Source organism: Asticcacaulis sp. P2_B1, from assembly GCF_056404915.1.
In genome coordinates this window covers 57,473-99,264 of sequence record NZ_JBFUDD010000018.1, presented here as the reverse complement: position 1 = coordinate 99,264, position 41,792 = coordinate 57,473, and the positions used below count along the sequence as shown (strand labels likewise).

Here is a 41,792-nt window from a genome sequence, read left to right as displayed (position 1 = left end):
GTCCCAGGGCGACAGGTAGACGCCGAATTTCAGACCGTGCGCCCGGCAGGCGGCGGCCAGCTCGCCGACGATGTCACCCTTGCCGTCCTTATAGGGGCTGTGTTTGATGCAGTGGTCGGTATAGGCGGTCGGCCATAGGCAAAAGCCGTCGTGATGTTTCGCGGTGATGATCAGCTGCTTCAGGCCGCCGGCCTTGGCCGCCGTCACGATCTGGTCGGCGCTAAAATCCGAAGGGGCGAAAATCGCCGGGTCTTCGTCGCCCAGCCCCCATTCGCGATCGGTGAAGGTGTTGACGGTAAAATGGACGAAGGCATAGGTCTCCAAGCCTTGCCAGGCCAGTTGCCGCGGTGACGGCGTGGCGCCGTAGGGGAGGGGACCACGGGCCGCAGCGAGCGCGGGGATGGCCGTGACGCCGGCTGCGGCGGTGCCGGCGATGAGCCAATGTCTGCGCGTGAGGGTCATACGGTCCATTTTCCACCTGTCGCGTCAAATTTGTTATGACAACTACAGCAGTTGCCCGGAACCTTGGCAACCGTAAAAATAATTTCGAATATAAAAAAATAACGGCCTAACCGTGATTAAGTTCGGACATCAGGTCGTAGGCGTCGCCGCGATAATAGGACTGGGTGAATTCGGCCGGCCTGCCGTCGGCAAGAAAGCCGCGGCGTTCAATCAGCAGGCCGGGGGCGCCGACAGAAATCCCAAGCAATTCCGCCTGTTCGGCATTAAAGGCGACGGCGCGCAATCTTTGCAAGGCGCGCACCGGGCGGGTGCCGTTGCGCTCCAGGGCTTCGTACAGCGAGTCCTTGACGGCATCGAGCGACGGCAGGCAGTCGGCCGGAACCGTGGCATAGTCGAGGCCCATGGACGAGTCGTCGGCGAAGCGCAGGCGATTGAAACGATAGACCAAAGTCCCCGGCGACAGGCCCATGGACAGCGCTTCTTCCGGGTTGACCGTGCCCGACGATTTCGAGATCCAGGTGCTGCTCGGCTTGCGGCCGCGCGAAATCATGTCCTCGGTAAAGGACGACATTTTCGAATAGCTCTTTTCGACGCGTTTGGCGACGAAGGTGCCGGCGCCGCGGCGGCGCGTCAGCAGACCTTCATAGACCAGGCCGTCGACGGCCTTGCGCACGGTGATGCGGGAGACGCTGAATTGCTCGGACAGTTCGCGTTCCGTGGGGATGGCGTCTTCCGGGCTGAGTTGACCTGTTTTAATGGCCTGTCGCAGGGCTGCCTGGAGCTGGAAATACAAAGGATCGGACTCATTGGTCATTGCCGCGCCCAAAGCTTTCAACGACGTCATGGAGTCTCCCGAACGCATATGTTCAAAGGGCCCGCGGGGAAAGATCGCCCGCCAATAATAGCCCACTTTTATATATGATATGAAAGTGGTCAGGTCAAACCGGAAATAGGTTATACTGTCACGCCTGGTATCTTCCGAAACGGCGCATGGGCAGCCCATGCTACCGCTCGCCGTGCTGCCAGAGACCTTCGAAGGAGAGTATGGCGGCACCGACCGCCGCCGGATTTTCGCCAAGACGGGCCGGACGGACGATCATTTTGGACCAGGCGACATCGAGATTGTGTGACAACCGCGCATTCAGGGCCAGGCACAACTTGTCGAGCAGGACCGGCGGCAAGCGGCCGCCGATATAGATGGCGTCGGGGTCGATACCGCAGAAGAGGGTCAGGATCGGCAGATAAAGATGGTCGGCCACGGATTCGACCCACGGATCGGCCAGGTGCAGCTGGGCCGGCGGCAAGGCGGCCAGGTCGGCGGGAGACCTGGCCAGGACGCCCTGTTCGTAAAGGTCGTCATAAAGATCTGACAACAGGACGGTATCGCCGACCGTGTGACGCAGGTCCGAGCGTCGCGGACGGAACGGATTGACCTTGGGCAGGAAGCCGATCTCGCCGCTGCGGCCGTGGGCGCCGCGGACATAGTGGCGATTGATGACCAGGCCGCCGCCGAGGCCGGCGCTGATCAGAACGTAGAAAAACGAATCGGATTCCAGCCCGCCGCCGAAATGCATTTCGCCGATGGCCGCCGCGGCGGCGTCGTTTTCGACGCGGACGGGAATGTCGGTGATGTCGGCGAGAAAGGTCTCGGCCTTGACCTCTGTCCAGGCGCTGAAGGCCGCCGGCTGGCCCGGAAGGCGGACGCGCCCGAGATCGTCGGGCAGGGCCACCCCTATGCCGACAATCTTGTCCATGGGGATCAGACCCGAATTGACGACCTCCGCCAGCGACTCGCTGACGAACTGCCGGACGTAGTCGGGCAGGGCGAATTTGATTTCCTGGCTGAACGTGGCGCGCTGATAACCGGCGAAATCCAACACCACCAGGGTAACGTGATCGCGGTCGACATTGAGCCCAAGGGAAAAGGCGCCGCCGGGATTGACCGTCAGGGGTGTTGCCGGTTGACCGCGATCGCCGCTGGTTCGGCCGGCGCCGCGCAGCAGGTCGCGCGCCAGAAGCCCTTTGGTGATGGTATAGATGCTGGGGGCGGTCAGCCCGGTCAGCTCGGCAATCTCGGGCCGGGTAATAGGGCCGTCGGCCCGGATGGTCTGGAGGACGAGTTTCTTGTTATGCTCGGCGGCGTCGAGCATGTTGGCGCCGCGAATTTGGCCGGCCTGATCGTTCACCTGGCGCGGAGACGACCGCTTGGTAAAGGATGGTGGCTTCGATAAGCGGTTCGGGTTGGTCATGACAAGACTCAGCCTTCCATTGCCGCCATGTCGTTGTCAACAGGAGCGTCAACTGGGGCGCGCCGTGGTTTTGCGGTCCGAGACGTCGTATGGGGAGAGGCGGGAGGCCCGGGCGTCTCGGACGGAATGGTCAATTCGGACACCATGTCGGAGGCGTCGCCGCTATAATAGCCGATGGTGAATTCGGCCGTTCGGCCGTCGCGGAGGAAGCCGCGCCGTTCGATAAAGAGCCCGGCCGAGCCGGGTTCGACGCCCAGCAAGCCGGCTTCGGTCGCCTGCAGCAAGACGGCCCGCAAACGCTGGAGCGCGCGCACCGGACGATGCCCTGTCGCCTTGAGAGCGGCGTAGAGCGAGTCCTCCACGGCCAGTTCCGACGGCAGGCAGTAGGCGGGAACGACCGAGGTCTCGATTGCCACGGGCCGGTCGTCGACCTGGCGAATGCGCTGGAAGCGGTAGATCCCGGCGCCCGGCGACAGGCCGAGCGACATGGATTCGTCCGGTGTCACCCAACCGGCTTCGCGGCGGATCCACACGCTTTGAGACTGGCGGCCGCTGGCCATCATGTCTTCGCTGAACGACGACAGGTTGGCGAGATTGCGTTCGCAACGCGGGGCGACGAAGGTGCCGGAGCCCTGACGGCGCATCAGCAGGCCTTCCACCTCAAGGTCCCTCAGGGCCTTGCGCACGGTCATACGCGATATCTGATACTGGCTGGCCAGTTCGCGTTCCGTGGGCAGCACGTCGTTGTCGGCCAGGCTGCCGTCCAGTATGGCCTCGCGCAGGGCGCGGCCGAGTTGCAGATACAGGGGGCCGTGATCGCTGACATGAAAATTAGGCAATACTTCGAAAAAGGACATGGTTTATCTCCTTCGTTGATCTTGCTGGCGTTGATCTTGCTGGCCATGATCTTGCCGGGCAGCAGGGGCATCCGCGAAGGTGGCGAAAGGGCGGTCAAGCGCATTGCGCAAAGCCCTGACGAGTTCGGGATCGGTCTCCCGCTGGCGCCGGCTGGCGAAACCGAGTGTCACTGCCCGCTCGGAGCCCGGCGCGTCTTCGCGGCTGCACGAGGCGTGGATGGAAAAGACGTCGCTGCGTATGAAGTCGTGCACGTTCGCCGCATCGATACCGCCACCGGCGAGAATCTCGATGGCCGGTCTTGACGGATCGGCATGGGCAGCCTTGACCAGGCGGCCGATCATTGGCAGGCCTTCGAGCGCCGAGGCCTGGCCCCCGGAGGTCAGGATGGTGTCGATGCGCAAATCCTGCGCCACCGTCAGGGCCTGGAGATAGTCGGGAACCAAATCGAAACTGCGGTGAAGCGTCGTCTTCAATCCGCTGCTGCGGGAATGATTGGTCAGGCGGTACAGAACGTTTTCGTCCAACATGCCGCCGGGGCGGTTGGCGCCGAAAACGACGCCCTCGAGACCGGCGGCCGCCACCGCGTCAATATCGTGCAGCATGATGTCCAGTTCGTCGTCATTATAGGTGAAGCCGCCGCCGTGCGGACGAATCATGACGCGCGTCGGGCAGTCTGTCTGGGCGGCAAGTTGCATCATGCCGGTGCTGGGCGTCAGCCCGCCGACGGACAGGCCGGCGCATAGTTCGATGCGGTCGGCGCCGTAGGTGGTGGCAATTTCCAGGCCCTTTGCCGTATCGACGCAAACCTCGAGCAGAATGGACGCGCTCATCCGTTAACCCGCACAGGATTTGGAGACTGGATCAGACACTTGCCCTTGTGAGATAAGGGTTGCGACAAGATTGAGTCGCCGCCTTGCCCCGGAAGCGATGGATGTTTCTGACGAGAAGAAACCTGTAACATGAGGTTATGCTTACCAATACGTGATTTGTCATAACAAATAAGCGGCCGTTTGAGTTCTGTCTATAGAAACCTTTTTGAATGTGAAAGTTCGGTTCGAAATTTCGAACACCGTAACGGTCTTACCGCTCAGCGACTCGCGCGTCGGAACATCAGACGTAACAAATATTCTATCAATTATAATTATAGAATTAATTTTGCAAATATGGCCTAATGTGCTTTAAAGATTGGGTCTGCCGCTTTTCAGAAGGCCAATTCCCATGTCTTGCGAAAGCTTGTCGCACACCGTAGCGCGATGATCATGAAGCATCCCGACCGTACGCTCATGTTCCAGGAGGCTCGCGACGCCGCGAAGGCCGTCGAAAATCTTCTGCGACAGAATGAAGATGTATTAAACCGGGTGGCGACGCGGTTGCGCACCCATCCGCCCGCCGTGGTCATGACGTGCGCGCGCGGATCTTCGGACAATGCCGCCACCTATGGCAAATATCTGATCGAGACGCGATTGGGTATTCCAACGGCCTCGATGGGCCTGTCGGTGACGTCGATCTATGACGCGCCCGTGGCGATACCGAACAGCCTGTGTTTGGCCATTTCCCAATCGGGACGCAGTCCCGACCTGCTGGCGGCGGTCGCGGCCTACAAACGCGGTGGCGCCTTTGTTCTGGCTCTGGTCAATGATGCGGAGTCACCCCTGGCGGCATTGGCCGACGAGGTCATCGCCCTGAGCGCCGGCGGCGAGCATTCCGTTGCCGCGACCAAGTCCTTTATCGCTTCGTTGGCGGCCGTCGCGGCCCTGGTGGCGGCCTGGACAGGGGACAGGGCGTTGCAAGCGGCCCTCGACGTCCTGCCGGAAGCCTTACGCGCAGCGTTCGACCAGGACTGGCCCGAGGGTCTGGATACCCTGACGCGGGCGCGCAACCTGTTTGTGCTGGGGCGCGGTTTGAGCCTCGGCATCGCTCAGGAAGCGGCCTTGAAACTCAAGGAAACCTGCGCCCTGCATGCCGAGGCCTTCAGCGCGGCCGAGGTTCGTCACGGGCCGATGACCATTGTCGGCAAGGGCTTTCCGGTTCTGGCCTTCGCTACCTCGGATGCCGCGGGCGAGGGGGTACGGGCAACAAGCGCGGAATTCGGCGAGCGCCTGGCCCACACCCTGGTCATGGAGACGCCGGCGCCGACCGACATCGCGCTGGAGCCGATCCTGATGATCCAGCGGTTTTACCGCTTGGCCAATGCCCTGTCCGTGGCGCGCGGCCTCGATCCCGATGCCCCGATATATTTGAAAAAAGTCACGCAAACCCTGTAATATCAGCCTTTACAGCGGAGAAGCCCGTATCATGACGCCTTCACGACGTGCCGTGGTTCAATCGATCGCCGGCGGGCTTGGTTTCGCCGTAACCCCTGTCGGCGTCATGGCCGCCGCCGTGGCGCCGACGCCCTATGGCGCCGTGCCCTCGCAGCGCCAGATGGCCTGGCAGGCCATGGAGTTCTACGGCTTCCTGCATTTCACCGTCGATACCTTCACGGACCGGGACTGGGGCCTGGGCGACGAAGATCCGGCCATTTTCAACCCGACCGACTTCGACGCCGACCAGATCGTCGCCGCGTGCAAGGCTGGCGGCATGAAACAGTTGATCCTGACCGCCAAGCATCATGACGGCTTTTGCCTGTGGCCCAGCGCCTATACGGAGCATTCGATCAAGAACAGCCCGTTCCAGGGCGGCAAGGGCGATATCGTCCGCGATATCAGCCGGGCCTGCGCCCGGGCCGGGCTGAAATTCGGCGTCTATCTGTCGCCATGGGATCGCAACCATGCCCAATACGGCCAACCGGAATATGTTACCTATTACCACAACCAGCTGACCGAGTTGCTGAGCAATTATGGGCCTATCTGGGAGGTCTGGTTCGACGGCGCCAATGGCGGCCTGGGTTATTACGGCGGCGCCCGCGAAACGCGCACCATCGATGCCCCCACCTATTATCAATGGGCGGAAACCTACGGTATCGTGCGGCGGCTGGCGCCGCACGCGGTCATGTTTGCCGATGCCCATACCGAGGTACGCTGGGTCGGTAACGAGGCCGGCGTGGCGGGTGATCCGTGTTGGCCGACCATGAGCGGCCTGCCGTTCACGCCGGAACTGGGCAATTCGGGCATTCGCGGCGGCAGCCTGTGGAACCCGGCGGAGGTCGACGTCTCGATCCGCCACAGCTGGTTCTGGCATGCCGACGAGAACGACAAGGTGCGCTCGGTCGCCAATCTGCTGAAGCTGTACCTGACCTCGGTCGGGCGCGGCGCCTGCCTGCTGCTGAACGCGCCGCCCGATCGCCGCGGGCGCATTTTCGAAGCCGATGTCGCGGCCTTGAAAGGCTTCCGCGATCTGCTCGATCAGACCTTCAGCCGCAACTTCAACTCAGGCGCCCAGGTGTCGGCCAGCAGCGTTTTCAGCAAGGCGTTTGCGGCCGCTCATGTTCTGCAAAAGGGGCGTGCATGGGCGGCGCGCGAGGACGACAAGGCCGGGGCGTGGATCGCGCTCGACCTGGCCGCGCCGGCGACCTTCGACCTTATCCGCCTGCGCGAAGACACGCGTTACGGTGTGCGCATCGACGACTATGTCGTCGAGATCGAGCAGGACGGGCAGTGGACCGGCATTGCTCAGCATACCTGCATCGGCGCCCAGCGCGTGATCCGTCTGGACGCACCGGTGACAGCGCAAAAGGTGCGGTTGCGCATCCTCAAGGCGGCGGCGTCGCCGGTCATCTCCGAGTTCAGCCTTTATCGTCTGCCGGCGATCGTCGAAGATCCGGTGATTAGCCGCGACGATCAGGGCACGGTGACGATCACGGCGGGCGCCGATTGCCGTATCGTCTACAGTATCGACGGGGCAGTACCGGCGACAGCCTATGACGGGCCGGTGGCCTTGCCGGGCGGCGGTACCGTGCGCGCCATGGCCACCCGCGTAGCGACGGGCCAGGACAGCGCCGTGATCAGCATCGATTACGACGTCGTCAAGACCGGCTGGCGCATTGTGTCGTCGAATGGCGACGCTCCGAACGTCCTGCTGACCTGGGATGAATCGCCCGACGGCGACATGTGCAGCGCGCCGGCCGGCCAACCCCTGGACGTCGTCATCGACCTCGGACAGATCTACGACCTAAAGGGCTTTACCCTGCAACGCGGACAGTGGATGCTTTATGGCGGCGCGGCGCCGGCCGCTTACAGCGTGTGGGTCAGCGAGGACGGCCAAACCTGGGGAGATCCCGCGGCCGAGGGCGATTGCAGCCAACTGGCCGATTGCCGCTCGCTGCGCCGCTTCCCGTTTGCACAAGGCCATCGGGGTCGGTATCTGCGCGTCCACCTGCCCAAGGCGGTGAATGAAAAGCCGATCGTCTCTATCGCCCGTATCGGCATCATGGTGTGAAAATTCGCCCTGTCCGGGGCTTTTCGCTATCGCCTCCGTCGGGAAGATTGCATAACCGACCCGTCCTGTGAATCAGCGCCCGAGGAGGGCATTCGTGGCTGCCGCCGTATTTGAGTCCGAATTTCCCGTCTTCTGCTTCGATATCGGCGGAACCTTCATCAAGTTCGGCCTGTCCAGGGCGCCGGGCGATCTGGTCAAGCTCGACAAGATACCCACGCCGAAGGCCTCATGGCCCGACATGGTGGCAGCGGTCGGCGGCCTGATAGACCGATACGGCCACCTCGGCCATCCGTCATCCCCCGCCGCCCTGTCGCTGGCGGCCGCGATCGACAACAACGGTGTGGCGACCGCGGCCAATATCCCCTGTCTGTCCGGCATCGATCCGGCGGCCAAATTCAGCGCCGATCTCGGCCGTCGCGTGGTGGTCGCCAACGATGCCGATTGCCTGACCCTGGCCGAGGCCAATGAGGGTGCCGGGCGCGGCCACGAAGTCGTTTTCTGCGCCATATTGGGGACAGGCGTCGGTGGCGGCCTCGCTGCCGGCGGGCGTCTGGTCAAGGGCAGCGGCGAGTGGGGCCATGGCCCGGTCATACCCGGTGCCGTGGACTACGGCGACGGACCGGTGACTATTCCGGTCCTTGGCTGCGCCTGCGGTCAATCGGGCTGCGTCGATACCATCGGCGGGGCGCGTGGCATTGAACGCCTGCACGGCCTGTTGCATCGCCGCGCCGCCACCAGCCTTGAAATCGTCAACGGCTGGCAGGCCGGCGATCCGGCAGCCAGTCGAACCGTGACCGGCTACCTGAACCTGATCTCCGGTCCGCTGGCCTTGGTGGTCAATGTCACCGGCGCTACCATTGTGCCGGTAGGCGGTGGCCTGGCTTCGGCCACGCCCCTGATCGCCGCGATCGATCGCGCCGTGCGTCTGCGCGTTCTGCAGCACTCCGATTCGCCGCTTGTCGTCCCGGCGTACCGGCGTGAAGATGGCGGAATGGCCGGGGCCGCCATTGTCGGCCGCCGGGCCACGGCAATATGACACGCTCCGAATTGAGCGGTATATTTATACTAAATCAAAATAAATCAATGACATAAAACAATCGGAGTGTGGTCGGCGTGCGAAAATGCCGCCGATCTACTCCGAATCACACGCCGCTCTGTGGTCAGGTCGTCGTAAACGAGGGCGGCCGATCGGCCTTGTCGGCGCCGAAGAGCAGGTTGGGCGCCGGGCCCATGTCGAATTCGAGCACGCCGCCGGCCATAAGTTCGGCATGGCTGATCCATGACCGGGTGTGGCGCTTGCCGTTCCATTTGACGCCCTGAATATAGATATTGGCGTCGCTGGTCTTCGGCGCCGAGATGCGCAGGGTCTTGCCCGCCGCCAGGGGGATTTCGACCTGCGGAAACAGGGGCGAACCGAAGACATAGACGCAGCTGACCGGATCGACCGGATAGAAGCCCAATGCGCTCATTATGTACCAGGCGCTCATCTGGCCGCAGTCCTCATTGCCGGCGAGGCCGTCGGGCAGGGCGCGGTACTGCGTTTTAAGCAGCATGCGGACACGCGCCTGGGTCTTATGGTGCGCGCCCGCATAGGCATAGAGATAGGCGATATGGTGGCTGGGCTCGTTGCCGTGGATATATTGGCCGATCAGGCCGGTCATGTCGGGCGGCGCATCGGAGGGCAGGGCGGTATCGGCATTGAACAGGGCGTCGAGCTTGGCTTCGTAACCGGCGTCGCCGCCGAACAGGTCGATATAGGAATAGATGTCGTGCTGATTGAGGAAGGTGGCCTGCCAACTGTTGCTTTCGGTATAGTCCCACCACACCTTGGAATCGTGGCCCATGCCGCGCGGGTCGAAGGGTTCGGCCCAGGTGCCGTCCAGCAGACGCGGGCGGGCGAACTGCGACACCTTGTCGAAAACGTTTTTGTAATTCTGCGACCGGGCGCGCAATTGCAGGGCTGAAGCGGAATCGCCCGCGGCCTCGGCGATGCGCGCCATCGACCAGTCGTCGTGGCAATATTCGAGCGTCTTGCTGACCGATTGGTCTTCCTGGTCGGCGGGGATGTAACCGATGCGGCGGTAGGTGTCGAGCCCCGTGGTCGAGGTCTCGAAGGCCAGTTTCTTATAGAGCGCCCAGGCGCGTTGCACATCGATGCCGGGCAGGCCCTTGGCCAGGGCCTCGGCGATGACCGAGTCCGAATGCCAGCCGATCATGCAGTGGGTCTCGCGCCCCTGCAACGGCCAGACGACGGGACCGTAGGGGCTTTCCTCACCCTGTTCGATCAGGTTTTGGGCAAATTCCGCCGCCCGTTGCGGGGCGATGATGGTCATCAGCGGATGCAGGGTGCGATAGGTGTCCCACAGACTGTAGGTCGAGTAGTTGCTGCGTCCCGGCGCCACCTGGTGGATGGCGCTGTCCATGCCCTGATAGCGCCCGTCGGCGTCGTTGAACAGGGTGGGGGCCATGTGGGCGTGATAGAGGGCGGTATAGAAGATCTTGCGATCGCTGTCCGACGGCGTCTCGACGCGGATGCGGGCCAGTTCCGAATCCCAGGCGGCCTTGGCGGCGGCGCGAATCCCTTCGAAGTCCCAGGCCGGGATGTCGCTATTGAGATTGTTGAGCGCGCCGTCGATGTCCACGGCGGACACGGCGACCTTGATCATCAGCGGCGCCGTCAGCGTCTGGCCGTAGTGCAGGACGGCCTTCAGGATGTCGCCGTCGACGCGGGCGCCGGCTACGGCTTCGTCATTGCTGTAAAGCTGAAGCGACGCGAAGGGCTGCGATACCTTGAGCGCGAAATGGATGATGCGGCCGCCGGCCCACTGATTGACGCAGCGTGTGCCGACAATCGTATCGGCGCCGCGCTGTTCGATATGGGCGAGGAAGGCCACCGTGCGGTTATAGGCGTCTTCCTGGGCGCCGTGTTGCCAATCGAGCAGGATGTGGGCGTCCTGGCCCGCTGGAAAGATGTAGCGATGGATGCCGGCGCGCAGGGTCGCGCTCAGTTCGGCCCGGATGCCGCTGGCCGGCAGGGTCAGGCTGTAATAGCCGGGCACCGCGATTTCAGCGTCGTGGCTCATCGGCGTGCGGTAACTGCCCTCGGGATTTTTCAGGGTGCCGGGCTTGAGTTTCACCTCGCCGACAGCGGGCACGACCAGGAGGTCGAGCATGTCCGACGCCCCCGTGCCGGACAAATGGGTATGCGAAAAGCCGAGCAGGGTCTCGTCTTCGATATAATAGCCCGAGCAGGCGTCCCAGCGCGAGTTGTCGGTGTCGGGACTCAGTTGCACCATGCCGAACGGCAGGCTGGCGCCGGGATAGACGTGGCCATGGCCGCCGGTCCCGATCATCGGATCGACGAAGGCCGTGGCGCCTATAGTCGTGCCGGTGGCGGCTGCGGCGGCCTTGAGAGGCGAACCCAGGGCCAGACCCGTCGCGGCGGCGGTACTGAGAAGCTGACGGCGTGACAACATGGGTCTGGGTTCCTTCAGAAGGACGACAAAGGGAGCAGGGCTTGTGTACAAAAAAAGCCCTTAATCCGCTAGGGACACGGATTAAGGGCTGAAGTTCCGGCTATCGCAGAGGAGGGAGAACGTCTCCGCGCATCACACCGGGAGGGACAACAAAAGCTAGTAATTGTACTTCAGCGTGACCAGCATGGTGCGGCCCGACTGGATGATGTCGGAAACGGCCTTGGTCTTTTCGCCGACGTGCGAATAGTAGGTGTAGGCCTTGGTCAGGTTGGCGATCGAGAGGTCCACCTTGAACTTGCCGAAGTTGTAGCCGGCATGGACGTCGATGTGCTGAACGGGGTCGACCCACAGATCATCCCAGCTGCCGCCCTTGCCCAGGATGTCGTAGGTCGACACATAGGCGCCGGAATAGTGGTAGAGCACGTCGAGGGAGAGGTTGTTCTTGGCGTAATAGACGCCAAAATTCCCCGTGACGTCCGGCGCGTTCTGGATGCGCTCGTCGTGACCCCAGCTGGTGCCAATATCGGCCTTTGAGCTTTGCAGGGTCAGGTTACCGCCGATCGACAGGCCGTCGAATGGCGCCGGCATGCTCGAAAACTTCTGCTGGCCGTCGAACTCGATACCCTGAACGCTGGCGTCGCCGCCGTTGYGCGGCTGCTTGATGAGCGTGGCGCCGCTGCCCGAGGCGTCGTTGTTCACATAGCCCGTGCCGCTGTCATAGATGTAGTTGCTGAGCTTCTTGGCGAAGAGGCCGATGCTCAGGTAACCGCCTTCCGAGGTGCGCCATGAACCGCTGGCGTCGAAATTGACGGCGTCGATGGCCTTCAGATTGGGATTCCCCAAGGTGATGGTCGTCGTGCCGGTCGAGGCATCGACGCTGACATTGGAGCTTCCGCCCAGTTGGAAGAGGGGAGGGCGGGTATAGCTGGTCCAGATCGAGGCCTTATAGACACTGCCGCTGCCGGGGCGGTAGTTCAGGAAGATACTGGGCAGGACCTTCGAGAAGCTGGCGCTGTTCGAGTCCCAGTGATCGTCCGTCATGGCTGGTTCGCGGACCCAGTAGGTATTGTCGATCTTGGTCGATTCGTAACGGAGGCCGGGGAAGATTTCGATATCGCCGGTGACGAACTTGCCCATGACATAGGCGGCGGTGACGTCTTCGGAGCCCGTCAGGGTGTTGCAGTTGGCGTTTCTCTCGATGCCGCCGGGCTGGCTCGGATCGGCGCAGATGTCGCCGAAGGCGTCGAGGCCGCTCGACGTCAGGCTGCGGAAGCGGCTGTAGAGCTCAGGATGGTTGATGACCGGCACCGGATAGTCGTAGCGGCCGGGGAAGCCGGGATAGTAGCCATCAAAAATGCCGGTGTCATCCTGGAGTGTAGCGGCGTGGTTCGGGTCGAAGACCGTATAGTCGCGGTTGGTCACTTCTCGCTCGCTGGCGACATATTTGGCGCCGAACGAGATCGATTCCAGCATGCCGTTGGCGAAATCGTAACCGGCGTCGAACTTTGCACCCGTCTTGGTCTGGTCGCTGAAACCGGCCGTCAACTCGTAGCAGCAGGGCGCCGGCATAGTTCCGGGGTTGAGGGCGGTATGTTCCATGTCGGCCGGCAGGTGGGCGATCGGGAAATTATCCTCGCCGTAGGTCACGAGCGTCGCGCCGCCATAGGGGCCGGCGCCGCTGCTTGACGACCCGCTGGGAATTGAGGTCGTCCACAGTTCCAGGTGGTTGGGCCGGTCGTTACGGCCGTAGGAGTAGAAGACATTGGGTTCAAAATGCCAGTTGCCGACCTGCTTCTTCATGCCGATCTCAAGCGTGCTCAGACTGGCGTGCTCGGGATTGGTTTCATACCACAGGCGGTTGGATACGAACGGGATCGTGGTCTGGTACATGGCGTTGGCGCCCGACCCGACTTGAAGATACTTCCCCTGGAATATCTTGTTGCCATCATCATCGTAAATGTAATCGCCGTTGGCGTCCGTCTTGTAGACATTGTCGCTGACGATCTTGTTGCCGTCGCCATCCAGAATGAAATTGCCGTCGGCGTCTGTTTTAAACGGGCTGGTTCCCAAGTTATGGACAGTACCTTCGCCGACGATCTGGTTGAGGCTGGAGTTCTGGGTCGTGAAGTCGTGAGCATAGGTCATATGGGCGTAGACGGCGGTGTCGACATCGGGCCGCCAATCGAAGGCCAGGGTGCCGCCGGCCAGTTCGGTATGGCCGCTGGAGACGCCGACATTGAAGCCGGCCAGGATCAGGTCTTTGGCCGGGTCCATGCCCGCCGGGACATTGCCGTCGGCATCGACATAGGCGAAGGCGTAGGCGCGGTCGCCGCCCGAGGCTTCCATGACACCGCCGAGTTCGGAGTTGGCGTAGTGGCGCAGCGAGTAATAGTAGCTGGCATAGACACCGAAATTCTCCTCGGCGCCGAACTTGCGCGAAAAGTCGACGCTGGCGGCATAGCCGGTGCTGTCGGCCTTCAGGTCGTGCGCCTGGCTCTCGAAATTGCCGCTGACCGAGATCGAAGCGCTTTGCTTGCCGTGGAAATCGAAGGCCGTCGGCGTGCGGAAGTCGATCGTGCCGCCGATGGCGTCGCCGTCCATATTGGCCATAGACGTCTTGTTGAGGATGATGGTTTGCAGGCCCGACGGCGGAATGAGGTTCAGTTGTACGCCGCGCGAATAGGGCGACGCCTGGGCGACTTCGACGCCATTGATCAGGTTGACATTATATTCCGAGTTCATGCTGCGGATCGAAACATACTGGCCTTCGCCGCGCGAGGCGCCATCGATGCCGCCGATAAAGGAGTTGCCGGTCATCATGACGTTGACGCTGGGCATCAGGCCCAGGATTTCAGCAGCATTGTGGACGGCGGTGTGATCGAGATCGGCCGCCGATAGAACCGAAATCGAATTGTCCGATTTCATCTGCATGGTCTTGGCACTGAAACGGTTGCCGACGATGACGACTTCAGTCGTGTCGGTATGGTAGGCGGCGAAATCGAGCGAAATCGAGCCGGTGGCGGGGACGTTTTGCGTCGCTGTGCCGATCTGATAACCGGAGGCCGCAGCTTCGACGCTGTATTGCCCGGCGGGGACGTCTTTCAGGACATAGCTGCCGTCCTCGCCGGTGGTTGCCGTATATTGCGTGCCGGGTATGGTCACGGTGGCCGCGGCAACCGGTTTTTTGGTGCCGGTATCGGTGACGACGCCGCTGATATCACCGGCCGAAGCGGAGCCGGCCATGAAGGCGGCAGACAGTGTCGTCGTCAGGGCGGTCGCGCCCAGAAGCCTTAAGATGTGTGTTTTGCGCATAAACGATCCTCGATGTGCTAGCATTTGTTTTCATTTTTGAGCACCGGCTGACGATGGCTTAAGCGCAACCCAGACGATGCGAATTATAGCGAACAGCGCCGTGCACCCAGCCTGGAAACAGGACGAAGCACGAGCGTCTGCCATCTTCGGACCGCGTGCGCGGTCCGTGACACATAAGGTTGTAACTAACTGTTTTTTATTGTTTTCAGGTTTCCCCTTCGGTTCCGTCACCTGTACAACGAGGCCCGGCGTCACCACCAAAAGACCCTTTTTCACGGCGCCGATAACAGCAGGGTTGCGCCGGGCTTCGTTTTGACAAGTTTCGAAGACGCGAATCGACGAACTTCAGGCCTGCATGTCTGTTTTTGTTGCCAAAATCGGATTGCCTCCCCAATTTTGGCGGTAAAATAGTCAAGCAGTGATGAAAATATGTAATAGATATTTCAATTTGTCAATAAAATAAAAAATCCATTTCAAATGACAGGCAGTAACGGCCCGGGCATTGCGAAATGACTGTCAATATCGCCTAAGACGTTACGAGTAATTGATCATACATATGATTTTATTTGTAGGTGTATTGTCTTTGAAAATTGGCGATGTGCTTGTTTTATATATTTAATTACTTTCCTGTGATGCTAGCGCTAACAATGAATACAGGTCGGGTCGAGTAAATCGCGCAAAAGTGGATCGGACGCTTCCCAATCGGTGATAGCCGGGTGCAGCAGGAAGGCCTTGCGGGCGATCAGGCGAGCCAGGGGATTGGACAGGAAGTCGGAATCGGCCTGAATCGCCGCCGCGATGGCCGCGCGCTCATAGGCCTTGATGGCGTGCACCAGGCCTCTTGTTTCGTCAGGCAGGCGCCCGATCTCTTCGGGTTGGATCGTCCCGTTGCCGATCAGGGACGGAGTCTCGATGATGTCGTTGTCGTCGAGGTCGCTGAGCGTGCCCTGGTTGCGTGTGTTGACGATGATGCGCTTGGGCTCGTCCGAACAGAGGGCGCCGATGACATCCATGGCGATCTTGTGATAGCCGCTGGCGACACGGAAAGGATCGTCGTGGAAGCTGGCGTCGCTGTCGAAGGCCGAGCCGCCCTTGGCTTCAAGGCGCATATAGGAGCCGGAACGGCGGTTGAGATAGGCGGCATAGGTGGCGATTGCGTCGCGGTTGGAACCGGCGCGCAGTTCGCTATCCAGGGTCTTGATGAGCTCGATATTGAGCTTTTCGACTTCCGCGCCACGGCTGGCGCCGTGCGCCCTCTGATTCTCGAGTGCCCGGCGCCGGTTATAGTAGAAGAACAGGTATTCGGTCGGGATCATGCCCAGTTGGCGGATCATGTCGCCGTCGAAGAGAGGCGCCGGAAAGAGCTGGCTAAGCAGCTTGTCGTCGGCCAGGACCTTTTGTGTGATGTCGACGCCTTTCAGCATGATCCTGGTGATCCAGCCGAGGTGGTTGAGCCCGACATAGTCGCAATGGACATCTCTGGGGGCCGCGCCCAGCGCCTTGGTGATATGGTGGATCAACTCGGTCGGCGTGTCGCAGATGCCGACGACCTTGGCCTTGGTGTGGGTGGAAATCGCCTGGGTAATCAGGCCTGCCGGATTGGTGAAGCTGACGATCCAGGCGTCCGGTGCATAGGTTTCAACGACTCGCGCCTGTTCCAGCACGATCGGCACGGTGCGCAACGCCATGGCGGCGCCGGCCGGTCCCGTGGTTTCCTGACCGGGATAGCCGTTCTTGATGGTGGCCAGTTCATCGGCGGCGCGCGAGGCTATGCCGCCGACACGGATCGAGTTCATGACGAAGGCCGAGCCTTCGATGGCTTCTTCGAGGGATTTGGCGACGTGAATACGCAGGGAGCCGCCTTCGCGCGCCACAATGGCGCGGCCCAACTCAGCCATGATCCGCACGCGGGCTGTGTCGGGGTCGTAGAGCCAGAAATCCGTCGCGCCGATCTCATGGGCGATATCGTTGACGCCGAAGATCACGAGGGGCGTACGCACGCCGCCGCCGCCGATGAGGCATAATTTAGCGTTGGTAGGTTTGGGCATAGATGCTCCTGAATTCTTTGCGGTCGGGCAGGCCCGCCAGGGCGCCGGCGACACGGGTGGAGAGGGCGCCGCTGACGCAGGCGCGTTGCAGCCGTTCGAGCGGATCGGTGTGGTCGAGCACGGCGTCGATAAAGCCGACATTGAAGGCGTCGCCGGCGCCGGTGGTATCGAGAGCTTGCACCTTCGGCGGCCGGGCGCTGTAGCGGCGGCTACCGTCCTCGGCCATGGCGCCCTGGGCGCCCAGTTTCAGCATCGGGGCTTTCAGTCCGACAGCCCGGGCGCGGGCGAAAAAGGCCTCGTGATCGGCGACCTGACAGAACAGCTCGCCCTCTTTTTCGTTGGGCAGGAAATGGTCGATCTGGCGCAGGGTGGCGACATTGGCGCGGTCGGACAGCCAGCGCGGTTGATAGCCGACGTCGAGCGAGGTCGTGCGCCCGGCCTTGGCCAGTTTCGGGAGAATCGCCCGCGCCAGGCGGGCGGCGAGCGGCATGGAGAAATGGACGTGACGCGCCGACAGCATGTCGTCGAGGGCTTCGGGGGTCGAGAGATAGTCGCCGAGATCGGCGTTGACGCCGATATGGGTGAAAAAGCTGCGATCCTCGAGAGTCGATACGCTCAGCGACACACCGGTGACACCGTCGCGCGCCTTCAGCCCGGCCATGGCGACGCCGAAGCCTTTCAGGCGCTGGCCGATAAAAGGGGCGTCGCTGCGGCCGATCAGGCCGAGCAGATTGACCTTGCGCCCCAACCGCGCCAGGCCGCAGGCCGTGGTGGCGGCGCCGCCGCCGACTTCGCGGGCATAGGCGTCGGTGATCACCTCTTCACCCGGACCGGGGAAGGCTTTAAAGCCGCTGAAAACGTGGTCGACATAGATTTCGCCGACCACGGCGACGTCGAAGATTTTCCCTTTGGTACTCAAGACGGATCTCCGGGGACAGGCGCGGAGGCGGTCGCAAACGGCCATTCCTTGCGGCGGTAGGCCAGGCCGAGATAGAACAGGGCGCCCACGCCGAACAGGGCGAAACCCAAGGCGATATAGATCGGCTTCGAGGTGGTGACGATATAGATCCACCCGGCCAGCGAAATCAGCGCCGGTATCGGGAACAATGGCATCTTGTACGGCATGCCGCCGGGCTGTTCTTTCAGCCGCTTGCGCAGGAAAATGACGCCCAGGCACTGGAAGCTGTACTGGAACAGGGTTTGGATCACGATCAGCACGGCGATCAGGTCGTTAAGCGACAGGAAGCAGCAGATCGCCGACACGACGCCCATGAAGATCAGCGACACGGTCGGGAAATGGCCCGCAGGGTGCAATTTGGCGAACAGTTTGAAAAACTGACCGTCCGCCGCCGCGGCATAGGGAATGCGCGAATAGCCGAGAAGGACGGCATAGGTCGAGCCCCAGCCGGCGATCAGGATCAGCACCGCGACGATCATCCCGCCGGTGCGGCCGTAGAGGTGCTCCATGAAGTCGGCGACGACGGCCTTGGACTGCATGGCTTCACGCCACGGCACGACGCCGATGATCGACAGATTAAGCCCGCAATAGAGCAGGGCGATCAGGATGACCGAGCCCAGAATGGCGCGCGGAATGACCTTTTGCGGTTCCTTGACCTCGCCGCCCAGCAGACAGACATTGTTATAGCCGCCGTAGTCGTAAACGGCGATCAAGGTCGTCGAGCCCAGCCCCATCAGGAAACCCGTACTCATCGTGAAGGCGTGGGGTGGGAAGTCGAACGCCTTTCCGGCATCGAAATGCAAGGCGCCGGCGGATATGATCCATAACAGCGACGCGATGACGATGGTGGTGGTGATCAGCGAAATGATCTGGATCGAGCGGATGTTGCGATAAAGCAGGATCGTATTGCCGAGGCACATCAAGGCCGCCACGGCCGTCAACATATGGCTGTCGAGCGCGGGGAACAGATAACTGACATAGTTGGCGAAACCGACGGCGCCGCCGGCGATCGACAGGGGGCCGTTGAGCAGGGCCTGCCACAGGAAGAGAAAGCCGAACATATTGCCCAGCTTGTGTTCGCCGAACAGGCGGCGGAGATATTGGTAGGAGCCGCCCGAATGCGGCATGGCGGCGCCCAGTTCGGCCCAGACGAAGCCGTCGCACAGGGATATGACGGCGCCGATAATCCAGCCGACCAGGGCCTGGGGGCCGCCCATGGCGGCGAGCGCCAGAGGTATGGTAATGAAGGGGCCGATACCGACCATGTTGAGGACATTGGCCGATAGCCCGCCCCAGATCCCGACAACCCGGTCGGGTTTGACAGTGGCGGAAGGGGCGGGGGCGTTGGCCATGATCTAGGCTCCCAGCCGGACGACTTGACCGCGGACGGTCTTGACTCGCGTCAGGGGATGGTTGCAGATATTACCAGCGTGGATACGCCCGCTTCCGCCTGCTTCGATAGCCGCCAATTCAAACATGTGTCTTTAATCTCGTGTTCAGCAAGGACGGCCGCCATTTTTAGTAACGGTTGCATATCGGCGAAAGGCGGCGATAGTGGTCTTGACGTATCGGCTTGTGCCCTTCGCAGGACGTAGCACAAATACGGTTAGAATGGACAGAAGCATATGGAACAAAAATTCCAAAATAAGTCAACGTAGAATTTTTGTCACGCGCACAATAGGTCTCGCGTCCACCCGCCACATCAAGCGATGGCTGGGGCGCACCCACGACAGGATGGAATGATGAATGTCATAGCCGATGGGCCCCAATCCGAGGAGGAGCTTCGCGCCCGTATCCTCGAGATTCACGACTCGCTCAGCAAACGCATGAAGCAGGTGGGGCGCTACGTCCTCGATCATCCCGACGAACTGGCGTTCGAAACCCTGGCGGTCCTGTCCGAACGCGCCGGCGTCCAGCCGTCAGCCATTGTCCGCTTCGCCAAGATCCTCGGCTATTCGGGGGCCAGCCAGTTGCAGAAGGTCGTGCGCGGTGGTCTGTTGTCCAATCACATCACCCTGGCCTATGGCGAACGGGTACGCCAGTTCAACCAGACGCTCAGCCAGTCGCCGGACCAGCAGGGTCAGGACGTCCTGAACGAACATATCGAAGCCGATATCCTGGCCCTGCAGCATTTGAGCGGTTCGATTTCGGCGGACGATATAGCGCAGGCCGCCGACTACATACTGAAAGCCGACACGTTATATATCGCCGGAATGCGGCGGACCTTCGCCGTGGCCGCCTATCTCGCCTATTCCTTCCAGCAGATGGGCAAGCGCACCATATTTATCGACGGTGTGGGCGGCTTCGCCCAGCAACAGGCGCACGCCTTGAGCGCGTCGGATGCGCTGATCGCGATCAGTTATCAACCCTATGCCGAGGAGACAGCCAAGGTGGTTCAGACCGCGGCCGATTGCGGCGCCACGATCATCGCCATCACCGATTCGAAGGTCAGCCCGGTCGCCAAGCCGGCGGCGCAGGTCTTTCAACTGCGTGAAGCCGAGGTGCGGTCTTTCCGCTCTCTCGCCGCGTCCTTCTGCCTCGTCCAAAGCCTGGTGATCGGTTACGCCTTTGCCGCCGCCGCCAAGGACGCCCTGCCGGTCTTCAAGGAATAGGGGAATTTCCACCGCGCAAGTCGTGGAAATCGCCCCATGCGTAAATAATTGTGAAATGATAATTGCAAAAATTTAGAAAATAGAATTATAATTTCACGACTGCAAGGCATGGTGTCCTGCAAACGCTGTAATGAGAAGTTTTGCATGGTTGAGCAAAGGACGGGTCTGGATCTGGTCACGCTCGGGCGCTCAAGCGTCGATCTCTACGGCCAGCAGATCGGCGGGCGGCTGGAGGATATGAGCAGCTTCGCCAAATATGTCGGCGGTTCGCCCACCAATACGGCTGTGGGGGCCACGCGGCTGGGGCTAAAGACCGGCTTGATCACCCGTGTCGGGGCCGATCATATGGGCCGCTTCCTGCGCGAGGAACTGGCTGCCGAGGGCGTCGATACCCAAGGCATTATCGACGACGCGCAACGTCTGACCGCCCTGGTGATTCTGGGTATTGTCGACCACGAGACCTTTCCGCTGTTGTTTTACCGCGAAAACTGCGCCGACATGGCGTTGACGCCCGACGATCTCGACGCCGAGTGGCTGAAAACCAGCCGCGCCCTTCTGATCAACGGCACGCATCTGTCGCAGGACGGTGTGCGCGCCACCTCGCTGGCGGCAGCGGCGATCGTCAAGGCGGCCGGCGGCAGAATCGTCTTCGATATCGATTATCGCCCGGTCCTGTGGGGGCTGACGGCCCGCGACCAGGGCGAAAACCGCTATGTCCCGGCGCCCGAGGTGACGCAAAGCCTGTTACAGGTCGCGCCCCTGTGCGACCTGATCATCGGCACGGAAGAGGAAATCCGCATTCTGGGCGGTTCGGACGACACCTTGACGGCGCTGAAAGCCATTCGCGCGGTTAGCGCCGCCTTGCTGGTATGCAAGCTCGGTTCGGATGGCTGTGTCCTGTTCAGCGGCGCCATCCCCGATGCGCCTGTTTCCGACGTCAAGTCCGCCGGTTTGCACGTCCCGGGCTTTGCCATCGAGGTCTTCAACGTCCTGGGTGCGGGCGACGCCTTCTGTGCCGGTTTTCTCAAGGCCTGGCTGAGCGGCTGGGATTTGCGGACGTGCGGGCGCTGGGCCAATGCCTGCGGCGCCATCGTCGTGATGCGCCACGGCTGCGCGCCGGCCATGCCGACCGAGGAAGAGTTACGCCAGTATCTCGCTGCCGAGGTCCATCCCTTGTCCGCCGACGCGCGGAGCCGGCTGGATCATCTGCATTGGGCGACGACCCGGCGGGTGAACTATGACGAATTGGTCGTCCTGGCCATGGATCACCGCAATCAGTTCGAGGACATTGCCGCTGAGGTCGGGGCCGAGGCGGAACGTATATCCGCCTTCAAGCGCCTGGCCATCAAGGCCGTTCACTCGGTGGCGAACGACGATCCGCGCTTCGGCGTGCTGCTCGATGGCCGCTATGGCTCCGAAGCCCTGGCCGAGGCCGCCAGCCACAATTACTGGATCGGGCGGCCGATCGAAGAGCCCAAGTCGCGGCCCCTGGCCTTTGAATCCTCCGCCGATGTCGGGATGGACGTCCTGCAATGGCCGCGTAACCACGTCGTCAAATGCCTGATGGTCTATCACCCGGAGGACGAGGCCGAGGTCCGCGCTGTACAGGAGCGCCAGATCATGGTTTTGTTCGACGCCTGCCGCAAAAGCGGGCACGAGCTGCTGTTGGAAGTCATCCTGCCGCCTGAACTCGAGGCCGATGCCACGACCCTGAGCCGCGCCATGACCCGGTTGTACGACATCGGGATCATGCCTGACTGGTGGAAGCTGGAGCCGGTCCGCGATCCGCAGGTCTGGGCCAATGTTCAGGCCGTGATCGATGCTCGCGATCCGCACAGCCGCGGCGTCCTGCTGCTGGGCCTCCAGGCCCCGCCGGCGGAATTGCTGCAGGCGTTTGCGGTGGCGGCCGGTTTCCCCTGTGTGAAAGGATTTGCCGTGGGCCGCACCATTTTCCACGATGTCGCCATCGAATGGTTCTCGGATCGCATCGGCGACGAAGAAGCCATAGCCGCCCTGGCGCGCAACTTCTCGGTCTTTGTCGAAGCCTGGCGCGCGGCGCGGCGCAAGGTGGAGCGCGCCGCGTGAGCCTTCGCCTGACCATGGCGCAAGCCTTGACGCGTTACTTGGCGCAGCAGTTCATCCTGTGTGACGGCGTGGAAGTCCCTTATTTTGCCGGCGTGTGGGCGATCTTCGGGCACGGCAATGTCGCCGGCCTGGGGGAAGCCCTGTACGGCGCGCGCGACACCTTGCCGACCTATCGCGCCCATAACGAGCAGGCCATGGCCCATGCGGCGATCGCCTATGCCAAACAAATGCGCCGCCAGCGGGCCTTTGCCTGTACGACATCGATCGGGCCGGGAGCGACCAATATGGTGACCGCAGCCGCTCTGGCCCACGTCAACCGCTTGCCCGTCCTGTTCCTGCCCGGCGACGTCTATGCCGGACGCCGCCCGGACCCGGTGTTGCAGCAGATCGAGGACAGCCAGGACGGTACGGTTTCGGCCAATGACTGTTTCCGCCCGGTGTCGCGCTATTTCGACCGTATCACCCGGCCCGAGCAAATTCTCAACGCCCTGCCGCGCGCCATGGCGACCCTGCTCGATCCGGCCCTGTGCGGGCCGGTGACCCTGGCCCTGTGCCAGGACGTTCAGGCCGAAGCCTATGATTACCCGGAAAGCTTTTTCGAGCGCCGTGTCTGGCGCGTGCGGTCGGCCCCGGCCGATCCGGCCGAGCTGGCGGACCTGAACGACGCCCTGAACGCAGCCAAGGCGCCGCTGATGATAGTCGGTGGCGGTGTCAAATATGCCGGGGCCGAACAGGTCGTCGCCGATTTCGCGGCGGCCCACGGCATTCCGTTCGCCGAAACCCAGGCCGGCAAGGGCGCGATAGCCTGGGATCATCCGCAAAATCTCGGCGGCATCGGCGTGACGGGCACCGAGCCTGCCAATCTCGCCGCCGGTCAGGCCGATCTGATCATCGGCCTCGGCACGCGCCTGCAGGATTTCACGACCGGATCGGCGGGCCTGTTCAATGCGGGCGCGCGGCTGTTTCAAGTCAATGCCAATGGTCATGACGCCGGCAAGTTCGGCGCCCGCGCCGTGGTCGGCGACATCGCCAAGGTCGTGCCGGCCCTCCAGGTCGACGGGTCCTTTACGGACTGGATGAGCCGCCTCGATGAAGCTGCTACCGTCTGGGACCGGGCGGTCGATCAGGCCTTTGCGGTGGCCGAGGGCCCGGTGACCGAAGCCCAGGTCCTGGGCGGCCTGTGGTGCGGCCTGAGCGAGGATGCTGTCATCGTGGCGGCCGCCGGCGGGCTGCCGGGCGAACTGCACAAGCTGTGGCGGACGCGCACGTCCGGCGGCTATCACCTCGAATACGGCTATTCCTGCATGGGCTACGAAATCGCCGGCGGATTGGGCGTCAAGATGGCCGAGCCGGGGCGCGAGGTCTGCGTCGTGCTGGGCGACGGCAGCTATCTGATGATGAATTCGGAGATCGCCACTTCGGTCATGCTGGGCGTGAAGCTGATTATCGCTGTCATGGACAACCGCGGTTTCGGCTGCATCAACCGTCTGCAACAGGCGACGGGCGGCGCCTCTTTCAACAATCGCCTGGAGGCCAGCGCCCCGGACGTCGACTTCGCCGGCCACGCCAGAAGCCTGGGCGCCCTAGGCGAAAAGGTCGGATCGATCGCCGAGTTCGAGCTGGCGCTGGGCCGGGCGCGCGCCGCCGACAGGACCTCCGTCATCGTTATCGACACCGATCCGGATCGCCCGACGCGAACGGGCGGCGCCTGGTGGGACGTTGCCGTGCCGGAGGTATCGGCGCGGCCTGAAGTCGGGGCCGCGCGCGCCGCCTACCAGCAAAAATTGCAGACTATTCAAGGGAGAAAACCGTCATGACCATTCGCTATGGTGTCAGTCCTATTGCCTGGATCAATGACGACATGCCGGAACTGGGCGCCAATACGGCGCTGGAGACCGTCTTCGCCGATGCGCGCGATCTCGGTTTCAGCGGCATCGAGCTGGGCGGCCGCTTTCCCAAGGATCCGGCCGTCCTGAAACCCTTGCTGGGCCGTTTCGATCTCGACCTGGTCGGCGGCTGGTACAGCGCCTCGCTGTTGACGCGCGACGCCAAGGCTGAAATCGCCGCCTTGCAGGACCACCTCGACCTTCTCAAGGCCATGGACTGCTCGGTCTTCATCATCGCCGAAACCTCGAACGCCATCCATGGCGAGATCAAGACGCCCCTGGCCACCCGTCCGCATCTCGACGGCGAGGGCTGGAAACGTTTTGGCGGGCGCCTGACCGAGGTGGCCGACTATATTGCCGGGCAGGGGCTGAAATTCGCCTATCATCACCATCTCGGCACTGTGGTTGAGGATGCGGCGGACCTCGACGCCTACCTGGCCCATACCGGCGAAGCGGCGGGACTGACCCTCGATACCGGCCATGCCGTTCTGGGCGGTGTCGATCCCTTCAGCGTCATCGCCAGCCATCCCGGGCGAGTCAATCACGTCCATTGCAAGGATATCCGCCGCCCGGTCTTCGAGGCGACGGCGGGCAAGGACGACAGTTTCCTCAATGGCGTTTTGGCCGGCATGTTCACCGTGCCCGGCGACGGCAGTATCGATTATCGCCGCCTGATGCAGGACCTGGCGGGCATGAATTACGCTGGCTGGATTATTGTCGAGGCCGAACAGGATCCGGCCGTCGCCGATCCGCGCAGTTATGGCGAGGTCGGTATCAAGACCCTGCGCCATGCCGCTGAAGAAGCGGGCTTGCTGGCGGAAGCGTCATGAGCCGCCTGCGCGTCCGTTCCGGTCAGCCCGACCCGGCGGGCGTTGTCGTCGCGGTAACACCGGCCAGCGCCGGCTGGAGCCATGTCGGGTTCAGCCTGGTGAAACTGGCGCCAGGTCAGGTCTATGACGGGCTGAACGCAGGACGCGAAACCTGTGTCGTCGTTCTGACAGGCAGCGCTCGAGTCATCGCGGGAGACGCGGATTTCGCCACGGTCGGCGGCCGCCAAAGCGTATTCGAGGACGTGGCGCCGGGGGCTGTCTATGTCCCGGCGGACATGGCCTTCACCGTGACGGCAATCGACGCCGTCGAACTGGCGCTGTGCACGGCGCCGGGCGGGGGCGGTTTGCCGGCACGCCAAATCAACGCCGCCGACATGAGCACGGAAAAACGGGGCGAGGGCAGCAATACGCGTTTCGTACGCAATATCCTGCCCGACAATGCGCCGGCAGACAGTTTGCTGGTGGTCGAGGTCGTGACCCCGGCTGGTCATTGGTCGAGCTATCCGCCGCACAAGCACGACACCTCGGCCGCCGGTGAAACGGCGCTGGAAGAGACCTATTATCACCGCCTGAACCCGCCGCAGGGCTTCGCCTTTCAGCGCGTCTATACCGACGACCGCAGTTTGGATGAGGCCATCTGCGTCGAGGACGGTGACGTGGTCATGGTGCCGCGCGGTTATCATCCGGTCGGCGCCGCCCACGGCTACGATCTCTATTATCTCAATGTCATGGCCGGGCCTGTGCGCCGCTGGCAGTTCCGCAACGATCCGCAGCACGAATGGATGCTGCGAAAAGGGTAGATTATGCGCACCATTGCTCACTTTATCGCCGGGGCCGAGGCCGCCGGTACCTCTGGCCGCTTCGGCGACGTCTTCAACCCCAATACCGGTCAGGTTCAGGCGCGCGTCGCCCTGGCTTCGGACGAAGAACTGAACAAGGCCGTGGCAGGGGCAAAACGCGCGCAGATCGGCTGGGCGGCGACCAATCCGCAACGCCGGGCGCGCGTGCTGTTCGAATTCAAGCGCATCATCGAAGAGCGCATGGCGACACTGGCGGAACTGTTGTCCAGCGAACACGGCAAGGTCGTCTCGGATTCGCGCGGCGACATCCAACGCGGGCTCGAGGTCATCGAATTTGCCTGCGGCATTCCGCATCTCCTGAAGGGCGACTATTCCAGCGCCGCCGGCACCGGCATCGATGTCTTTTCGATGCGCCAGCCCCTGGGCGTGGTCGCCGGCATCACGCCGTTCAACTTTCCGGCCATGATCCCGATGTGGATGATGGGGCCGGCCATTGCCTGCGGGAACGCCTTCATCCTGAAGCCCTCGGAACGCGCGCCGTCGGTGCCGGTTCTGCTGGCGCAATGGTTCGTCGAGGCGGGGCTACCCGAAGGCGTGCTCAATGTCGTGCACGGGGATAAATCGGCGGTCGAGGCGCTGATCGCCCATCCGGACATCAAAGCGATCAGCTTCGTCGGTTCGTCAGATATCGCCCAGAGCGTCTATGCCCAGGCCGCGGCGCGCGGCAAGCGCGTCCAGGCCATGGGCGGCGCCAAGAATCACGGCATCGTCCTGCCCGATGCCGACCTCGATCAGACGGTCAATGACATTGTCGGCGCAGCCTTCGGTTCGGCCGGCGAGCGCTGCATGGCCTTGCCGGTTGTCGTGCCGGTAGGCGACAAGACGGCCGACGCTCTGCGGACGCGCCTGGTTTCCGCCATGGAGGGGTTGAAGGTCGGGATCAGCACGGACCCGGACGCCCATTACGGCCCGGTTATCACCGCCGCCCACAAGGCGCGTATATCCAGCTATATCGATATGGGCGTCGACGAAGGCGCGGAACTGGTCGTCGACGGCCGCGGCTTCACCTTGCAGGGCTATGAGAATGGCTTCTTCATGGGGCCGACCCTGTTCGACCGCGTGAAACCCGGCATGCGCAGCTATCAGGAGGAAATTTTCGGCCCCGTCCTGCAAATGGTGCGCGCCGACAGCCTGGACGAAGCGATCGGCTATCCTTCCGAACATGCCTATGGCAACGGCGTCGCCATCTTCACTCGCAACGGTGAGGCGGCGCGGCGGTTCGCCGCCAACGTCGAGGTCGGCATGGTCGGCATCAATGTGCCGATCCCGGTGCCGGTCGCCTATCACAGCTTCGGCGGCTGGAAACGCTCGGGCTTCGGCGACCTTAACCAGTACGGCGTCGACGGCGTGAAATTCTACACGCGCACCAAGACGGTGACCCAACGCTGGCCGGTCGAGGCTACGGGAGAGAACCGGGAACTGTTCGACCAGAGCCTCGTCATCCCACGCCTTTAAAGGACAACGACATGAACCGGCGCGAACTGTTCAAGGGGGCGAGCGCCCTGGCTCTTATCGGGACATTTGCCGGCCAGGGCGCCCTGGCCGCGCCGGCAGTGACGGCCTTTGGCCGCGAGGACCTGCTGCTCGACAGCGGCTGGCGCTTTTTCGAAGGCGATATTCCCTTTCCGGACATAGTGAGCCAGGACGATGCCTATGACAATGCCAAGGCGGGCAAGGCATGGGGCGCTGCGGCGGCCACCTTCGACGACTCGGAATGGCCGACGGTCCGTCTGCCGCATGACTTCGTCAGCTTCCAGCCGATCGAACAGGACGCCAATCGCGCCCAGGGCTATCGCAAGCGCGGCATCGCCTGGTACCGCAATGTGCTGACATTCGAGCCCGGCGACGACGGCCGGCACATCGAGCTGCAGATCGAGGGCGTCGCCACCCATGCCACCATCTGGTACAACGGCACGATCATCGATCATAACTGGAGCGGCTATAACAGCATCTATGCCGATCTGACGCCCTTCACCACCTATGGCGAGCAGTTCAACACCATAGCCATTCGTGTCGACGCCAAGGCCATGGAAGGCTGGTGGTACGAAGGCGGCGGGTTGTACCGCCCGGTGCGCATCGTCAAGCGTAATCCCGTGCATATCGTGACGGACGGCGTGTTCGCCCATCCAATCCAGGTCGACGGCCATTGGCAGGTGCCGGTCGAGGTCACCGCCTACAATATCGCCAAGTCGGACAGGACCGTCACGGTCGTCACCACGCTGAAAGACGCCGCCGGCGCCGTCGTCACCACGCAGCAAACAGCGCTCACCGTGCCGTCGCTCGACCGTGCCGTCGCCCGATTGACGCTGAATCACGACACGCCGAAACTGTGGAGCGTCGCCACTCCCAATCTCTACACGGTCGAAACCCGCTTGGTGGAAGATGGCGCCGATAGCGACGCCGTCGTCACGACCTGTGGATTCCGCACGACGCGCTTCGATGCCGCCAAGGGCTTTTTCCTCAACGAGCAACCGTTGAAAATCCAGGGTGTCTGCATCCATCAGGACCATGCCGGCGTCGGCACGGCGATTCCCGACGCGATCTGGGAATTCCGCATCCGCCGCCTCAAGGAACTGGGTGCCAATGCCATACGGTCGTCGCACAATGCGCCGTCGAAGATCATGCTCGACCTGTGCGATCGCTACGGCCTGCTGGTCATGGACGAGAATCGCGATTTCAACCCGGCGCCCGACTATATGGAGCAATTGCGCTGGATGGTGCGACGCGACCGCAACCACCCCAGCATCATTTTGTGGTCGGTGTTCAACGAGGAGCCGATGCAGGGATCGGAGGCCGGCTATGAGATGGTCCGGCGCATGGCCCACGAGGTCAAGGCGCTCGACACGTCGCGTCCGGTCACGGCGGCGATGAACAGCGGCATGTTCACGGCCATCAACGTCTCGCAGGCCGTCGATGTCGTCGGTTTCAACTACCAGCAGGATCAGTACGACCCTTACCACGCCGCCCATCCGGACGTGCCGCTGACCTCATCGGAGGACACCAGCAATTACAGCATCCGCGGCGAATATGTCACCGATCCGGTCACACACCTGACTTCGGGCTATGACGACCCACCCAAGGGCTGGGCGACGCATCGCGCCTCATGGAAGATGATCGCCGAGCGCGATTTCATCGCCGGCGGCTTTGTCTGGACGGGCTTCGACTATCACGGCGAGCCGTCGCCGTGGGGCTGGCCGACCAATTCATCGATGTACGGCATCATGGACCTGTGTGGCTTCGACAAGGACGCCTTTTCCATCCGTCAGGCGCAATGGATCAAGGACAGACCGGTCTTGCGCATCATGCCGCACTGGACCTAGCCGGAAAGCCTGGAAGGCAAGGACATCAAGGTGATGGTGTGCTCGAACCTCGACGAGCTCGAACTGATCGTCAATGGCAAGTCGGCGGGTAAACAGGCCGCCGACAAGTACGAGATGAATAGCTGGACGGTGGCTTACGCGCCGGGATGGATCGAAGCGATCGGTTACCGGGCCGGTGAGGCGATCGCCAAAACCCGCGTGGAAACGGCCGGGGCTCCGGTCGCGTTGAAGATCACGGCGGACCGCGACACGGTTCTGGGTAACGGCATGGACGCCCTGCCATTCACGATCGAGGCGGTAGATTCCCGCGGGCGGCATGTGCCCGTGGCGCAGAACGGCCTGACGTTCACGGTCACTGGCGGCGATATTATCGGACTCGGCAACGGCAATCCCAATGACCTGGCGGCGGAAAAGGGCGACAGGCGCGCCTTGTTCAACGGCTTGGCCCAGGTCATCGTGCAGACCCGCGCGAGTGCCACGGGCACCTTGACGCTGACGGCGCGGGCGGAGGGTCTGAAATCCGCCACGGCCAAGGTGAAAGTCGCGCGCGCGCCGGTGCCGGCGCGGCAGACGGTTTCGACCTCGTCCCAGGATCTCGACTACTGGTATTGTGCCCCGGAAGCCGATACGCGTGAAGACGCGCTGAAGAACATGAAGGTCGATATGAAGCTGTGGGACGATTTTGGTCCGCGTTGGCTGCACGACCCGCAGGATAAGGACGGCTACACCCTGGTGTCCGCCCACTACACGCCCTTTGCCAGGGTCCAGAAGGAGGGCGGCACGATCGACTTCCCCAGTATTACTGGCGCCGTCGAGGTTTATGACGGAGAAATCCTGATCGGCAGCAAGACCGACCGAGCCGAGGGCGTGCTGAGCGTCGATCTGCCGCCGGGGCAGGGCGAGCGGCGACTTAACCTGTTGTTCAAGACCGATGCCGGCGAAGCCTTCGCCTTCAAAAAGATGGTGTTCGTCCGGCAAAAGGAGATGCAGACGTGACGGGTTGGGCGGCTAAAATGATGGGCGGTGCGTTGGCGGCCGTCTTGCTCGGCGGTTTTTGCGCCACGACCGCGCCCGCCATGCCGGCGGCACCTCTCGATCAACCCCTGCCGCTGGACGGTCCGCGGCCGGACGCCGCGACGGTGCAGATGTGGAAGGACCGCAAGTTCGGCCTGTTCATCCATTTCGGCCTCTATTCGATCGCCGGCGGCATGTGGAACGGCAAGCGCATCGACAAGGGCTATAGCGAGCAGATTTTCGCCAATGGCAAGCTGCCGCCGGACCAATATGCCGCCCTGGCCGACCAGTTCGACCCGACAAACTTCGACGCCGATGCCATAGCTGCGATGGCGCAAGCCGCCGGCATGAAGTTCATCGTCATAACGGCCAAGCACCACGACGGCTTCAATCTGTTCCAGACGGCGCAGACGACCTACAATACGGTCGATGGCACGCCCTATAAAAAGGACATCGTCAAGGCCATGGCCGATGCCTGCGCCCGCCACGGCCTGGCCTTCGGCGTCTATTATTCGACCATCGACTGGCACCATCCGGGCGGCAATGCCTATCTCCCCGGCAACAGCAATCCGATCACGGCGGGGCAGGAGGCCTTTAATGTCGCGCAATTGAACGAATTGCTCAGCCATTACGGCCCGATCAGCGAAATCTGGTTCGACATGGGCAAATCGACACCCGCGCAAAGCGCGCACTTTGCCCGCACCGTCCACGACCTGCAACCGCAGACCATGGTGTCGGGCCGGGTGTGGAACTATCAGGGCGACTTCACCGTCATGGGCGACAATGGTGAACCCGGCGTCGCGGTCGAGGAGCCGTGGCAATCTCCCGCTTCCATGTTTCCGGAAACGTGGGGTTACCGCTCATGGCAGGTGCGCGACGACCTCAATGGCAAGATACAGGAGCATATCGCCCGCCTGGTTCGCGTCGTCAGCCAGGGCGGCAATTACATCCTCAATATCGGTCCTGAAGGCGACGGTTCGGTCGTCCCCTACGAAGCCGATGTGCTCAAGGGCATGGGCGACTGGATGAAGGTCAATGGCGAGGCGATCTACGCCAGCGCTCCGCAACCTTTCGACCAACTCGATTTCGGTTATGCCACGGTCAAGGGCGAGACGCTTTATCTCTTCGTCGACAAGATGCCGGCGGATGGTGTCCTGCGCCTGCCGGGTCTGGTCGATACACAGCTGCTATCGGCGCACGTCCTGGGCGGTGACGGAAAGGCCCTGCCGGTCTCGGTCGATGCCGCCAGCGGGCAGGTCGACACGACGGGCGCCGCCGACCTGCGTGGCGGCCGTTTCATGCCGGTGATCGCGGTGACCTTCGACAAGGCGCTGCATGTTCGCCCCGATGCCGTGCCGCCGGGCCATGACGGCCGGGTGAAACTGATCACGGCGCAAGCCGCGCATTTCCTCAACTATAATGGCTACGGCTACGAGGCCCCCAGTACGTTGTACAAGTTGCGCTGGTACGCCGCGCTCGGCGCCGGCCACTATCAGGCGACCCTCCACTACCGGCCCATGGCGCAACCGGCTCAGGCCGACATCGTCATAGATGGTCATCGTACGACGGTTACCCTGCCACCCAACGGCAAGGCCGTCGTCCCGGTCGATCGCGACATCGCCGCCGAACCCTATGCCATGAGCGTGGAATTGACGCCGGTCGAACCGTTCCACAAGGGCGACATCTTGCCTGTGCGTGTGAAGCGTCTTGACCTGACGCCCGTCGCTGCGCAGCCATGATGGCGCTGCGGCTGGCAGGACTTGCCCTGTGCGCGACCTTGCTTTTGGCGCCTGCGGTTTGCAGCGCACAGCCTTCCATGCGCGCCGCCGCGGATGCCGCCGCCGGCCAATTGGCCAACGCGTATGACAGCGGCACCGGCCGGTGGCCGGACGTCAATTGGTGGCAGTCCGCCAATGCGGTGACCGCATTGATCGGCTATATGCAAAAAACCGGGAACCGGGATTATCTGCCCCTGGTGAAGGACAGTTTCGCGAAGAACCTGTCCTACGAATTCGGTGGCTTCAGGAGCGATTCCACCGACGACACGGCCTGGTGGGCCCTGGCCTTGATCGATATGTACGACCTGACCCGCGACCGTAGCTATCTCGACCTGGCCGAAGACGACGCCGCCTATATCGAAGCTATTGGGATGAGGTATGTGGCGGCGGGGTGTGGTGGGACATCGGCAAGACCTATAAAAACGCCATCAGCAACGAACTTTACCTGAAGCTCACGGCGTCTCTGCACAACCATATTCCCGGCGACACAATTTATCTCGCGCGCGCCAATCGGGCATGGCAGTGGCTGCAAAGCAGCGGTATGATCAATGCCGAGCATCTGGTCAATGACGGCCTGCATATCGGAAAACAAGGCTGCGCCAATAATGACGGCACGACCTTCACCTATAATCAGGGCGTCATCTTGGGCGGCCTGACCGAGCTGGCTATCGCCACCCGGGACGAGCACTTGCTGACGACGGCCGGCGACATCGCTAAGGCCGCCATTACCAGCGCCAACCTGTCCCCCGGCGGCATACTGACGGAACCGTGTGAAGCCGCGGAAGCCTGCGATAGCGACGGTACATCGTTCAAGGGCATATTCGTGCGCAATCTCGGCCAGCTCGACGCCGCCCTGGCCGATCATCCCTACCGTGGCTATCTGGCGGCGCAGGCCGCGTCCGTCCTGGCGCGCAACCGGGACGGGGACGCAGTTTATGGGTTGCACTGGGCCGGGCCGTTCGACATATCGAGCACCGGCCGGCAGCATAGTGTGGTCGATCTCTTGACGGCATTGTTGTGACGGAGGGGCGGATGGAGGCGAGCAAGCACAATGAGGACGGCAAACTATCCCGGCTGGTGATCGTCGGCGGCGGCACGGCAGGCTGGATGACGGCCGCCTATCTGACGCGTTATTTCGCACCCCGGCAAATGAGCATTACTCTTATCGAGTCCGCGGACATCGGCACGATCGGGGTGGGTGAGGCCAGTATTCCGCCCATCCGCAATTTCAACCATATGCTGGGCATCAAGGAAGCCGACTTCGTCCACGCCACCCAGGGCACCTTCAAGCTGGGCATCGAGTTTGTCGGCTGGCGCGAACCCGGTCACCGCTATATGCATCCGTTCGGCTATACCGGTGGCAAGATCAATGGCCAGTCCTTTCATCCCTTCTGGCTCAAGGCGCGCGGGCAGGGGCGGGCGCAAGAGTTCGCCCATTATAGCCTCAACACCCTGGCGGCCTATGCCGGCAAGTTCGATTGGCCCGATACCAATCCGGCATCGCCTAAGGCCACCATGGCCTATGCCTACCATTTCGACGCCGGGCTTTATGCCGGCTTCTTGCGCCAGCTCGCGGAAGGGCGCGGGGTCCAGCGCGTCGAAGCGACGATTGCGGACGTGAAGCTCAATGCCGAGGATGGCGCCGTCGAAGCGGTTGTTTTGAATGACGGCCTTGAGATTGCCGGCGATTTCTTCTTTGACTGTTCGGGCTTTCGCGCCCTGGTGATCGGTCAGGCGCTGAACACGCCTTTCCACGACTGGTCGAACCTCTTGCCCGCCAATAAGGCCGTCGCCGTGCCGAGCGCGCGGACGGAGCCCCTATTGCCCTATACCCGCGCCACGGCGCAAAGCGCCGGCTGGCATTGGCGTATCCCTCTGCAACACCGGACCGGCAACGGCTATGTCTATGCCGGCGACTTTATCGGCGACGATGCGGCGGCGGACAGCCTGCTGGGCGCCCTCGATTCAGGGGCAACGGCGGAGCCGCGCTTCCTCAAGTTCACGACCGGCCGTCGTGCCGCCGCCTGGGTCAAGAATTGCGTCGCGATCGGTTTGTCGGGCGGGTTTCTCGAGCCGCTTGAATCGACCAGTATCCACCTGATCCAAAACGCCCTGACGCGGTTGGGCAGCGTCTTTCCCACGCGTCGGCTCGACGGTCTGTCAGCGGCGCTGTACAACCGGATGATGGCGGCGGAGGTCGAGAATGTCCGCGATTTCCTCGTCTTCCATTACCATGTCAACGGCCGGACGGGCGAGCCTCTGTGGGACTATCTGCGCCATGTGGCGATACCCGACTCTTTACGCGAAAAGATCGCCTTGTTCGAAGAGCGCGGCCTGACGACCTTTCCCGACCAGACCGTCTTCCAGGAAGAGAACTGGATATCCGTCATGCTGGGGCAGGGCTTGGTGCCTCGCACCCATGATCCGCTTATCGACGGCGTCGATGAGGCCGGCGCCTTTGCCGCCCTGGAGCAGATTCGCCGGGGTTGCGCCCATGCGGTGACCGCCATGCCGACGCATGAGGCGGCCCTCGATCGGCTGCGTTGAGTTCGAGGAGTCAGCGCTTCTTGCGTTTGGGCTTGCCGGCCTGCAGCGCGCAGGCCTTCTCAAGCAGATTGGCCAACTCCGCCGCGTCGATGACCGGCAGGCGCGTCAGGACGGCCGGATAACCGCGATAATGGTCGTCGTCGAAGAAAATCTCCGGCGCCGCCTCGATCAGCAATTCCTTGTGGTCCAGCGTGCAACTGATGGCCAGGATATCGATATTCGGCCAACGCGGCTTTTTCGGTGCGTCGCGCTGCATGAAGGTCCAGGCAAAGCCCCGCTCGCCGATGGAAAAGACCAGGCGTTCTGCCGTGGACTCATCCACCGCGTTGGGTAAGGTGGCGGCAATGCGCCGGACTTCGCTGATATCGACCATGGGGGCACGGTATCACAGGCAAGGGGCAAATCAATATCGGTGGCCGGCCGGACACGGCTGCGGATTTTGACATCCCACCCGATGGAGCATAATGATCCTTGATCCGGGGGAGGGGAATAATGAAGGCAATGATATTGGGCGTTTGCCTGGCAGCTTTCTTTGCAGCCGAGACCGCCTGCGCCGGCGACACCCAGCCCCACCACCTGACGATAACGCTACCGGATTCCGCCGTTTGGCAGGAAGAGATCGTCACCGACATGCCGGACACTCTGATCATGGCCGGAGGCAAGGTCGCCAAGTCCTATCGGAACGTGCTCCAATCCAACGGCACCGGGTTCGACGTGTCCCGTACATTGTCGTCGTCGCGTGACGATCGCAAGCCCGCCCCGGACATGGCGGATATGTCGGACATCTTGTCCAAGATGTCGTCATTTGCCGACCGGATCGACTACGCCGCCGGCACGTCCCTGACACCCACGGCGGTCACTAACCTGAGCGCTATTCTCCGCCGGATCGAGGCTGATACCAGCGAAATGTTCGGTAAGGACATGGCTGATCAAATGGGCACAGAGATCCCGCCGCTGACGTCCGAGGAGCTTGTTGCCCAGCATCTCAGCCTTGAAACCCTGATGGGGCATTTGCGCCAGGCGCCCTTGGTGATCGGTGTCCCGCAAACCGCGCCGGACACGGTCTGGGCCATCGACGATACGGCCACGGCCGCGCATATAACAGTGACCTTGGCCCGCTGGGATGAAACAACGGACCAGGCGGAGTATACACTGACGACCGAGGCCGATCCGGAGGCCAAGGCGGCTGTGCTCAACCACTTCTTTCTCAACTTCCTCTATCCGCTCAATACGATGGACGACGCGCAGGTGGCCGCGTGGCACAAAAACGCCGCCGACCAGGCCAGGCTGGCCGTCTATACGGAACAGATGACCTGCCGCTTTACCGCCAGCATCAGGACGGGCCTCGTCACCGCCGGCAATTGCGACCGTGCAACGGACCTTCAGTCGCCGCTTGTGTCGCAAGGCTCCTTGACCCACACCGAGATCAGCCAAAAATTGTTGCCGTGACCGTGTGACAGCGACGGCGGAAGCCTTGTTGCAATTTCCCTCCAAACGCCTAAGGCTTGGCGCAACGACATAATGGGATGGACCGGACATGGGCACGTCGGCGATTGAGGTCACAGGTCTCACAAAATCCTACGGCAAACTTCGGGCCGTGGCCGGTCTCGATCTGGCTGTGGAGACCGGAGAAATCTTCGCCATCCTCGGGCCCAACGGCGCAGGCAAGACGACCACGGTCGAGATCATGGAGGGCTTCGTCAAGCGCGACGCCGGCCAGGTGTCGGTCCTCGGCCACGATCCGGCCAAAAACGAAACCGCGCTGAAAGAGCGTATCGGCATTGTCGGTCAGGAGACCGTTGCCGATCCCTTCCTGACCGTGCGCGAGATGTTGACCATGATCGCTGGCACCTATCCCAAACCCAGGCCGGTCGACGAGGTTATCCGCCTGGTCGGGCTTTCCGACAAGGCGAAGGCCCGCGCCGGCAAGCTGTCCGGCGGGCAAAAGCGCCGGCTCGATGTCGCGCTCGCCATTGTCGGCGATCCTGAACTTATCTTTCTCGACGAACCGACGACCGGTTTCGATCCTGATGCCCGGCGCGAAGCCTGGGAGATGATCGCGGGCCTGAGGACGCTCGGCAAGACGATCGTGCTGACGACCCACTATATGGAGGAGGCGGAGAAGCTCGCCGATCGCATCGCCGTCATCGCCAATGGCAGGATTATTGCCCGCGGCACGCCCGACAGTCTCGGCGGCCGCAGCGAGGCGCGCACCCAAATACGCTTTCGCCTGCCGCCCGGCCATCCGCCCTTGCCGGCTGGCTTGGCCGCAGTAGAGCGTGATGGCGTTATTGAACTGACCAGTAACGATCCGGTCAGGACCCTGCATGACCTGACCGGCTGGGCCCTGGCACAGGGCCTGCCGCTGACCGGACTCGACGTCTCGCGGCCCAGTCTGGAAGACACCTATCTGGCATTGATCGCCGCCCATGGAGGTGCCGCATGATCCGCTGGCTTCGCCTCACGCTTTTGCACCTGCGCTTCGTCAACCTGTCATTCTGGCGCAACCCCAGCGCCGCGTTTTTCGGCATGCTGTTTCCGTTGATGTTCCTCACCATTAATGCCCTGCTGCTCGGCAAGAACACGATCGAGATCGGCGGTCAGACGGTGACGCTCAGCACCTATTATGTCGCCAGCATGTCGGTCTTCGCCGTCATCATGACCTGTTTCACCAACCTGGCGACCTCGATCCTGTTCGATCGCGACCAGGGCCGATTGAAGCGGTTGCGCGGCACGCCGACGCCGGTATCGGCCTATATTGCCGCGCGGGTGATTTTTGCCGTTTTTGTCGGCATGCTAACATCTGGCCTTTGCGTCGCGGTCGGCACGACCTTCTTCGACGTCCATCCCAACATGGCCGCCCTGCCGCTGTTCTTTGGCGTGATTGCTTTCGGGGGTGCCGCCCTGGCGGCACTGGCCCTGGCGGTCGTAGGCGCTATCGGCAACGCACAGGCCGGGCCGGCCATTCTCAATGCCCTGACCTTTCCGATCCTGTTTATCTCGAGCGTCTTCTATCCGCTCCATGGTGCGCCGCAGTGGCTGACCACACTCGCCGGGCTCCTGCCGGCCCATCCCCTGGCCGACGGCGTGATCAGCGCCTTTTTCGCCATGGCGGTGCCCGGGCGGGACCTTGTGGTCCTGGCGGTATGGGGCGTCGTCGGCTGTCTTCTCGCCGCGCGCTTCTTCCGCTGGCAGCCATCGCGGTAAGACCGGCGTTACCGCGAACTGATCACGAAGACATTGCCGTCCGGGTCCTTGAACTTGGCGAATGTGCCCCACGGTTGCTTTTGCGGCGTGTCGACGAATTCAACGCCCTTGGCCACCAGTTGACGATAGGTGGCCTCGACATCGTCGCAGGCCAGGGAGGCGTTGACGAAACTGCCGATGCGATCCTCATGGCCCGGCGGCGTGAATAGCACTAATCCGGTATCGCCCTTCGGTGTTGTCAGTTCGATCCAGCGCTGGTCGCCCATCGGCTGGTCCGTCTTGAGCGTAAAGCCGACCTTTTCGGTCCAGAAGGTGAGGGCCGCGGCCTGATTGCGCGTGGGTATACCCATGAACTTGATATGCGTGATCATGTCTGTCTGCCTTCGGTATGTTGTTGGGGATTATCTGCCGCATGGGCGCGTAGTGACAAGACGTATTTTAAAAACTATAGTTGTCAGTACCATGAAGACTCTGTCCCTTGACACCCATATCGTCGACGCCCTGATGCGCGACCTGGCCGGTCACGACCGCAGCCCGGCGGCGTTTCTTGTTTACCTCTGGCTATGGCGGCACACGCACGGTGCGGCGAAGGCGAGCTTCGGTGCCAGCCTCCAGGACATTGCTTATGGTACAGGTGTGTCGAAGTCGGCGGTCCAGGCCGCGATAAGGCGATTAAAAACCCGGCAATTGATCTCGGCCGAACGTGAAGTCGCGACCCACGCCCCGATTTATCGCGTTTTCACACCGTGGCGCGCTTGACGATTCTCATAAATGAGATAAATTCCCATTTATGACCTTCGCGGCTGTATCCTCCGAAACTGAGCTCGACCGGCGCTTATCCCTGCGTCTGCAGGACCTGCGCACGGCCCGCACCTGGTCGCTCGACGATCTGGCGCGCGACAGCGGTATTTCTCGCGCCACCTTGTCACGGATAGAACGCGGCGAGACCAGTCCGACGGCGACCCAATTAGGCCGGCTGTGTACCGCATTTGGCATCACGATGTCGGGCCTACTGGGCGGGCTTGACGACGCAGCGGCCGATTTCGTCGCGGTCCGCGATCAGCGCGTCTGGGTCGATCCGGCCACCGGCTTTCATCGCCGTATGGTGTCGCCGCCGGTCGAAGGGCTGCGCGTCGAACTGATCGAATCCGAACTGCCGGCCGGCGCGGTGGTCGCCTATGACGCGCCGCCCATCCCCGGCATGGAGCAGCACATCTGGATGTTGGGCGGAAGCCTGGACCTGACATGGGAGGGCAAGACCCAGGCGCTCGCCCCCGGCGATTGCCTGCGCTTTCGCATCTGGGGTGGGGTCAGGTTCAATGCCGGCCCCGAGGGAGCGCGCTACCTCGTCGCCGTGTGCCGGTCATGATGCGGATCGTTGCTGGTGGCCTCGACGATCCGCGCGTCGTCGACCTGCTGCGTTTCCATGTCGACAGCGCCAGTGCCCACACGGCGCCAGGCAGCTCCCACGCGCTCGACCTGTCGGGCCTCAAAGGCCCTGACCTCCGTTTCTGGACGCAATGGGAGGGTGACGATCTGGTCGGTATGGGGGCGCTTAAACGGCTGTCCGCGGACCATGGTGAGGTCAAGTCGATGCACACGGTCGCCGCCCACCGCGGACGCGGCGCCGGCCGCTTGATGCTGATCCACATCATGACGCAAGCGCGTGCCGCTGGCATGACGCGCCTCAGCCTGGAAACCGGCTCATGGGACTATTTCCTGCCGGCCCATGCGCTCTATGCCAGCCTCGGTTTCACCGACTGCCCGCCGTTCGGAGACTACAAACCCGATCCGAACAGCCGCTTTATGACGGTCAATCTGTTGGGCGCGTAAAGTTTAGCGCTACCGCTCACACCCGCCATGCCACCAATATGGCGCCGGCGGCGATCAGGGCCACGCCCAGCCAATTGGGCAGGGACAGCTTCTCACCGAGGAACAGCACGGCGAAGACGGCGACGAAGACGACGCTCAGCTTGTCGATCGGCGCCACGCGGGCGGCGTCGCCCAGCTTGAGCGCGCGGAAATAGCAGAACCACGAGGCGCCGGTCGCCAGTCCCGACAGGACGAGGAACAGCCAGCTGCGTGAGGATATGCTGCCAGGCATCTGCCAGCTATGGGTCGCTAGCACGACAAGGCCCGCGGCGACGACGATCACCACGGTTCGGATAAAGGTTGCCAGGTTGGCATTGACCGCTTCGACGCCGATCTTGGCGAAGATGGCGGTGAGGGCGGCAAACGCCGCCGACAGCAGCGCCCAGAACGGCCAGGACAAAAGTACGGTCTTCACGGGCGCCTCCCTGTCAGACCTTCGCTATTAGCACGAAAGTCTCATCCCGGCATTATAATCCGGTCCTTTCGTGCCTTGACCGCCTTACCAGACGATGTGCGACAGGAAGTTGGTATCGGCCGGTGCGACGCCAAGAATGGTTATGTTGTTGCCGCCGCCGAAATCGATAATGGCATTGCCGAAACCGTCCTGGCCGATCGTCACGCCATTGCTGTAGGCGACGCCGTGCGTATAGGCGTTGACATTGATCTTGTCGTTCTGTGCGGCCGAGAAGTCGGTGATGACGTCATGGCCGCTGCTCGTCGATACCGAAAAGCTGTCAGCGCCCAGTCCGCCGGTCAGGCTGTCGTCACCGCCCTTGCCGTTGAGGACGTTATTGCCGCTGTTGCCGTTCAGCGTGTTGGCGATACTGTTGCCGGTGGCATTGATAGCCGTATTGCCGGTTAGGGTCAGGATTTCGACATAGCCGACCAGGGTATAGCTGACCGAAGACAGGATGGTGTCGGTCCCTTGGCCGGTGACCTCGGTGACGATGTCGGTCGTGTTCTGGACGATATAAGTGTCGTTGCCGGCCCCGCCGGCCAGGGTGTTCGCGCCGCTATTGCCGGTGATGATATTGTCAAGGGCATTGCCGGTGCCGTTCATGTCAGCAAATCCCGTCAGGGTCAGGTTTTCAAGGTTGGCGCCCAGGGTGTAGGTGAAGGCGGCCACCACGGTGTCGATCCCGGCCGCTGCCGCTTCAGTGACGACATCGCCGGCGTCGTCGACAACATAGGTGTCGTTACCCACGCCGCCGCTCAGGGCGTCAGCGCCAATGCCGCCGTCGAGCACGTTGTTGCCGCTGTTGCCGGTCAGGACATTGTTCAAGGTATTGCCGGTGCCGTCGATGTTATCCGTGCCGGTCAGGGTCAGGTTCTCAACTTGGGTGGTGAGAGTGAACGACACCGACGCCCTGACGAGGTCGGTGCCGCCTTCGGTATCAGAGACAATGTCGCTGATGTTGTCGACGATAAAGGTGTCGTTACCGGCGCCGCCGATCATCAGGTCGATGCCGCTGCCGCCATCGATCGCGTCATTGCCGTCGCCGCCCAAGAGGGTATCGTTGCCGCCGCCACCGGTCAGCGTGTCGGCGCCGAGTTGGCCCCACAGGATGTTCACCGTGTCGTCACCGGTTATGACGTCGGCCCACTGCGACCCGGAGACATTGCTGATATGGTCGAGCTGGCTCGAGGAACTGCCGACAAAGGCATAACCATTAGCGAGATTGACGAACACGACATCGCCCATATTGGCGAGGTCGAGCTGGTTGTGACCGGTGCCGCCGTCGACCGCGTCCGTCCCCGTCGACATCAGGATGATGTCATTGCCCGATCCGGCATCGATCTGGTCATTGCCGACGCCGCCATCGATATTGTCGTTGCCGTCGCCGCCGGTCAGCGTATCGTTGCCGTCGCCACCGGTGATGATGTCGGTATTGGAGCCGCCGCTGATGACGTCGTCGCCGCCGAAACCGTTGAGAAAATTATAACCGGAACCGCCGTCGATATTGTCGAGTTCGGAACTGCCGTTGATCGTGTCATTGCCGGCGCCGCCGTCGGCATCGCTGCCGGAGCCGTTGCCGAATTC

Annotated in this window: 35 protein-coding genes (1 of these 35 cut by a window edge); 21 read left to right on the top strand and 14 right to left on the bottom strand. The window is 62.4% G+C overall.

Translation table 11 applies throughout. The annotated features are described in order from the left end of the window. The 5 genes from AC1DX3_RS23095 to AC1DX3_RS23075 form a co-directional block, all read right to left on the bottom strand. Positions 1–462, bottom strand: a 462-nt coding sequence (locus tag AC1DX3_RS23095) for an alpha-L-fucosidase (RefSeq protein ID WP_476991708.1), incomplete at its 3' end; no start/stop codon positions are given. A gap of 106 nt (positions 463–568) precedes the next feature. Then, a complete protein-coding gene (locus tag AC1DX3_RS23090) occupies positions 569–1,306 on the bottom strand; it encodes a GntR family transcriptional regulator (RefSeq protein WP_476991707.1) in 738 nt (245 codons plus the stop codon). Between the two features lie 160 nt (positions 1,307–1,466). Then, a complete protein-coding gene (locus AC1DX3_RS23085; RefSeq protein ID WP_476991706.1) occupies positions 1,467–2,711 on the bottom strand; it encodes an ROK family protein in 1,245 nt (414 codons plus the stop codon). Between the two features lie 8 nt (positions 2,712–2,719). Beyond that, a complete protein-coding gene (locus tag AC1DX3_RS23080) occupies positions 2,720–3,568 on the bottom strand; it encodes a GntR family transcriptional regulator (RefSeq protein WP_476991705.1) in 849 nt (282 codons plus the stop codon). 3 nt (positions 3,569–3,571) lie between these two features. Further along, on the bottom strand, positions 3,572–4,399 hold the full coding sequence (locus AC1DX3_RS23075; protein ID WP_476991704.1) for a copper homeostasis protein CutC: 828 nt from the start codon (positions 4,397–4,399) through the stop codon (positions 3,572–3,574). Positions 4,400–4,828: 429 nt separating this feature from the next. On the opposite strand from AC1DX3_RS23075, the gene AC1DX3_RS23070 reads away from it, so the two are divergent. From AC1DX3_RS23070 to AC1DX3_RS23060, 3 genes are all read left to right on the top strand, one after another. Beyond that, complete coding sequence (locus AC1DX3_RS23070; protein ID WP_476991703.1) at positions 4,829–5,833, top strand: SIS domain-containing protein; 1,005 nt, start codon at positions 4,829–4,831, stop codon at positions 5,831–5,833. A gap of 31 nt (positions 5,834–5,864) precedes the next feature. Then, entirely contained in the window at positions 5,865–7,946 is a 2,082-nt protein-coding gene (locus AC1DX3_RS23065) for an alpha-L-fucosidase (protein WP_476991702.1), read from the top strand. Positions 7,947–8,040: 94 nt separating this feature from the next. Further along, positions 8,041–8,982 carry an ROK family protein gene (locus AC1DX3_RS23060; protein WP_476991701.1) on the top strand — a complete coding sequence of 314 codons (942 nt, stop codon included), beginning with the start codon at positions 8,041–8,043 and terminating at the stop codon, positions 8,980–8,982. 124 nt (positions 8,983–9,106) lie between these two features. Here the strand turns inward: AC1DX3_RS23060 and AC1DX3_RS23055 are convergent, their stop codons facing one another. The 5 genes from AC1DX3_RS23055 to AC1DX3_RS23035 form a co-directional block, all read right to left on the bottom strand. Continuing rightward, entirely contained in the window at positions 9,107–11,422 is a 2,316-nt protein-coding gene (locus AC1DX3_RS23055; protein WP_476991700.1) for a GH92 family glycosyl hydrolase, read from the bottom strand. A 156-nt stretch (positions 11,423–11,578) separates the two neighbouring features. Beyond that, the gene (locus tag AC1DX3_RS23050; RefSeq protein WP_476991699.1) at positions 11,579–14,734 is read right to left on the bottom strand and encodes a TonB-dependent receptor; all 3,156 of its coding nucleotides are present in this window, start codon (positions 14,732–14,734) and stop codon (positions 11,579–11,581) included. 641 nt (positions 14,735–15,375) lie between these two features. Further along, entirely contained in the window at positions 15,376–16,782 is a 1,407-nt protein-coding gene (locus AC1DX3_RS23045; RefSeq protein WP_476991698.1) for a family 4 glycosyl hydrolase, read from the bottom strand. Beyond that, positions 16,760–17,701, bottom strand: coding sequence for a carbohydrate kinase family protein (locus AC1DX3_RS23040; protein WP_476991697.1), 942 nt, complete (start codon positions 17,699–17,701; stop codon positions 16,760–16,762). Before AC1DX3_RS23040 ends, AC1DX3_RS23045 begins: the two co-directional genes overlap by 23 nt. Beyond that, the gene (locus tag AC1DX3_RS23035; protein ID WP_476991696.1) at positions 17,698–19,092 is read right to left on the bottom strand and encodes an APC family permease; all 1,395 of its coding nucleotides are present in this window, start codon (positions 19,090–19,092) and stop codon (positions 17,698–17,700) included. Before AC1DX3_RS23035 ends, AC1DX3_RS23040 begins: the two co-directional genes overlap by 4 nt. 390 nt (positions 19,093–19,482) lie before the next feature. Between AC1DX3_RS23035 and AC1DX3_RS23030 the strand changes: the two genes are divergently transcribed. The 12 genes from AC1DX3_RS23030 to AC1DX3_RS22975 all read left to right on the top strand — a co-directional run bounded on the left by AC1DX3_RS23030 (position 19,483) and on the right by AC1DX3_RS22975 (position 34,672). Further along, complete coding sequence (locus tag AC1DX3_RS23030; RefSeq protein WP_476991695.1) at positions 19,483–20,352, top strand: MurR/RpiR family transcriptional regulator; 870 nt, start codon at positions 19,483–19,485, stop codon at positions 20,350–20,352. 144 nt (positions 20,353–20,496) lie between these two features. Then, positions 20,497–22,437: a bifunctional 5-dehydro-2-deoxygluconokinase/5-dehydro-2-deoxyphosphogluconate aldolase gene (locus tag AC1DX3_RS23025; RefSeq protein ID WP_476991694.1), complete on the top strand. Its 1,941-nt coding sequence runs from the start codon at positions 20,497–20,499 to the stop codon at positions 22,435–22,437. Positions 22,438–22,451: 14 nt separating this feature from the next. Next, entirely contained in the window at positions 22,452–24,254 is a 1,803-nt protein-coding gene (gene iolD, locus AC1DX3_RS23020) for a 3D-(3,5/4)-trihydroxycyclohexane-1,2-dione acylhydrolase (decyclizing) (protein ID WP_476991712.1), read from the top strand. Beyond that, positions 24,251–25,153 carry a myo-inosose-2 dehydratase gene (gene iolE / locus AC1DX3_RS23015; protein WP_476991693.1) on the top strand — a complete coding sequence of 301 codons (903 nt, stop codon included), beginning with the start codon at positions 24,251–24,253 and terminating at the stop codon, positions 25,151–25,153. Before iolD ends, iolE begins: the two co-directional genes overlap by 4 nt. Continuing rightward, positions 25,150–25,953 (top strand): 5-deoxy-glucuronate isomerase, encoded by an 804-nt coding sequence (iolB, locus tag AC1DX3_RS23010; protein ID WP_476991692.1) that lies wholly within the window; start codon positions 25,150–25,152, stop codon positions 25,951–25,953. The genes iolE and iolB overlap by 4 nt, the downstream gene beginning before the upstream one ends. Continuing rightward, entirely contained in the window at positions 25,954–27,468 is a 1,515-nt protein-coding gene (locus tag AC1DX3_RS23005) for a CoA-acylating methylmalonate-semialdehyde dehydrogenase (RefSeq protein WP_476991711.1), read from the top strand. It abuts the gene before it with no gap. Between the two features lie 11 nt (positions 27,469–27,479). Further along, on the top strand, positions 27,480–29,333 hold the full coding sequence (locus AC1DX3_RS23000) for a glycoside hydrolase family 2 TIM barrel-domain containing protein (RefSeq protein ID WP_476991691.1): 1,854 nt from the start codon (positions 27,480–27,482) through the stop codon (positions 29,331–29,333). Between the two features lie 9 nt (positions 29,334–29,342). After that, positions 29,343–30,329, top strand: coding sequence for a DUF4982 domain-containing protein (locus AC1DX3_RS22995; protein ID WP_476991710.1), 987 nt, complete (start codon positions 29,343–29,345; stop codon positions 30,327–30,329). Then, positions 30,326–32,086, top strand: coding sequence for an alpha-L-fucosidase (locus tag AC1DX3_RS22990; RefSeq protein ID WP_476991690.1), 1,761 nt, complete (start codon positions 30,326–30,328; stop codon positions 32,084–32,086). The genes AC1DX3_RS22995 and AC1DX3_RS22990 overlap by 4 nt, the downstream gene beginning before the upstream one ends. Positions 32,087–32,163: 77 nt before the next feature. Beyond that, positions 32,164–32,574 (top strand): glycoside hydrolase family 76 protein, encoded by a 411-nt coding sequence (locus AC1DX3_RS22985; RefSeq protein ID WP_476991689.1) that lies wholly within the window; start codon positions 32,164–32,166, stop codon positions 32,572–32,574. After that, complete coding sequence (locus tag AC1DX3_RS22980; RefSeq protein WP_476991688.1) at positions 32,517–33,146, top strand: glycoside hydrolase family 76 protein; 630 nt, start codon at positions 32,517–32,519, stop codon at positions 33,144–33,146. The genes AC1DX3_RS22985 and AC1DX3_RS22980 overlap by 58 nt, the downstream gene beginning before the upstream one ends. Positions 33,147–33,157: 11 nt before the next feature. Next, a complete protein-coding gene (locus tag AC1DX3_RS22975; protein ID WP_476991687.1) occupies positions 33,158–34,672 on the top strand; it encodes a tryptophan halogenase family protein in 1,515 nt (504 codons plus the stop codon). Between the two features lie 10 nt (positions 34,673–34,682). On the opposite strand, the gene AC1DX3_RS22970 is transcribed toward AC1DX3_RS22975, so the two are convergent. Further along, positions 34,683–35,045 (bottom strand): MmcQ/YjbR family DNA-binding protein, encoded by a 363-nt coding sequence (locus AC1DX3_RS22970; protein WP_476991686.1) that lies wholly within the window; start codon positions 35,043–35,045, stop codon positions 34,683–34,685. A gap of 119 nt (positions 35,046–35,164) precedes the next feature. Between AC1DX3_RS22970 and AC1DX3_RS22965 the strand changes: the two genes are divergently transcribed. The 3 genes from AC1DX3_RS22965 to AC1DX3_RS22955 all read left to right on the top strand — a co-directional run bounded on the left by AC1DX3_RS22965 (position 35,165) and on the right by AC1DX3_RS22955 (position 37,879). After that, positions 35,165–36,121 carry a hypothetical protein gene (locus AC1DX3_RS22965; RefSeq protein ID WP_476991685.1) on the top strand — a complete coding sequence of 319 codons (957 nt, stop codon included), beginning with the start codon at positions 35,165–35,167 and terminating at the stop codon, positions 36,119–36,121. Between the two features lie 88 nt (positions 36,122–36,209). Beyond that, on the top strand, positions 36,210–37,118 hold the full coding sequence (locus tag AC1DX3_RS22960; RefSeq protein WP_476991684.1) for an ABC transporter ATP-binding protein: 909 nt from the start codon (positions 36,210–36,212) through the stop codon (positions 37,116–37,118). Then, a complete protein-coding gene (locus AC1DX3_RS22955; RefSeq protein WP_476991683.1) occupies positions 37,115–37,879 on the top strand; it encodes an ABC transporter permease in 765 nt (254 codons plus the stop codon). The genes AC1DX3_RS22960 and AC1DX3_RS22955 overlap by 4 nt, the downstream gene beginning before the upstream one ends. An 8-nt stretch (positions 37,880–37,887) precedes the next feature. Here AC1DX3_RS22955 and AC1DX3_RS22950 read toward each other — a convergent pair whose 3' ends face one another. Continuing rightward, positions 37,888–38,250, bottom strand: a complete 363-nt coding sequence (locus tag AC1DX3_RS22950) for a VOC family protein (protein WP_476991682.1) — start codon at positions 38,248–38,250, stop codon at positions 37,888–37,890. A 91-nt stretch (positions 38,251–38,341) separates the two neighbouring features. Between AC1DX3_RS22950 and AC1DX3_RS22945 the strand changes: the two genes are divergently transcribed. From AC1DX3_RS22945 to AC1DX3_RS22935, 3 genes are read left to right on the top strand one after another with little or no spacing between them, the layout of a single operon-like run. Further along, positions 38,342–38,638: a helix-turn-helix domain-containing protein gene (locus tag AC1DX3_RS22945; RefSeq protein WP_476991681.1), complete on the top strand. Its 297-nt coding sequence runs from the start codon at positions 38,342–38,344 to the stop codon at positions 38,636–38,638. A 31-nt stretch (positions 38,639–38,669) separates the two neighbouring features. After that, positions 38,670–39,248: a helix-turn-helix domain-containing protein gene (locus AC1DX3_RS22940; protein WP_476991680.1), complete on the top strand. Its 579-nt coding sequence runs from the start codon at positions 38,670–38,672 to the stop codon at positions 39,246–39,248. Further along, positions 39,245–39,712, top strand: coding sequence for a GNAT family N-acetyltransferase (locus AC1DX3_RS22935; protein WP_476991679.1), 468 nt, complete (start codon positions 39,245–39,247; stop codon positions 39,710–39,712). Before AC1DX3_RS22940 ends, AC1DX3_RS22935 begins: the two co-directional genes overlap by 4 nt. A gap of 16 nt (positions 39,713–39,728) precedes the next feature. Here AC1DX3_RS22935 and AC1DX3_RS22930 read toward each other — a convergent pair whose 3' ends face one another. Then, a complete protein-coding gene (locus AC1DX3_RS22930) occupies positions 39,729–40,166 on the bottom strand; it encodes an EamA family transporter (protein ID WP_476991678.1) in 438 nt (145 codons plus the stop codon). An 84-nt stretch (positions 40,167–40,250) separates the two neighbouring features. After that, on the bottom strand, positions 40,251–41,792 hold the 3' portion of the coding sequence (locus AC1DX3_RS22925) for a beta strand repeat-containing protein (RefSeq protein WP_476991677.1). It continues 1,965 nt past the right edge of the window; only the last 1,542 of its 3,507 coding nucleotides appear in the window; its start codon lies beyond the right edge, outside the window; it ends in the stop codon at positions 40,251–40,253.

Excerpts from the sequence above, each read along its gene's own strand:
- AC1DX3_RS22970 (WP_476991686.1), bottom strand. The coding sequence starts at position 35,045 with ATGGTCGATATCAGCGAAGTCCGGCGCATTGCCGCCACCTTACCCAAC.
- AC1DX3_RS23030 (WP_476991695.1), top strand. The coding sequence starts at position 19,483 with ATGAATGTCATAGCCGATGGGCCCCAATCCGAGGAGGAGCTTCGCGCC.
- AC1DX3_RS23075 (WP_476991704.1), bottom strand. The coding sequence starts at position 4,399 with ATGAGCGCGTCCATTCTGCTCGAGGTTTGCGTCGATACGGCAAAGGGC.
- AC1DX3_RS22945 (WP_476991681.1), top strand. The coding sequence starts at position 38,342 with ATGAAGACTCTGTCCCTTGACACCCATATCGTCGACGCCCTGATGCGC.
- AC1DX3_RS23070 (WP_476991703.1), top strand. The coding sequence starts at position 4,829 with ATGAAGCATCCCGACCGTACGCTCATGTTCCAGGAGGCTCGCGACGCC.
- AC1DX3_RS23000 (WP_476991691.1), top strand. The coding sequence starts at position 27,480 with ATGAACCGGCGCGAACTGTTCAAGGGGGCGAGCGCCCTGGCTCTTATC.
- AC1DX3_RS22950 (WP_476991682.1), bottom strand. The coding sequence starts at position 38,250 with ATGATCACGCATATCAAGTTCATGGGTATACCCACGCGCAATCAGGCC.
- AC1DX3_RS22960 (WP_476991684.1), top strand. The coding sequence starts at position 36,210 with ATGGGCACGTCGGCGATTGAGGTCACAGGTCTCACAAAATCCTACGGC.
- AC1DX3_RS22965 (WP_476991685.1), top strand. The coding sequence starts at position 35,165 with ATGAAGGCAATGATATTGGGCGTTTGCCTGGCAGCTTTCTTTGCAGCC.
- iolD (WP_476991712.1), top strand. The coding sequence starts at position 22,452 with ATGGCGCAAGCCTTGACGCGTTACTTGGCGCAGCAGTTCATCCTGTGT.
- AC1DX3_RS23065 (WP_476991702.1), top strand. The coding sequence starts at position 5,865 with ATGACGCCTTCACGACGTGCCGTGGTTCAATCGATCGCCGGCGGGCTT.
- AC1DX3_RS22940 (WP_476991680.1), top strand. The coding sequence starts at position 38,670 with ATGACCTTCGCGGCTGTATCCTCCGAAACTGAGCTCGACCGGCGCTTA.
- AC1DX3_RS23045 (WP_476991698.1), bottom strand. The coding sequence starts at position 16,782 with ATGCCCAAACCTACCAACGCTAAATTATGCCTCATCGGCGGCGGCGGC.
- AC1DX3_RS22975 (WP_476991687.1), top strand. The coding sequence starts at position 33,158 with ATGGAGGCGAGCAAGCACAATGAGGACGGCAAACTATCCCGGCTGGTG.
- AC1DX3_RS22935 (WP_476991679.1), top strand. The coding sequence starts at position 39,245 with ATGATGCGGATCGTTGCTGGTGGCCTCGACGATCCGCGCGTCGTCGAC.
- iolB (WP_476991692.1), top strand. The coding sequence starts at position 25,150 with ATGAGCCGCCTGCGCGTCCGTTCCGGTCAGCCCGACCCGGCGGGCGTT.
- AC1DX3_RS23025 (WP_476991694.1), top strand. The coding sequence starts at position 20,497 with ATGGTTGAGCAAAGGACGGGTCTGGATCTGGTCACGCTCGGGCGCTCA.
- AC1DX3_RS22955 (WP_476991683.1), top strand. The coding sequence starts at position 37,115 with ATGATCCGCTGGCTTCGCCTCACGCTTTTGCACCTGCGCTTCGTCAAC.
- AC1DX3_RS23055 (WP_476991700.1), bottom strand. The coding sequence starts at position 11,422 with ATGTTGTCACGCCGTCAGCTTCTCAGTACCGCCGCCGCGACGGGTCTG.
- iolE (WP_476991693.1), top strand. The coding sequence starts at position 24,251 with ATGACCATTCGCTATGGTGTCAGTCCTATTGCCTGGATCAATGACGAC.
- AC1DX3_RS23080 (WP_476991705.1), bottom strand. The coding sequence starts at position 3,568 with ATGTCCTTTTTCGAAGTATTGCCTAATTTTCATGTCAGCGATCACGGC.
- AC1DX3_RS23035 (WP_476991696.1), bottom strand. The coding sequence starts at position 19,092 with ATGGCCAACGCCCCCGCCCCTTCCGCCACTGTCAAACCCGACCGGGTT.
- AC1DX3_RS23090 (WP_476991707.1), bottom strand. The coding sequence starts at position 1,306 with ATGACGTCGTTGAAAGCTTTGGGCGCGGCAATGACCAATGAGTCCGAT.
- AC1DX3_RS23085 (WP_476991706.1), bottom strand. The coding sequence starts at position 2,711 with ATGACCAACCCGAACCGCTTATCGAAGCCACCATCCTTTACCAAGCGG.
- AC1DX3_RS22985 (WP_476991689.1), top strand. The coding sequence starts at position 32,164 with ATGCGCGCCGCCGCGGATGCCGCCGCCGGCCAATTGGCCAACGCGTAT.